A 57671-nucleotide genomic window follows, 5' to 3' on the forward strand; every position below is an offset into this window, starting at 1 on the left:
TCTCATAATTAACGATCGCCTGATCAACGAATCACTAGTTGGAACATCATATCCTGACAAAACCTGCCATCGTCTTTCTGGAAAAATTAAGTAACATCACTAGTTTTATAGTTCTTTAAATATCTAAATAGTGAGCAACCATGACACTGCTTATAATGTTACATTTTTGTAATCTTTATCTGCTTTTTCCGAGTTTTTTCGGTAGGTGCAAGATATGAGTTACCAGAGTTTTTTATGACAACAGTTATTTCATCTAGAATGCTACCATTACCATAATTTTCTAGTACAGCCCAAGTCCGTTCAATTAACCATTTGCTTAAGCGTGTGAAAGTCGCTATGGTGCTGCGTAGCAATGCTGAAGACAATTTGTGTGCAAAATGAGTCCACCCACTAGGCATATACCTGGTGTACGATATGTCTATAATTAAACTTTCGTAAAGAAATTTTTAAGTGTCCAAGAGGAAGTTTATGTCTAAAAAATTCTCTGACTCTTTTTTGTTTCAATTCCTAATTATGCCAGTTGGAGGCATAATAGTTGCCGTAATTTTGGGACTTTTAATAGCCCCATTGGGCAGATGGTTTACCAAGACACCAATTATAGGAACTGCTTTTGAACAATTATGCCACGCTACAAATGCTAATTGTTCTGAACCTCCAGATTTAAATAATAACCCAAGTGCTGCTCAAACTGTTAATTTTTTATGTGCCAAAACTAAATTAGAGAATATACCAGCGACAATTGCTCGTACACCTACTAGAGGCAATGTTGAATTTATTCGTTGGGAATCTAAGCATTTTATTGCTTCAGGTTATGATCCTGTAACTCGTTGCTTACAAGTATCCGAAAGATTTCAAAAACTTTGGGATAAGAATCTCCTCAAATATATTACGTATGATCGCATAAATAATTATAACGTAATATGCGTTTCTTTAGAAGCAAATACCCCCTGTATACAAGATGGTTTGCTACTTACATTAAGACCCGAAGATAACCCAAAAGCTGCTCTTAAACAAATATTAAATATTCGTAACAATGAAAGCACAATTTCATTTCATAATTCTGATACAACAGAACAATCAGAAAACAAGCTCTATATCAATGTGAGTGAAATTCTAGATAAGAACCCAGTCGTATCGAATAATCCAATTAAACCTTTGTTCTGAATATTCCCAAACTAAAGTAGCTAGCTTGTTATTGGTTGCATTGGTAGAACCGCAAGCATAAACATGAGTACGGGTGTATTTCTTACCCGTCCGTACTCTACCAGTAATTCCCTATTGGGCATTACATAACCGCACCAATATTTGTTATTGTTTGTTCCAGGGCGGACACAAAACGGTATCACCAAGAGTTTACCTAATTCTTATCTTCTTTTATCCCGATTTATTAAGCCGTTACTGAATAAGTCTTTAAAGCTAAGTAGCTGAAGACATGAGCTATTAGTCAGTAGTAATTTGTGATTTTTACAAGCTACTGGCTAATTTTGAGTTGTCTTTAAAAACTCAATAATTGTTTCTTTCTCTACTCAGTCAATTGTCTTTATTTTTTATACATATCTCAAAGATGATGCGAATCATACATATTTTGAACCACGTTCAAGAAATAGGTAACGGGATTGTGAATGTGGCTGTTGATCTGGCTTGTTTACAGGCTAAATCTGGTTATGAGGTAGCGGTTATTTCTGCTGGTGGTGAATATGAGAAATTACTAAATATATGTGGTGTCAAACACTACCAACTAGACCAAACTAGGAAACCGATAAGTATTATTAAAGCAGCTGTGCGTTACCTGGCGATCGCAGCAGAATTTCAGCCGGATATTGTTCACGCGCACATGATGACAGGAGTTATCCTAGCCCGCATTTTTAAAGGGCATAAATATGCTTTAGTTTCCACAGTCCACAACGAATTTCAGCGTTCCAGTCTGCTGATGGGTTTAGCTGACAGGGTAATTGCTGTCAGTAAGGCGGTGCGAGATTCTATGGCACGACGCGGTATTTCCGAAAACAAGTTACGGGTAATATGTAACGGAACTTTGGGCAGCCCCCGCACGCGACAAATACAAGATTATCAACCTTTACCATTACAACGTCCAGCGATCGCAACTGTAGCCGGGATGTATCAACGCAAGGGAATTGCTGAGTTAATCGCTGCCTTTGAACAAATCGCCTCAGATTTTCCCCAAGCGCATCTTTATTTGGTAGGAAATGGCCCTGATAAACAGCTATTTGAAGCACAGGCACTAGCAACTTCTGTAAAAGAACGCATTCATTTTGAAGGCTTCCAGGCGGAACCTCAAGGTTATCTGATATCTTGTGACATATTTGTGTTAGCTTCCCACCGCGATCCTTGCCCCTTGGTACTTTCGGAAGCCAGGGAAGCTGGAATTGCGATCGTTGGCACTCAGGTAGACGGGATTCCTGAAGCTTTGGACAATGGACAAGCAGGACTTTTAGTGCCAGCAAAAGATAGTAATGCTTTGGCTGGAGTTTTAGTGCAATTACTGAGTAATGCCGATATGCTGCACGAATGGAAACAGCGGGCAAATCAAAACCTACAATGGCTGAGTGTTGCCCGCGTTCATCAGGAAACACTAGCAGTGTATCGTGAATTAATTACAGAGTCAGAACGTTAACAATGTAGCGATCGCTTTACTTTTAAAGCTACACCTAAAGCGCCAAGGACTAGTACACCCAAAACATTAGTTGATTCAGGAACAGCAGTGTAATAACTACCCACTCTGATTGGCCCATCTTTATCCACTTGCTCTGCTGGCACTGGTGGAATGATTCCAGCACCTGGCGATAGATTGGGGTTGGTAGCGAATGGATTGTAAAACAGGGTTCCGTTTGGGATAACACCATCACTAAAAGTGATGATGTTATCTTTTATGGTAACGTCTCTAAAAATATTCTTTAAATCAGGGTTATTAGAGTAACCAATCTTGCCATCTCCATTAACATCTCCCCACTGCACAAGCTCATTATTAAATACAGGAGTAGAATCTGGATTACTATAGGAAAGCGTTTTTAAATCAAAGACCAAGCTTTCTATATCGTACCCAGTGTCATTTAGAAAGTTATTAGCTACATCTGAGACACCAAATTCTATTACTTGCCCTGGTTGATACTCTGGCCCAAGACTTCTTGGCTTTTTCGTTTCCAGTACTTCTTCATTTTGAGTTGTCACGCTGGTTTCTACCAAAATGAAGGCTCTCGCTGGTGTCAAAGACAAAAAACTAATTCCTGCTGCTCCTAGAACAGATAAGGCTATTTTGGTTGCTATTGTAGTCATATTTCTGTCCTCTTTATATTGATTGAGAGAATACTATACCGCGTGGGTTAAATCAAACAGCAAAACTCGCTTTTCAACTGCTATCTACCTGCTAGATAAATAGCGGTTAATGTGTGCCTGCTCAGTGATTTTATATCTACTCATAGGTTGATTTATAAAACAATTCTTGTAATGCTTTATCAAAATAACTAATAATTTTACCCAATCTTTATAAAAAATCTAAATTAGAACTTATGCGTTGACAGATTAGAGAATATGTGTGTTGAAAAAAGCTGAGTTAACGCGATCTACCAACAAGTTTTTTCGTTGGCAAATCACGTTAATTTAAATTCCAGCGTAGAACGTGTTGAAAAATTTAATCCCTATGTAGGGATTCAAATCAATTTTTTCGTAAATCCACGCAACCAAATTAATACTGGCTTCGCCCAATTCCCACCTAGTAAATCGTGCAGCAGAATATAAAAACAGGGGATGATAAACAATGTCAGCATTGTAGCGATCGCCATCCCAAAGAAAACTACAATCCCTAAAGGCTGCAAAAACTCAGAACCTTCGCCAATGCCCAATGCCAAAGGAAACAGTCCCAATATAGTGGTGACTGTGGTCATGATAATTGGGCGCAAGCGTTGAGGAGCAGCTTTCATGATCGCAATTTGGCGAGTACAACCAACTTCTTCCCGAATTTGGTTTGCCAGTTCTACCATTAAAATCCCTGCGTTCACCACAATTCCTACCAGCAAGACGACGCCAACAATTACAGTTGCGCCAATTGCAGTTTGGGTAATGTAAAGTCCAAAAATTCCTCCAGCTAACGCTAGTGGTACGGTGAAGATAATTACCAACGGGTCAATGAGCGAATTGTATTGCACCGCCATGACTACAAATATTAGGAACACTGCCAACGCCCCCAAAGTTTTTAAAGCATCCTGAAGTTGCTGATTAGTTTCTTGGGCAGAACTAGGCACAATTGAAACGCCATCAGGTAAGTCTACATCTTGGAGTACCTCATTGACTTCTGCGATCGCTTCACCAAGACTAGCTCCCTCGGTGAGATTACCTGCCACAATAAAAGCTTGGCGCTGATTAATCCGTTGCACTTCACCAGGCGCTTGACCTTCTTGAATGTTTGCAACATCTGAAAGACGGATTAGTTGATTGTTTTCTGTAAATAGCGGTAATTGCTCTAGCTGGGAAGGACGCGCAATTGCTTCCTTATTTAGCTGCACCCGCACATCAACTAAACGATTACCGCGTTGAATTTGGGTAGGAACTGAACCTTCAATTGCTGTCTGAACTGTGGCACCAATTTGCCCGGCGCTCAACCCTAAAGCCGAAACCCTTTCCCAGTCTGGGCGAATTTGGATTTCTGGTTGCCGGGGGTCGGCATCTGGTCGGAATGTCGCTAATTTTGCCCTTTCTTGCAATGCTTGCAGCACTTGTGCGCCTGCTTGCGTTAAGTTTTCTTCATTCTCACCTTGCAGAATCACGTCAACGTCTGACCCTTGTACTGGAGAATTACTCAAGATTAAACCCCGCACCTGACCAGGATTAAGGCGCAGCAGAATTCCTGCTAAGTTGAGTTTGTTAAATTCCTGAGTTACTTTTTTGACGAAAGCTTCTACATCTGTGCCTGGTTTTAGATTGATAGTGCTGCTAGCACGTAAAGGATTTTCTGTAGTACTGCTGCCAAATAAATTACCACCCACAGTTGTGAAAGCAGACTTTGTTTCTGGTTGTTTGAGCAAAATGTCATCAACAATTTGCATAACTTTTTCAGAAGTTGCTAAAGGTGTACCGGGAGGAAACTGCGCTCTCAAGTTAGCTTGACCAGTACTGATGCGGGGTAAAATTTCTTGGGGAATTTGACCAAACATAAAGAAGCTACTGCCGCCTAAAATTACCAAAGCAGCGATAACGACGAGGAGCCGATAGCGTAAAACCTTGGTTAAGAAGTTACTGTATCCCCGCGTAGCATCTTCAAATCGGTGATTAAACTGTCTAAGCAGCCAAAATTCACTGATCCGACTAGACCAGCGAATTCCCAAGAGTCGAGAAGACAGCATCGGTACTACTGTGATTGCGACTACAAGGGATGCTGCTACTGCGAAGCTAATTGTCAGAATCAGTTCATTAAATAGCAGTGCAATAAAGCCGCCAATTAAGAGGAATGGCACTACAGAAACTAAGTTGGCACCTGTAGCAGCAACTAAAGCAGATTCTACTTCTTGGGAAGCTGCGATCGCACTGTCAATAAAAAATTTTGAATTTCTCCTCTGCCCCTCTGCCTCCACCTCTTTTTGATTGGGAGTCATCCCTGTTTTTTCAGAAATGTTCTCCAAAATCACAACCGATGTATCAATTGCTTGACCGACTCCTAATGTCAGACCTGCCAAACTAAATACATTCAAAGTCAAGCCAAAGATTTTCATCAGAGCGATCGCTGCTAGAGTACACAGGGGAATCGTCAAACTGATAATCAATGTTTGCCTAAATGATCCCAAGAATAACAACACTGCTGCTGCTGCTAACAATGCCCCAGAAATCCCCGAAAAGATGACATCATTTAAGGAATTGCGGATGAAGACAGATTCATCTGTGGTGGGACTCAAAGTCATATCTGCTGGAATTAAACCCGATTGTCGTAATTGTTCAATTCGCCGCTTAACAGCATCTACAACTGTGATTGTATTGGCCTCAGGCTGCTTTTGGATTGAAAATTTCACCGCAGGCTGACGATTCAGGTAAACAAATACTCGCTGGTCTTCTGTATCGTCAATTACCTCCGCAAAGTCTCGCAAGTAGACGCGGCGGGAAGGTGCAGGGGAGGTAGAAGAGGCAGGGGAGGCTGGCGTTGCAGGGGAGGCAGGGGAGGAAACTTCTACAGAGAGGTTTTCAATTTCCCTGGCATTTTGGAAGCGTCCTACAGTCCGAGTCAATGGCTCAGAATTTTGCCCTAGAATCCGACCACCAGAAGTATCTTGGTTACGGGCTGTTAATTCATCTAAGACATCATTTAACCCCACGCCTAAAGCTTGCAATCGGTTTAAGTCAACAAGCACCCGTACTTCTTCCTCAGCACCACCAGATACATCGACTGAAGCGACTCCCGGCACGACACTGAGTTCACGCGTTAACTCTTCATCAGCAAATACGCGTAAATCTTTACCTGGCAACGAAGCAGATGTCAGGGCCAATTCATAAACCGGCAATTGGGAAGGATCGACTTTAAATAAGCGCGGCTCCTCTATCGTATCTGGCAGTTGTCCTCGGCCTCGGTTAAAAGCAGCAGTAGCATCGTTTAGGGCTTGATCAATATCACCCCCTGGTTGGAAGTATAAATCCAGGTTCACCTGTCCCTCACGGGTGCGGGAAAAAATTTGGACTACATTCTCTGTTGCAGCTAAAGTTTCTTCTAAGGGTCTGGTGATTTCATCTACTGCTACTTCCGGTGAAATACCAGGGGCTTCTAGCCGGACACTAACTCGTGGATAGGTAATTGAGGGTAGAAGATCGACTTGGATCGTTGTGAGAAAAAATACCCCAATGACAATTACTGCCACGGTGAGCATGAGTGTGCCAATGTGTTGGCGGATAGCGATCGCACTAAGACTAAATCCGCCATTGCCATTATTATTGTTCGCCTGTTGCATGATACTAAGTGATAAGTGCTAAGTGCTGACTACTAAGTACTTTTTCATGGGAGCATCCCAAATGTGTAAAAACATATTTTGTCATTGCGAGCGTAATGAAATGAAGCTATGCCGAAGGCTTTACGCTTCATTCGCAATGACAATCTATCATCTTGGTAAATTTGCTTGCATTGGGATGCTCCCTTTTTCCTTGGTATGGTGGTTATTACTCACCCTACTATTGCTTTTCTGAAAGAATTGAAAGACTTACAGTGTCACCTTCTTTTAACGGCTTACCACTACGAACAACATAGCGCTCTCCCGTTTGCAAACCGGATAAAATTTCCACTCTCCCATCAGCCCTTTTTCCCAACATTACGGCTCGTGCTGTTACCTTGGTTTTGTCTTCTGTGTCTTTGACGACAAATACTTCCCCACTTTGGTCTTGTGACTTTGCCTTTGCTATACCAGATGTGTTAGCTGGGGAAGAGTCCTGCGGTACATTTGTTTGCGTCTCCCCTGTACCCTTGGAGTTCTTACTGCCTGCTTGTTTCTGAATAGCTGTTTGCGGCACTACAACCCGTTGTTGTGTCTGGTTTTCAAAATTGACTCGCGCCAGCAGTCCACTACCAATTTTCCCTTGATTGTTAGGAATCACTACTTCTACAGGTATCAAGCGAGCTGTGGCATCGGCAGCTGGGGAAATGCGCGTAACTCTGCCAATTAATGCTTGATCCGGGAAGGCATCTAAGCGGACTTGTACAGACTGCCCAACCTGAATTTGTGCCAGTTCTAATTCGGAAACTTGCACTACGACTTTGACACGGTTAAAATCGCCAATTTTTAAGACTTCGCTACCTGCTTGCAGAAGGTTGCCAGGTTCTGTCACCTTTTCTGTGACTATACCAGTGATGGGGGATGTCAGCCGAGCGTAAGAACTTCGCTCTTTGGTTTGGGCAACTAATGCCTGTTGGGCCAATACTCTACCTTGAGCAGCAGCGACGGCTTGCTGTTCTGTACGAACTTGTTCTTGGGCTGCCCGTAGTGCCTGGGCTGCTGTTTTTGCCTGGGTACGTGCTTGCTGGGCAGTTTGTTCAGCGATCGCTCCAGCTTTGAATAACCTCTGCTGCCGTTCTGAGTCTGCCTGAGCTTGTACCACTTCTAGCCGCGCTCGTTCAACGTCTGCACGGGCATTGCTTACCTGATTGGTTGCCCTAGCGACTTCTGATTTGAGGGCTGCTAGTTCTGCTTCTGCTTGCTTTAATTCAGTCGAAAGTATGGCATCATCTAACTGCCCGACGTTCTGCCCTTGTTTAACTGTATCGCCCACATCCAGGTTCAAAGCCAACAACCGGGCTTCTACCTGCGATCGCACTGATACAATCCGAAAGGGTGTTGTATTACCTGTATATTCTGGTTGTTTTTCGAGCAAGTCAGTTCGAGCGATCGCCACATCTACAGGTGTTGCACCACCCCCTTCCCTACTACCAGGACTCTGAGATTGTGCATCTGCTGATTCTTTGGGCGATGAGCCGCAACTTGCCGTCAGCAGTGCTATACCTACCAAGCAAGAAATGAATAAACTTCTTACAGAGGTAGAGGAAAGTAAGTAATTTTCTTTTTTACCTTTTTCACCTGTTGCACTAGTGCTGTTTGCAAGAAGTCTACTCTTTAAATCTGCGTAGGCCCAGCCCGCACTTCGGCTGCGCTCAGTGACTACCCCAGGCATTGCTACCTCAGTCTTCACAACTGAATTTAACTGGATATTAATGAGCTGGTTGGCGGCTACCGGATCTGTTATTTTCACCTGCTTGTGCGGCTTATTCATATCCAAAATCATTTATTTTTCTCTGATTGGGGAGCTTTTGGGGTTAAACAGCCGTGTTTTACCAAGTAATTTTGAGAGATATCATTAACAAAAAACGGCGAGAATTCGTAAGCTGTCTTACAGCAACTTTCTGTATCAGAAATTACTGTTTTCCCATAAAAATCCAAAACTTCTCACCGCTCTACTTCTTACGCAGAGGTAGAAAATCTTCTTGCAGATCATAAATTATAAACTTAGTATAAATATTTGTCAGTTTTCTGAAATCTACCCATAGGAGAAACCTGGGTTTTTCTAAAGATATGAAACTTTTTGCCCAATATCCTAAAATGGGCGGTATTACAAGAATTACCCTTGTTTTTACATATTACTTTTTATTCTCGCATAAATACTTGTACTTATAGTAATTTGTTTTTTGTTAAGAATATTAAAGATTTATTGCTTTTTTAGGTCTATAATGTAGTGGAGAACACTATTTTTTCTTACCCCCCTTGCGTAATATGGCAAGAACAGGGCGATAAGTACCATAACAACAGCAAGAATGAAGTTTTTTGCCAGAAATATATTTGCATTAGGTGAGGAAGGTAAGGCGTGACATCATTGCTCAGAATCGTACAAACCACTGATGAATCCCAGATTTCCGAATTTTTCCAGGAATCAGGGGGTAAGTGGCGATCGCAACGACGCTACTACACCCTACCGAAGGGAGAAACTAAGGAGATAGAAAGTATAGTTACGATCAATTTTTTAGAGCAGGGCTGTGATGAATTGCAAAAGCTAGCTCAGATGCACGAGTTGCCTGATGCAGGTAGTTTAATCTGTGGTGCAGCAGTTGTATGGGAAAGTACAGATGTGCTAAAGACAAAGAAAGAATCGCAAGGTTCAACAATATTTGGGGTTATGGGAAACATTTTGTACCGCGATCGCGGTTTTGCCATATCCAAACCAGTCACCGCCCAGTATTATTTCTCCAACCCAAAAACACTGTGTTTGCGAACTGAATACAACGGTTCAGTGTTTGAAGAAGAGTTAAAGCTAATTGGCAGCAAATACCGCACCAGACAGACGATCATCTCTCGTGCTGGTGAGCAGTTGATGATTGGGCAATATTTAGAAAAGAGAATAGATTAGCTTCTTCCCTACTCCCTACTTCCTGTCTACGCAAATAATTTCAAAAATCAAAGCGGACTGCCATATAACTTTTTATAACAGTTTTGAAAATTTCCCCCAGAAAGTTAGTCGCTATGTAATCATGGGAAGTGAAATGAGAATTAATTCGGCGACAGTGTTTGTTTTTAGTATTGACAGGCTTTTCCCTTTTGGTATTACAGACTTCTCTCCGAAATCTAAATCTCTACAAACTTATGATTTTGGAGACATTTAATGTCAATTTACGTTGGTAACCTCTCCTATGAAGTTACACAAGATGCGCTGAGTGCTGTATTTGCAGAATATGGTTCTGTAAAACGTGTTCAGCTACCTACTGACCGTGAAACAGGTCGTTTACGCGGCTTTGCTTTTGTGGAAATGAGTTCAGAAGATGAAGAAACAAAAGCCATTGAAGCTCTTGACGGTGCTGAATGGCTGGGTCGTGACCTTAAAGTGAATAAGGCCAAGCCTAAAGAAGACCGAGGTGGTTCCTTCGGTGGTAACCGTGGTGGCGGCGGCGGCTACAACCGTGGTAGTCGCTACTAAGCTAAATAGGCGAAAGTCATTTAGTTGAATCTAAAAAAGGCTCAGGCAGCAATGCTTGGGCCTTTTTTATGCAAAACTTGAACTATAATTTCGGACAGTTGCTGGTTATACCGCGTCTATGATTCTCTAACCAAAGTGCCCTGATGAAAGATCATTTTCCATTGATCATTGTTCAATTTCCAGATGGAACTTCGCAGCGAATTAACAGGCTGTTCGCCAGATATATGTTTGACTATACGATAGGTTACTAAAACAACCCCTGCTGCCAAAACTAAGGTTTTAAATTCTGTTATCGATCTTTGAGTCAGGGATTCGATGGGTTCATTCTGTAAGCTGTTGATAATTTGCTGTTTATCGAAAACACGCCCTGAGCTTCCGAACTCAATAAACTCGTCATTCTGCTACGTCAACCGATTTCTCATATCTTTAGGTGAGAGTACTAGAATCGGCGAACCTGTGAATCCATCTACATCACGAGTAACGATCGCCTCCAGCCCCAACTTCATCGCAGATGCTACCTGCACCGCATCTTCCTTCATCAGTCAACCCCAATGCGATCGCCTGTTCCAGCATCCCGCGATCCACCGCACAAATTTCCATCAGTGCCAACAATTGAGTCACTGCGGTAATGGCAACTTCAGCACTCTTGGTCTGGCGTCCAACCAAATAATGCACATCCGTAACCGTTGTTGCCGACATAAATCCTTCAACTTGACCCGATTCAACCGTCTCCAGCAAAAAAGCAGCATCCGCCACAAAAGGTTCACGCGCTAGCAAAGCATCCAGCAGAACGTTCGTATCAAATAAAACTCGCATTACAGATACTTTTGCACCAACCGGTCATCTAGCATAGCTTTCACTTCTTCATCTGTAGGTGGCAGGGTGTCAGTCTTTGCAATGCCGATCAAACTTGCAGCTAAACCCTTCGGCTTTGACGTTGGCTGAAGTTTTGGTTGGAGCGATCGCATCAATGTATTAATTAACTGCCAACGATCTTCAGCAGATAATCTCAGTGCTTGATCTTCAAGTTCACGTAACGTCATGGCAATAATTTCTAACAGAGAGCATTAAATTATTCAGAATAAGTAGAAAATACCTCTATCTCAAATTTTAGCCGTTTGTGCTTCCTAATATCGTGACAATTTTACCCAAGCAGCATCATGCGATCGCCTCATAGAAGACCGCCGCTTGCTTATGCCCTATTCGCAATTAATAATGAGTTGCCGACTTGCGATGATGCACGGCTGTCACGCCATCAGTATCTAACAATTTGCCATTCTCGACAGTGGCATAAACTAGCCAGTGGTCGCCAGATTCCATCCGGTTTTGTACGGAACATTCAAGATATGCTAGGGCATTTGTAAGTATAGGAGAACCATTTTCAGCTTCTTGGGCGGCGACATCAGCAAATCGGTCTTGTCCTGGGCCGAATGGTTTGAGGAAGTGCTTCATCAATCCCAAGTGATTACCTTCTTTAAGAATATTAAGGACAAATTTGTTTTCTGTATGTGTCAGTGTTTCTACTGCGCGGTCTTTAGCTACAGCTATGGTTAAACCAGGGGGACTAAAGCTAGCTTGAGATACCCAAGAAGCTAACATGGCACTGGAGCGATCGCCTTCTTTGGCTGTGAGAACACAAAGAGAACCGACAATCCGACCAACTGCTTGTTCTACATTAGTAGCAGGAAGACTTTGCGATCGCACTTTTCTAGCTTTCTTCAGGGCTTGGGCAAAGTCGGTTCCAGCTTCTTCACACAATTGTAAGGTGGCATCGTCGGGTTTGAATTTTACGCGGATGGTGTCAAAACCAAACCGATAGCCAGCATCTTTCAATTTACCTTCGATTAAATCAACCGCTTCTCCACTCCAGCCAAAGGAACCAAATACACCAGCGAGTTTATTGTTAGTAGCGGTGGATAGCACAATTCCTAAAGCTGTTTGCACGGGTGTAGGTGCATGACCGCCAAGAGTAGGAGAACCGATGACGAAACCACCGGCTTTTTCCACAGCCGCCCGGATTTCTTCTGGTTCAGTAAATTCGCAGTTAATCGATTCTACAGCAACGCCAGCTTTTGTAATGCCACGAGCGATCGCTTGGGCTAATGTTGCCGTATTTCCATAAGCTGATGCATAAATCAACGCCACTGTCAAGTCGGCGGATGTTTGCTGTTGACTCCATTCTCGATAAGCTTTGGTCAGGTCGATTAAGCCATAGCGTACCAAAGGCCCGTGTCCAGTGGCATACATTCTCACGGGGAAATCAGCTAGTTTATCCAGCGCTGTTTCAACTTGACGGGCGTGGGGAGCCATGAGGCAATCAAAATAATAGCGCCGATCTTCGTTATATACTTCCCAGCCTTCATCAAATACCTGATCTCCACAAACATGCGCCCCAAATAACTTATCTGAGTACAGAATTTCTGTTTGCGGATCGTAGGTGCAAAGTTGATCTGCATAGCGGGGATTGGGGGTGGGAATAAATTGTAAATTATGCCCGTTGCCTAAATCTAGGGTTTCTTCGCCCCGCATCACAAGAATTTGCAAATCTGGATTTTCCAGCGCCCCACGTAAATTTATCGCCCCGGGATTAGAACAAACAAAAGTGATTTGCGGGGCAATTTTCAACAAAGCTTTTAAAGTTGCAGCGCGGTTGGGATTGACGTGTCCCAAAATTACATAATCTAACTCTTCGAGATGGAAACGCTGCTGCAACGCTTTTAAATAAATTTCTGTAAACGTTTCCCCTGGAGGGTCAATGATGGCAGTTTTTTCGCTTTCGATTAAATAAGAATTAGCAGTTGTACCCTTGGCAAGAGCGTATTCAATTTCAAACCTGAGCCTTGACCAACTGCGCGATCGCAGTATTCTTGTATCTGTAGCTATTGGATAAACTTGAACATCACGGGGTTTATTTTTTGACATGGCTAAAACAAGAGTTAGGAGTTAGGAGTTAGGAGTTAGGAGTTAGGAGTTAGGAGTTAGGAGTTAGGAGTTAGGAGTTATAAGTTATAAGTTCTGAGTTCTGAGTTCTGAATTCTGAGTTGAAGAAAGTCGTTAATCTAAATCTTTTAACTTCCGTTGTGCAGACGATATTTTTTGTTAAACTCGTCTCTACAACTCCTAATTTTTAACTTTTAACTCCTAACTTTTAACTCCTAACTTTTAACTCCTAACTCCTAACTCCTAACTTTTTAGTAGTGATTACCAACTTTGCGGTGATGCACAGCAGTTAAAGCATCTGGCTTAGAAACTCGTCCGGCGTAGACGGTGCTGTATACTGCCCAATGGTCACCGCAGTCCATTCTACTGACGACTTCGCACTCCATGTAGGCGAGGGCGTCGTTGAGGATAGGCGCACCATTTTCGGCTGGCTGGGTTCTCACTCCTTCAAAGCGATCGGCACCAGGGGCGAACCGTTTCAAAAAGTGCTTCATTAGTGGTTGGAAATTGCCTTCTTCTAATATGTTGAGAACAAAGCGATCGCCTACTTGCATGAGTGATTCAATTGCCCGATCTTTGGCTACTGCAATGGAGAATCCCAAGGGTTTAAAGCTGGCTTGAGCAACCCAGGAGGCTAACATGGCACTGGATACATCGCCTTTTTTGGCAGTAATAATATATAATCCGCCGCTAAGTCTACCTAATGCTTTATCTAAGTCAGCACCAAGAGATTTCATGGCTTTGATGCTGCGATCGCGTGTTACCCATTGCCCTAAGTCTGTTCCCGCTTCTTCACACAGCTTGTAGGTATTTTCTGTGGGTGTTTCTTTAATCCGAATCGCTGGAAAAACTGTTGTCAAACCCAAATTGCGGAATTTACTTACCAAAGGATCTATCGGCTCATCATCGCCACCGCCGGTTTCAAATACGCCAATAGCTTGCTTTTCTTTGGCAGATCCTAAAACTGTGCTGAGTGCAGATTGGATGCTAGCAGCGCCAGAAGCAGGAGGTAGTCCAACGACTAGCCCAGCACAACGGCTAACTAATTCCCGCAGTTCTTGTAAATCGACTTCCGATCCCAAATCGACAATTTCCACGGCGACACCAGTTTTACCGATACCATTGGCAATTGCTTGCACGAGGCGATCGCTATATCCGTATTCGGAAACGTAAAATATCCCAACTGCCGTTTCTGGCTTGGCTTGCGTTTGGCTCCAAGTGCGGTAACGTCCAACTAGTTCCTCAACGTTGTGGGATAATAATGGCCCGTGTCCTGTGGCAATCATGTCGATGGTTTTCAGTTCCCCCATTCGTTTCAGGGCAGATAAAACTGACCGGGCATTCGGCCCCATCAAGCAATCGTAGTAGTAATGAAAGTCTTCTTCGATAGCCGCCAAGTCTTCATCAAAGGTGCTATCTGAGCAATAGTGCAACCCAAAGGCATCGCAGGTATAGAGAATTTTTGTTTTGTGGTCGAAGCTGAAAATGGTATCCGGCCAGTGTAAATTTGGGGCAATCACGAATTCAAATTCATGACCATTGCCCAAATCTAAGCGATCGCCATTTTTCACAATCCGCCGTTTAAATGGCTGATGTACGAAATCTTCAAGAAACTGAATCGCCACTTTAGAACCGACAACGGTAATTTCTGGAGCCATTTGCAGCAAATCTTTAACTAAACCGCTGTGGTCTGGCTCGGTGTGGCTGATAATCAAATAATCAATATCTATTGGTTTGATTAGTCCGGTGAGCGTATTGAAGTATAGTTGACGAAACTTTTCGTGGGAGGTATCAACTAAGGCTGTCTGCTCCCCACGGATGAGAAACGAATTATAGGTGGTGCCGTTTTGCAGACCAAACTCAATATCGAAGCGATCGCGATCCCAATCCAGAGAGCGAATAGCCGTCGTCTCTTGAGCGATTTCCACCTGCTGTATGGTGAGCCGTTTTTCAGTTTTTTCGGTGAGCGCTACCATAACTCCCCTCCTTGACACAATGAGTATTTGTTCCTCTAGGTTTATTGTTACACGGCTTGAATGTTAATTTTTATTAAAAAATTTATGGTTGACTTAAAAAAGTTAAAAGTGTGAAACCGCAGAGGGATTGGGGGGATGAGGGAGATGAGGGGGATGAGGGAGATGAGGGAGATGGGGGAAATTTGGCTAGCTTTGGAAATTGGGAACTCTCGGCTGCATTGGGCGTTGTTTATTGGCGAGACGCTTTACTCAGCTTGGGATACCGACCATATAGCTGAGTCTGTCATACAACAGTTAGCTAAATGTCAAACCCTGGATCATTTACTACTGGCAATTTCTCCACCCCATCAGAAAATTAGGGAAGAAAATACTTCCTCATCCCCCTCATCCTCCTCATCTCCCTCATCCCCCTCATCCCCCTCATCCCCCTCATCTCCCCCTCCCCTCCTCGTCGCCTCTGTAGTTCCCAGCCAAACTGCTATTTGGCAAACTTACCCCAACATTCGGGTTATTACCTTAGACCAAGTATCCCTCAAAGGTGTTTATCCCACACTAGGAATTGATCGCGCTTTAGCCTTGTGGGGGGCGGGAAAAATGTGGGGTTTTCCAATGTTGGTGATTGATGCTGGGACAGCGCTAACTTTTACGGCTGCGGATGCTAATCAGTGTCTAGTTGGAGGTGCAATTTTGCCGGGATTAGGTTTGCAATTTGCAACTCTCGGTCAACAGACAGAACAATTACCATTAGTAGAAATGCAAAACTTTCCGTCTCTACCACCACGTTTTGCTCTGAATACTACAGGAGCTATTCAAAGTGGGGTGATTTATACAATCTTAGCTGGAATTAAAGATTTTATTGAGGCGTGGTTGCAATTATTTCCTAATAGGAAGATTGCGATTAAAGGGGGCGATCGCACTTTATTACTAAACTATCTGCAAGCCTTATATCCTGAAATTACAGTACGTTTGATTGTAGAACCCAATTTAATTTTTTGGGGAATGCGAGAAATAGTAATGGGTGATGAGTAAGGCAAATGGCCAAATTAAGTATTTTGCAGCATCAAAAAATAAAAACTAGGTTTTGTTAAACAACACTGAAAATCGGATGTTAAGTTGATTGTTGCATCTTGTGTGTAATGGTTTTTTTGCTCCAAGAGTTATATAAACAACATTTATAAGTTTTTTCTTTATATTAGCTTCATAAAATTTCGTTAGCTAATTCAGTAAACACTGATTTTTATCATCAAGTAAATATATGCTTATCAGCATACTTACAAAGAGTATAAATTTAGTTTGATATTAGGACTTACAAGCCGTCACACTGAAATAAAAGTAAATATTGCGACATATTCACATACTATGAACAAAAAATTGATAGCAGCTTTCGTACTGACAGCCTCCATACTTGGTGTGACGAAAGTTAATGCTACACAAACATCTTCACAGTACACACAGCGATACATCATACAAGATATGTATGGTGCTGCATTTACCGCGAATGGACAGACTGAAGATTTAATTTCTTCACCAGCCACGCCATACCCGCTAAACAAAACAATGTGGATATTTTTTCCGCAACAAACTAATAGACCGGGAGAATGGGTAGAATTGGGCGGAGGCAAAGGAGTTACTGCTACGTCAATTACAATTCCTAACCCACAACCACAGGAACAAACTTATTGGGATGGGCACTACTTTACTTATCAACGTGTTACTGCGGATGGCAGCAGATGGTACTACGAAGGCAGGATTGGCAGTGCAAATCCTACAGGATCTCATCGATATAAACTAGAGCGGGATTTAACCCAACCTAATCGATGGAAATCATCTGTTGACAACGTTGCAGCTTACTTCATTACGATTGCAGGGGCGAGTAATTACAATGTTGGGAAACAGTTAAATATTGGTATTGAGTCACAAGATAACCAACATTCATTTACAAACGGAACTTCTGTCGAAAATATCTGGTCTTATCCTGTAGGTGCATCAGGATTTCAGAATTACACTGGAACAGAGCCTATCGCTAGGGAAACTAATAGCTATGGGTGGTATTCGGGTTGGTTTTATTCACAAAATGGAAGCCCGAATATTATCCAATTCTTACGTCCTTAATAGATTGTAATCAATAGAGTAAAAAAATGAAAAAGCTTTTGTTTTTAGGTGTTTTGGCGATTGGGATCACAATTCCAACGACATCATTATTAGCGCAAAATTCAGTAGATAATCCAGATAACAGTAGTCCTCCTGGGTTGAGAAGGCCACCAGAGGCTAGCAAAACTATTATTCCTGAGCCACCGTCACCAACAACGCCGACAGAATATCTTTACCCAGATAACAGCGCAAAACCAGTTTTGCAGATGATTAAAAAAGAACGTGCAATTGGACAATTAAGACAAGGCTTGAATCTCAAAAATGCACGGCTTGTAACTTATGCCGATTACATCAAATTTAAAAGTAAACTTGGCGGCGATAGCATCGAAAACGCTCAAGTACATCCTAACCGTCGTGTCTGGTTAATTGAAATTGACGCACCAAACGGGATTGATGTACCACAACGAGTCCGTGATGAAAAAACACCACGTCCAGAAAAATTTAAAAAATCGAAAATTTTAATGGTAGTGGATGCAGAAACTGGAGATAGACTAAGCATGGATATCGCAGAAAATCAATAACTTAATTAAGACCTCGCTCTTATTATATTGACCCTTACGTTTATTTAATTAATATAAATAAACGTTTTTTTATGGATATAAGTTTTCTGAACCCGCTTTCCTCTAATTACTAATTTACTTTAATAAACTCCCCAATCTCGATCGCCACAACCCCAGCACAAGATTCTGTTAAGGGTAAACGAGGAGTTTGAGAGCGATCAGAAGGTCAGCAAACAAAGAAAGCTTGAATGGCATAAAATTGAGAGAGAGGTTTACCCAGCGTCAGGTTATGTCCGAGACATCACAGCTAGATGTGATTATGCGTCAATTAGATACCCTATCTTTAGTCGAACTGCTAAAAATTAAGACACAAATCGATGCGTTGATTGAAGAAAAATCTTCACTGTTGTCCAATATTCTGATTTCTGAAAACTATCGTATAGCAACATCTGTTTCTAGTGAAACGAGAGACATTAATGAAGTGGCTATGACTAACCGATTCCCTCCCCTAGCGTCGAGTGTAACCAAGCTAGATAAATATCAAGTTGCTCTACAATTTTTTGAATCGGAAACAAAAGGGGATGATACCTTAGAACAGGTAATAGAACTGGTTGAGGAATGGATGGTTGATGAATCGGGATATGATGAACAAACGCACCCACAGATTGAGACAGGCTTGAATCAGAATCGGATGTCAATGTAAAAACACAGATGAGTAGAGCCATATTGCTAGACACTCATCCTTTGAGTCAAGTAACGCATCCAAAAGTAAACCCAAAAGTCCAACAGTGGTTGCGATCGTTAGGGAAAACCGAAACTGTTATACGTGTGCCAGAAATAGCCGATTATGAACTTCGGCGTGAACTATTGAGACAAGGAAAACAAAAGAGTATAGATCGCCTCAACAAACTTAGCCAAATTTGTCTCATACCACTGACTCCCGAAACGATGCGAAAAGCAGCCGAACTATGGGCATCGGTGAGAAACCAGGGAAAGCCTACAGCAAGCAATGAAAGTTTGGATAGTGATATAATTCTTGCTGCTCAAGCAATTCTCCAATTGAAAAGTTTTGATCAAGTCATAGTTGTGACAACAAACTTGAAACACATATCACGGTTTGAGAGCGAAGGAATATGTGTAGTGGATTGGCAATAAACCCTGAATGAGCTAGTTTAATTCGTTGAAATTATGGCTTTTTAAAATACCTTGAATAAACTCCCCAATCTCGATCGCTACAGCCCCAGCACAAGATTCTGGTAAGTCATTTCCGGCATGGGCAATCATTTTCAACTCGAGTTTGGGCATCAGTTGAGCATAAATCCGACTTTTAGCTAAAGCATCTGGTGTATCTTGGCCACCTTGTAAAATAAAAACCGGCACATCTATCATGTAAAGCCGCTTTTGCACTAATTCCGCCTCAATTTCTGCTTGTCGCCTTTTGAAGAGTAACTGGCAAGCTATGGGGTAACGCAACAATTCCTGACGTAATTGCAAATCCTGGGCAATTTTTTCATGCCAACCTAAGATTTTAGTGAAGGGAGTTAGCGATCGCAGCAACTTAACTATAATTGGTGGATAATTCAATAATCGCCGCATCTTTCGACAATACTCTTCTTGTCCTGCTATCTCTACGCCCTCTGGTGCAAGTAGTACCAAACCATCAACTTTCTCTGGATACTTTAAAGCATAGCTAGCAGCAATCCAACCCCCAAGAGAATGCCCTACTAAATAGACTTTTTCTAGCTTGACAGCTTGCAAAAACTCAGCCAAACACTCTACTTGCAAATCTATCGAATGGTGAATATTCGGATTTTCTGATTCACCAAACCCTAACAAATCAAGTGCAAAGCAATGGAAATCTTGTGAAAGAGACTCCATCACAGATAACCATTGACTGCTCTCATTCCAAGCACCATGTAAAAAAATTATAGGAGTTTTTTCACCGACTTCACGCCAGAATATCAGCCCTTGAGAGAGCTTTATCCGCGAGTTACGGAATAGTATATTCATTTTAATTTAGTAGTTAACTTTTAGCACCATAATAAATAGTCATTAGTTATTAGTCATTAGTCATTAGTCATTGGTCATTAGTAATTAGTTTTAGACAAATTACAAACAGAGAAGTGTGAGCCGAACGCGAATTTATGTTGAGCGGAGTCGAAACACAGCGTCTCCTAGAGAAGCTTCCTTAGATCATATACTTTGGCGGCAAATGACAAATGACTAATGACTAATGACTAATGACTAATGACTAATGACTAAATATTGTTATGCCAATGTTGTCAAGCCATTTAAGTAGTCTTGCAACTGCCTAGTATGGTCGTGAGACATCTGTCCTGAAGGTAGCAAATTGGGAGAGAAAGCTTGAATTTCCATGACTTCCAAAGTATCTTGAATCTCCATTGTCCCATGCACCTCGGCTTCAACCACAACACAAATTGAATGGATTCTGGGATCGCGGTCTGGTGCGGAGTAAACTCCTACCAAACGATTAATTTTCACCAATTCTAGCCCGGTTTCCTCGATCAATTCCCGGCGGACTGTGTTGGGAATATCTTCTCCCCAATCCACCATGCCTCCAGGCAATGCCCAAAGACCATTATCACGCCGTCGGATCAGTACAATTCGACCATCGGGTAAAATTGGGATGATACTAGTGCCAGTAATGGGATGACGAAATATAATACCCAATACTGTTTGTCCAATACGCCATAAGCTACGTGTGGACTGGACAGCTGCCGGAAAAAAAGCAATAACGTTCAATCTTCAAAATTTTTGTATTGTATTCTATAGCTCTCTACCACTTACATAAACTCAACTAATTCAATTTTTATTGAGTTTTGTTTTATACACAAATGTTTGCGGTTTGAGATTTTATTCTCACGATTTTACGTAGAATATTATTGATTCTAACATCAAGTTTCTAAAGAAGCACTGTATTCATATATACATAAACTTTGTTAAATCAGAAAGTTTTTCAGTTTAAAACTAACATTAGCCTTGTCCAAACTAGCGATCACTAATATTTTTCAGCACACATTAAAAAAAATAATCTGAATGATAAGTTTTAACCCAAAATTTAGAAGAGACAATTAAGCGGGGTTTGAGACCGTCACCTAATTCTTGATAATATTGATTGGTTTGTTCCAAGAACAACAACTTGTTAGCTAATTTACATCTATTTGACGAATTTGAATCAAATAAAAAGTATTTTTCGTCTAGGTGGTGGGGATAGTTCTAAATTATTATTGACAGAACAAGGTTGAATGCGATATACTAGTACACTGTTTAAAGCGTATTTATTGCTGCACTAGGCTACAAGTATATCAATAACATTGGTAACTGATATTGCCTACGTGATGCCTAGTTGCTACTTTTTTGTTGTTTATTAATGAGGTGAACATGGCCAAGCGCCGTAACCCAAAAAAAGAAAAGGCGCTACGTAACCAGGCGTATGCCAGAAAGTTTCGTAAACGGACTACGACAGGAAGAATGCAGAGAAGGTTCCAACAAAGACCACCCAAGAGTGAAGAAGAAGAAGGCGCAGCAGCAGCTGACACTGAATAAGCTGTCTGCTTAAATCCTTTTTATTTAGATTATTTATTTTTTAGGGCGTACAAATGTACGCCCTTATTTATTAATCGACAGCAATTTGAGCGCGGGCAGCTATAAGTGCTTTCCTTACCTGTGCAAAGCCAGTACCACCGTAACTGTTACGGGCTGCAACAACTTGACGGGGGGATATCGCCTCATAAATATCTGCTGCAAATGCCGGATGTAGTTCTTGCCACTCTTCCAAGCTCAAATCTTTCAGAAGTTTACCTGCGGCATCACAGGTTTTTACTATCTTACCCACGAGGTTGTATGCTTCTCGGAAAGGAACGCCCCGTGCTGCCAGATAATCTGCTACATCGGTAGCGTTGGAAAAATCTTCTGTCACTGCTTTTTCTAAGCGTTGAGTGCGAAATTCTAAACCTTCTCTCAGCAAAATCGTCATTGCCTCCAGAGAGGCTTTGACTGTCTTAACGCTGTCAAACAAACCTTCTTTATCTTCTTGCAGGTCTTTGTTATATGCCAAGGGTAGCCCCTTCATAATCACCAATAACGCCTGGAGATGACCGAATACACGTCCCGTCTTCCCTCGCACCAATTCTGGCACATCGGGGTTTTTCTTTTGGGGCATGATACTGGAACCTGTGGCACAGCTATCTTTAAGGGTGACAAAGCCAAATTCTTGAGATGACCAAAGAATGACTTCTTCTGCAAGGCGACTGAGGTGAACCATAATCAAGCTAGCAGCACACAAGAATTCGATCGCAAAATCGCGATCGCTCACTCCATCGAGGCTATTAGCATAAATATCGTCAAAATTCAATAGTTTAGCTGTGTAGTGGCGGTCAATGGGGAAAGTAGTTCCCGCTAAAGCACCGCACCCCAAAGGTGAGATATTCACGCGGCGAGAAACATCTCCTAAGCGTTCCCAGTCGCGTTGCGCCATTTGAAAGTATGCCAAGAGGTGGTGAGCTAAACTCAGGGGTTGGGCGCGTTGTAGGTGAGTATAGCCAGGAATCAGAGTTTCAACGTGCTTTTCGGCTATATCCAGTAAGACACCTTGAAATTCTCGCAATTCGCTTTTGATTTGTTGGATTTGGTCGCGGAGGTAGAGTCTGGTGTCAGTACCAACTTGATCATTACGCGATCGCGCCGTATGCACCTTTTTACCCACATCGCCGACAATTTCTGTCAATCGTCGTTCAACTGCAAAATGTACATCTTCAGCATCAACACCAGGCTGAAATTTACCCTCGCGGTACTCTTGGCGAATTTTTTCTAAACCTGCAACCAGTTTCTCTCCTTCTTCTGAGGAGATAATGCCCGTGTGAGCGAGCATTTTGACATGGGCTTGAGAACCAGTGAGGTCATATTCGATTAATTCAATATCAAAATTTATACTGGCATTAAAACGAGCGATCGCTGGATGCAACGCTGATTCAAATCGCTGGCTCCAAGTTTCTTCGTGGGTCATAAATATTATGAGGGGAGTGGGGGAGAGTTAAGAGTTAAGAGTGAGGAGTGAGGAGTTAAAAACTCATAACTCCTCACTCCTCACTTTCAACTCCTAACTTTTAAATTCAACCGTAGCTAGTTAGATTCCGAATCATATAACCAATGACTAAACCAATCAACAAGGCCCACACTTGACCTGTTTGTATAAAGTGACGCCAAGATTTTTCAACCTGACCCATCAAGTCTGGATCGGTAATTGTTTGTGCTAGTAGTGCTGTCAAATTTACAGGCAAATGCCAATATAACTGAGATATAAAATCGCTGGAATGGCTCATATTTGGTGGTTATAAGTTAAGGGTGGCAAAATTCAGCATCAGTTTATTTTTTAGAAAAATTCCTGATATTTACTGAAATCTTGGGTGTAACTTTAATGTCTTAACTCAAGATGTAGCAGATGCCAACCGCAATTTCTCGGCAGTCCGCAAAATTTGCCCCGCCAAAACTGCTGCACCAAAACCATTATCGATATTTACTACGCCTACTCCCGCAGCACAAGAGTTAAGCATTGTCAATAAAGGTGCTAATCCGCCAAAACTTGCACCATAACCGATGCTGGTGGGTACGGCAATCACAGGACAACTCGCTAAACCCGCAACAACGCTGGGTAAAGCGCCTTCCATTCCCGCTACGACAATCAACACCGATGCGGACTCAATCAGGTGGCGGTTACTTAATAAGCGGTGAATCCCAGCAACGCCAACATCCCAGAGGCGCTGGACTTGGAAACCAGAAAGTTCAGCAGTGACAGCAGCTTCTTCAGCAACGGCTAAATCGGCAGTACCAGCAGAAAGAATGCCAATTTCACCCGCAAATTGTGGTTCGATGGTAGGAGGAGCGATCGCACAAATTCGCGCCGATTCGTAATATCGCAAACCGCTAACTTTTGATTCCAGTGCGGCATAAACTGCTGGTTCAATGCGAGTTGCCATCACCACCGGATTACGGAGGCGCATCACCTCCATAATTTGAGCAATTTGGTCGGGAGTTTTACCAGGGCCCCAAATCACCTCTGGGAAACCAGTTCTTAGCTGGCGATGATGGTCGATTTTGGCAAACTCACCTACAGATTCATAAGTTAAGTCTTTGAGTGAGTCGAATGCCGTATCTGGCGTAACTTTACCATTGGCAACGGCTTCGAGGAGCGATCGCAAAGCTTTTTCATCGGTCATGATAAGGGAGATGAGGAGGATGAGGGAGATGAGGGAGATGAGGGAGATGAGGGAGATGAGGTGTAACCTATGCCCAATGACTAATCGGTTACTTTTAGTTCGTAGAGATTCCAAAATGGGCCACCAAGAGCAGTATATTGAATTCCTTGGAAGCGATCGCGCACTGCTTGCAGATTCAACCTCTCCACTAAATGAATAAACGGCAACTGTTCTGAGGCGATGCGCTGATATTCGTAATAAATTTCCTTGCGCTTGTTTTCATCCAATACCTGTGCGCCTTTAATGTAAAGGCTGTCAATTTGCTTTTCCCAGTCGGAAACTTCCCAGCCAGTCATCGGTGGATCTCCCGGTTGTGGCCCCAAATTAAATGCGTGGGATGCACCCGCAATCCGCCAGATATTGCTAGCGCCGTGGGGTTCAATACCGCCTCCAAGAAATCCTCCTAGGTAACAATCCCAATTCTGCGTAACTTTGAGTTTTTCTAGATAAGAATTGAAGCTGAGAATTTGCAAATCCACTTGAATCCCAATTTTAGCGAGATCCCGTCTAATTTGAGATGCCATATCTCCTCTAACTTTTCTTTCCGAATTCGTTAAGAGTGTAAATCTTACTCGGTTGCCATCAGCATCTAAAAGCTGATTTTGGTCATTATATTTGAAACCAGCTTGTAACAATAATTTTTTCGCTTTTTCTGGTTCGTAATTATATACCTTTAACCCTTTTTCTGGAGGAAGGAAGTAGGGACTTTTGACATAAACAAATGAGTTTTGCAGTTCACCCAGTCCCCGAAAAGCATTTGTTTTCATGGTTTCGCGGTCGAGTGCATAGGCTATAGCCTGTCTGAATTCCTTTTTATTAAACCACCTAGATTTAATTGGGTCTACAAAAGGTTTACCCTGAGAATTCTTAGCTTTACTAAGATTGAAAGCAATAAAAGTCGTACTTGTATCTGGGCCACCGTTATAAATTTCAAACTTCGCCCGTTTTTCTTCTCGCTTCAGCAAACTAAAACCTTCAGGAGCGACTTCTAAATCATCTAACTGCCCAGAGCGAAAACTAATCAACTGGTTTTCAGTAGATTCAATAATTTGCAAAACAATACGCTCAATGTAAGGCTGAGGATTACCCTGAGCATCTTTGCGCCAGTAGTATGGATTACGCCGAAATATAACTCGCTGACTGGAAACGTAACTTTCCATTACATAGGGGCCGTTGCCAACAATTTGTTTCGGATCGGTGCCTGTTCCCCACATAGAAATAAATTTAGGATTCCCATCAGATCCAGTTGTACGAACCGCTTCTTGTAGAGCGTGGGCTGGCATAATTGGGATACCGCCTACATATCTTAAAAAAGGAGCAAACGGTTCCTGTATGCTGAATTCAACCCGACGCGCATCGATTTTTTTCACCTTTGGTAAGGTGCCTTTATCGCCAACTTTTAAGGCGTCTTTAAGAGAAGTCGGGATTTTAGGATTGAGGTAGATTTCGTTATAAGTAAAGACAATATCATCAGCAGTCATTGGCTGACCATCTGACCACTTAATTCTTTCTCGCAGAGTGATCACAATCCGTTGACCATCTTCTGAAACTTCCCATGCTTCTGCTAAAGCCGGCTCTAGTTTTGTGGTTATAGGATTCTCATTAATCAATGAGTCATAGAGGAAGCCAAAAACGCTATATGCTGACTCATTTAGAGCATAGTTAAAAGTTGAAGGCTCACTTAAAACTGCTGTGACGACTTGCGGCACTTGAGCCGCCGCAGTTTTAAAGTTAGCTGGGTTGCAGGCCGTAACTGTAAATGCTATTCCTGAAGTCAGAATTATTGCCAACCAAAAACGTTTAATTGTAAAAAAGATGGATGCTGATTTCATAGAATTAAATCTACTGGAATTCTGTCTAATTAGGGTCAATGCTATAAGCGATAGGCGGAACGTGAGTTATTGCTATAGCAATCCTATTTGATTTTTTAGAATTGCAATCCGCAGATCCCCGACTTCTTACATAAGTTGGGGATCTTGTTTCTCACCAATAATTCAGGATTGCTATATTTGAAACGTTAAGAAATGTCTGAGTCATGGATAGCTCAAGTTTGGCAGTAGGGATTTAGGGTAAGCGCAAATATTTATGCAATAATTCTAAATAATATATGTAAAATTTTATATCAAAATTCTACATTAATGCATAATTTTGATATTAGTAATGACATAAAAACTCTTCGAGGCTAATTTTTTATGAAAAACCACCTTTTAGCGATTGGTGTCACCGCCGCATTGTCTACTATAGCTTTTTGTGGATTAGCTAATGCTAAAATTGTTCTGAACGGTGTGAGCATGAACGGCATCAGTGTAAACGGTACTAATCTAAACGGTTTTACCTTGCAAGGAACCCAACTGCAAAGCCTCCAAGTTGAAGGTGGACAGTTGGTTGGTGTACAAAGGGTTGGCGTGAAATAGCTGTTCTTATAGGGTTTAAACCCCATACTAATAGTCTTTTACCTGCAAGGGAAAGATTTTATACCAGTCTCATATAATTCGTGGTACACCCTTTTATCCTCTCTGAAACTGAAGGTTAAAAGGGTTTACGTGTAATTTTAATAGATTTTTATTTTTAAGATTAAGTAGTCGGACAAAAATATTTACAGTCATTGAGTACTCCTTTGGAGAACCTGTAGGGTACGAAGTGAAGCAATCCCAACCCTTGCGATTGCTTCATTACGCTTCTCTACGAGACGCTAATGCATAGCTTGATTCTCCGAAGGAGAGTACGCTCCATTCCCAATGACATTGTGTAATTAATTCTATCCGACTACTTATCAACAATATATGTAAATTCTTATATCAAAATTATATATTGCTTAATAATTTTGATATTAATAATGATATAAAAACTCTTCGAGGCTAATTTTTTATGAAAAACCACCTTTTAGCGATCGCCGTCACCACTGCATTGTCTACTATAGCTTTTTGTGGATTAGCTAATGCTAAAATTGCTTTTAACGGCACCAGTCTTAACGGTATCAGTATGAACGGCACCAGTCTTAACGGTTTGACCTTGCAAGGAACCCAACTGCAAAGCTTCAAAGTTGAAGGTGGACAGTTGGTAGCAGTACAAAGGGTTGGCGTGAAATAGCTGTTATTGTAGGGTGTAAACCCCATATTAGTAGTCTTTTCCCTGCAAGGAAAATATTTTATACCAGTCTCATATAATTCGCGGTACACCCTTTTATACCCTCTGAAACTGAAGGTTAAAAGGGTTTATGTCTAATTTTTAATCTATTTTTTATTTGTAAGATAACTGTCTAAAGGGCAAAAGTTTATTTATTTGGTATAAATCAGAATGTTCTTTATTGGAGCATTCAAGCTATGAAAAAACTACTTATAGCTAGTCTAATTATCATCTTATTAATATCGCTTTTAAGCTGTAGTAAAAATGTTCAACCACAGGCGAAACCATCAATTGCTAGTGAAAAAACTGTAATTATCAAAGGTAAAGATTTAAAAGGAACAGAATTAACAGCATTTGATGAACAGGGAAGAAAACAGAAATTTAAAATTAAAGATGTAGAACTAGATCCAAAAGATCCAGAAAAAGAGACATATCTTTACACAGTTTTTTATCAAGATCAAACTGATTCTCAATGGAAAAATTTATGTCAGCCCGATGTCAACAAGGTTGCTAAGGCGATTTCACTTTCCGGTTCGTGGGATGAAACCGGAAAACATATAGAATCAAACGATATTTTCACATTTGGTTGTACAAATGGGGCGCTGGCTAAGTGCGTTCGCTTCGGCTATAAGCCTTGGAAGAGTTTCCAAGGAAAACCACTCCGAGACTATCACCAAGCTTGTACTCGCATGGTACGTGCTGATTACTGCGGTAACGGTAAAGCTCACACTCGAGATGAGACTTTAATTGATGTACATGATCTGATAAATATTCAAAAACCAACTCCTAACAACAAGATGGTTTTTGAGGCAGCTTGGCAACCAGACGGAGCAACTTGTATTAATCATCCGAGATGGTTTGATAAACTATCTGAAATTCGCCAAGAATGCCCCAATAAGCTAACTGGTCGAATTAATGAAAATGGTAGTTGCAACACAGCAAAAAAAGCGCAGCAGAATTGGTCAAGCGCTTTGCTTTTCAATGATTCATTTCTCCGAAAACCCTAGAAAAAATTCTGATTTTTTTCATAATTTCAATCCGCGAATCGTGTAATCAATTTGATTGAGATTGTAGCCAACCAAGGAAGTTTTGGGTTTTATTGAAATACTGAATGCCACTATCTCGTAAAAGCTCTATAACTTCACGTCTGCCAAATTCTTTAGAATTGCTACTTAAAAATAATTTATTTTCATTAGGATGTAAGCCAGCATGAAAAATTATACACTCCAAGATCACTCTATCTATAATGTGCTTCTCAAAAATTTCTCTATTTAACGTTCCTTGAAAAATACTCGTACTTAATGTAATCATTTCTGATTTGCTAATAAGCTGATTAAAAGCTACATCAAAACGTTCTTTAACTTCGTTATTTCGTTCAAGAAAGCTAGTTTTTGATTGCTCTAGGCGAAAAAGCAGTAATCGTGCATTATCTGAATTATCTCGCTCTGCTTGATTAATTTGTATATCTAACTTGCCGAGGAAATCTAGATTATATTTTTCTTCTTGTTCCAATGTTGTTAATGATTCTATAAAACAAATACTTGGCACTACGATACGTAAAGAAGAGGGTGTATTTTGCAGTAATTCTTGTGCTTGTGAATCTTGCCCTTTAGCAATACTCATCAAGAAATTAGTTTCAACGTAAATTATCACTGCTAATCATTAATAAAGTTGAGTTGTTCCGTCTTCTAGTAGTTGCAATAAACCAATTTCTGTCATTTCCTTTGTGAAAGGTGGTATTGCAGATTTCCAATGATAGGCCAAGTCACGTAGCCAAGCTTCTGTAAGACCTTTAAGGTAAAGACTAAATATTCTTTTGTCGCGGAATTTTGGCTCATAATAACTCAGCACATCAGCAGTATTAAGACTGATAATTGCCTCTGATAAATTATTGCCATCCCATTTAAAAATCAGAATGTTATTTACATCAACAAGCATGGCAAAGGGAATCGCTATCTTTGCAGCTTGTAAGTAATCAATCAGCCGCAAAATAGCATATTTTTTGGCTTTTGTTTCTTGAAAATTGAATGGTAAACCTTTGACTTCAGCTATGAGAACAATTTGTTCCTCTTTGTCTAAAGCAACAATATCAGGAAAGTCTATATCTTCTAAGTTTGTAGCTTGTATGGCTCTAATTTCCCACCAGGTTAAGGTTTGTTTGTCCCTATAAATCATTGATTTCTATCCTCGTGAGCCTTCAATATCTTTACCGATGGTTTCAAAGAAAAGTTACTCTGAAGCCACTAGCAAAACGACAGCATAAGCACATATACCTTCTTCGCGTCCAACGGGGCCTAATTTTTCGTTGGTGGTAGCTTTGATGCCAATTTGATTTGGTTGTAATTCTAAAACAGCCGCTAGTTTGTCGCGCATGTTGTGAATATGCGGTTTTAATTTTGGACGTTCTGCTACTACCACCGAGTCAATATTTCCCACCTGCCAACCTTGATCCCGAATCAGTTGATGAACTTGAGTTAATAGTACTAAACTATCTGCTCCCGCCCATTTGCGATCGCTAGGTGGAAAATAATGACCAATATCTCCCAAAGATAATGCCCCAAGCATGGCATCCATAATCGCGTGTGTTAACACATCAGCGTCACTGTGCCCCAACAAACCCAGTTCATGAGGAATTTGAATTCCACCTAAAATCAAAGCGCGATCGCTCACCAGTTGATGAATATCGTAACCGTTACCAATACGAATTTTAGTCATTAGTCATTAGTTATTAGTCATTAGTCATTAGTCATTAGTCATTAGTCAGGAGTTAGAAATTATTATTCTTCCCCTGCTCCCCCTGCTTCCCCTGCTCCCCCTACTCCCCCTGCTTCCATCTTTCCAGGAGATCAGGGCGGCGATCGCGGGTTCTTTCAATTTGTTGTTCGTAACGCCACCGGGCGATCGCGGCGTGATTCCCACTGAGCAAGACATCAGGTACTTTGAAGCCGCGAAAATTGGCAGGACGAGTATATTGGGGATAGTCCAATAACCCTTCCTCAAAACTTTCTGCGGTGAGGGACTCGGTTTTGGCTACGGTTCCTGGGATAAGCCGCACTACGCCATTAATCAAAGCCATTGCTGGAATTTCTCCGCCAGTCAGAATAAAATCCCCTAAAGATACTTCACGAGTTACCAAATGTAGCACCCTCTCATCCACTCCTTCGTAATGCCCGCAAATAACTACTAACTGGTCATAATTTGTCACCAATTCTTTCAAAAGAGGTTGATTAATTGTTTGACCCTGTGGACTCATCAAGATGATTTCTCTTCGCGGTAGAGTTGGCAGCGACTCCACAGCGTTAAAAATAGGTTCTGGCTTCATTAGCATCCCAACGCCGCCGCCGTAGGGTTCATCATCCACCTTTCGATGCTTGTCAGTGGTAAAGTCCCGTGGATTAACCAGATGCACTTCGGCAATCTGTTTGGCTAAGGCTTTACCTAGCAGACCAGAATTGAGAACAGAGTTAAAACAGTCAGGAAAAAGCGTAACTATATCAAAGCGCACAGTTATTCGTATTCAAGGACACTAATCTTAAATTTGAATGTCTAGCAAACATCAACAAGCCAAAGTCGGCTTAAACTCCAGTTAAACTTTATCAATAGTATCTAAAACTACCAGACCTCTTGGATTTTAGATGGGATTAAAAGTTTTTCTAATTACTTAATTTATGTTTAAATGTTGTCACAACTACATTTAAATTAATAATCTTATCAAGTTAACAACTTCCAGGATGCATCGAGCCAGCCTCAGAAAAAAGCGTAGTCTTAACTGCTCGTCCTCAACCCCAAAGCGGGAATTTAGCCCCATAAAGACTATTTTGCCCTGCTGCGAGTGGACAGGTGAAAAACAAGGCGCTGGCTTTGAGGAATGGGAACGAACACGTTTAGACTGAGGTTTCGTGTGCGTTAAGCGAAAATTTGGAGAGTGGCTGATCCAGTTCCAAACTTCCAAAAAGTGTCCTCTCAAAGAAGCAAAGCGCAAAAATCATGACTGCAACTGAACCTTGTTAAATTCACCTGAAGTTGTTGACAGGAGAAACACAATGCCGCAATTACAAGCTAAATCGCTAGAAATGAGGACACCCCAAGCAACTAAAACCGCCGTTCTGGTTATCGGAGGTGCAGAAGATAAAGTTCATGGGCGCGAAATCCTACGAACTTTTTTTGGACGCGCTGGTGCTAGTAAGGCTTATATTACAATTATTCCATCTGCCTCCCGCGAACCCGCCATCATCGGTGGTAGGTATATTCGCATTTTTGAAGAAATGGGTGCTCAGAAGGTAGAAATTTTAGACATCCGCGAACGGGAACAGTGTGAATCCTCCCAGATCAAAGCATCCTTAGAAGCCTGTAGTGGGGTATTTTTGACAGGAGGCGACCAGCTGCGTCTCTGTGGTGTATTGGCAGATACGCCAGCAATGGAAATTATTCGGCAACGGGTAAGGGCGGGGCAACTTACCTTAGCAGGCACGAGTGCAGGAGCGGCAGTGATGGGGCATCACATGATTGCTGGCGGCGGTAGTGGAGAGTCGCCAAATCGTTCCCTAGTTGATATGGCAACGGGTTTAGGGTTTATTCCTGAAGTAATCGTTGACCAACACTTTCACAACCGTAATCGCATGGGACGGCTGATTAGTGCGATCGCAGCTCACCCCGATCGCTTAGGTATTGGCATTGACGAAGATACTTGTGCTGTGTTTGAACGTGATGGTTGGTTACAAGTTATGGGTAAAGGCAGTGTCACTATTGTTGATCCCACTGAAGCCACCCACACCAACGAACCCCATGTCGGTGCTAATGAACCATTAACTGTGCATAATTTACGTCTCCATATCCTCAGCTACGGCGATCGCTTCCACTTATACCAGCGTACTGTATTGCCTGCTGTACACCGGATCTCCAGCTGACGGGATAAAGTATCTGAGGTTACACTGAGTTGACCACAAATTTTAGATTTTGGATTTTGCGTTCGCGTAGCGTGTCAAAGACAAAAGTTGTAAGGAAGGTTTACCGACCTAGCAAACTTTTCAAGACGGATTTTAGATTAAAAGAGCTTTTGGCAGATGCCGCCAGAAAGTGGGCGAAACAAATCTAAAAAACCCTCAAGGACTCGTTAACCCTTTGCGATCGGAAATCTCAAATTAAGAGAGCTAAGTACCCTAATTGTCTCTTTTAATCCAAAATCAGAAATCTAAAATCCAAAATCGGTTGACCGCACATTTATTTCTTGTTGTAGAAAAATGATGAGAATAGTATGTAAAAAGAAAAAACTGTTCGTTGCAAACAGTTTAGCGGTCAATTCCAGTAAGAAACTAGAATTTTGGTTCCGAATCTCCATCTACCTATTCCCATGAGAATCCTCAAGATCCAGACCTTACGCGGCCCAAACTATTGGAGCATTCGACGCCACAAGCTGATCGTCATGCGCCTCGATTTAGAAAACCTTGCCGAGACGCCCTCGAATCAAATCCCTGGCTTTTACGAAGGACTAGTTGAGGCGCTGCCGAGTCTGGAGGGTCATTATTGTTCTCCTGGCTGTCGTGGTGGTTTTCTGATGCGAGTCAAAGAAGGCACTATGATTGGCCATATCGTAGAACACGTAGCCCTAGAACTCCAGGAATTAGCTGGTATGCATGTCGGCTTTGGTCGCACCCGCGAAACTGCCACACCCGGAATTTACCAAGTAGTGATCGAGTATCAGAATGAGGAAGCGGGACGCTACGCTGGACGAGCAGCAGTGCGGCTGTGCCAGAGTATCGTTGATCGAGGCCGTTATCCCAAGGCAGAACTAGAGCAAGATATCCAAGACCTGAAAGACTTCACCCGTGATGCTTCATTAGGCCCCTCCACCGAAGCGCTGATCAAAGAAGCAGAAAAAAGAGGTATTCCCTGGATGTCTCTGGAAGCACGCTTTTTGATTCAGCTAGGCTACGGCGTGAATCAGAAGCGGATGCAGGCCACAATGACGGACAACACCAGCATTCTAGGCGTAGAACTAGCTTGCGATAAAGAAGCCACTAAACGCATCCTCGCTGCTGCTGGTGCGCCAGTACCCAGAGGTACAGTGATCAACTTCTTAGACGATTTGGAACAAGCCATTGAATTGGTTGGCGGCTATCCCATCGTCATTAAGCCCCTGGATGGCAATCATGGACGGGGGATCACCATTGATATCAGAACTTGGGAAGAAGCTGAAGCAGGATACGAAGCTGCTAGACAGGTTTCCCGATCAATTATTGTCGAAAGATATTACGTTGGACGCGACCACAGGGTACTAGTGGTAAATGGCAAAGTAGTAGCAGTAGCCGAACGCGTCCCGGCTCATGTCATTGGCAATGGCAGATCCACCATCGCCGAACTGATTGAGGAAACAAACCTTGACCCAAATCGCGGTGAAGGACATGATAACGTCCTAACCAAGATTGAACTAGACCGCACCAGCTACCAACTCTTAGAAAGGCAAGGCTACACGCTCAACAGTGTGCCACCCAAGGGCACTATTTGTTATCTCAGGGCAACGGCAAACTTAAGTACAGGTGGTAGCGCCGTAGACCGTACCGATGAAATTCACCCAGAAAATCTTTGGTTGGCACAACGGGTAGTCAAGATTATCGGTTTGGATATCGCCGGACTCGATATCGTCACCACGGATATTAGCCGTCCCCTGCGTGAAGTTGATGGCGTGATTGTCGAAGTTAACGCCGCTCCTGGCTTTCGGATGCACGTTGCCCCAAGTGTAGGTATCCCCCGCAACGTCGCTGGCGCAGTGATGGATATGCTGTTTCCTAACGAGCAATCTAGCCAAATTCCAATCCTTAGCATTACTGGTACTAACGGCAAAACCACTACGACCCGACTACTAGCACATATTTATAAACAGACTGGTAAGGTAGTTGGTTATACTACTACTGATGGAACATATATCGGTGATTACTTAGTAGAGGCTGGCGATAACACAGGCCCCCAAAGTGCCCACGTCATCCTCCAAGATCCCACAGTAGAAGTAGCGGTACTGGAAACGGCTCGCGGTGGCATTCTCCGCTCTGGATTGGGCTTTGAAGCAGCAAATGTGGGAGTAGTATTAAATGTAGCCGCCGACCACTTAGGAATTGGCGATATAGATACTATTGAGCAGTTAGCTAACCTCAAGAGTGTAGTAGCGGAAGCCGTATTCCCTGATGGCTACGCGGTACTTAACGCCGACGATCGCCGCGTCGCCGCCATGTCAGAAAAAACTAAGGCTAATATTGCTTACTTCACAATGAACCCCGACTCGGAATTGGTGCGAAAGCACATCCAAAAGGGCGGAGTAGCAGCAGTATATGAAAATGGCTATTTGTCAATTGTTAAAGGAGATTGGACACACCGCATAGAAAGAGCAGAAAATATACCTTTAACAATGGGCGGACGTGCGCCGTTTATGATTGCCAACGCTTTAGCAGCAACTTTGGCAGCGTTCGTGCAAAACGTCACAATTGAGCAGATTCGTGCTGGTTTGAAGACCTTCCGGGCTTCAGTTAGTCAAACGCCAGGACGGATGAATTTATTTAATTTAGGCAACTACCACGCTTTAGTAGATTATGCCCACAACGCAGCCAGTTACGAAGCTGTAGGTTCCTTTGTTCGGAATTGGACTACAGGGCAACGGATTGGCGTAATTGGTGGGCCAGGCGATCGCCGCGACGAAGACTTTGTTACTTTGGGCAAATTAGCAGCACAAATTTTTGACTACATCATCGTTAAAGAAGACGATGACACACGGGGACGCCTACGGGGTTCAGCCGCCCAGTTGATTATTCAAGGCATCACCGAAGTTAAACCTGATAGCCGCTATGAATCAATTCTGGATGAAACCCAAGCGATCAATAAAGGCTTAGACATGGCTCCTGATAACAGTCTGGTGGTAATTTTACCAGAAAGCGTGACTCGGGCTATTAAGTTAATTAAGCTGCGTGGTTTAGCCAAAGAAGAGACACACCAACAAAATACTGGCACAACTGTCATCGATTCCCAAAATGGAATAGCACCTTCTTCTGTTGTTAATACCCTGCTGTAGTCAGGAGGAGTCAAGAGGAGTCAGTGCGCTGACTCCTGTATTCTGATTACTTTTATTATTGTTTTTCTTCTTCCTGATTGGTTTCGTCACTGGGAGTTTTCATCTCCTCCTTAAACCCTCGTAGGGTTTTGCCCAGTGCGGTTCCCAGTTCGGGAATTTTTTTTGGCCCAAAAATTAGAATAGCGACTATGGTAATTACAGCTATTTCTGGCCATCCCAGTCCAAACATATAAATTTCCTCTAAGGCTCCTGTAATTAAATATAAACATTGATGGCTCAAATCTGATGAGTTCGCCATTGATAAGCGCTCGACCCTGTTGCATAAGCAGGGTATAAATAATAGGCTCTGAGTGATAAGAAACAATTCATTGCCAATTTGCTGATATTTTATGAAGCCAGCCTAGATGATGCCCGTTTAGAATGTTGGGAAAAATAACGTTGGGCAATATTGGCTTCCAGTGTGTCTCGACTTGGTTGACACTCTTTACATCAGGACTTACGCAAAATAATGGAAAAACGAACCGCAAAGGCGCAAAGGACACAAAGGAATGAGAGTTTTAGAGAGCTATTGCGTAAGTCCTATACATAATTCCAGAATTTCAACTAAAGAGAATTTTGCTGGCTCAAACTGATGTCCATAAGTAAACCTTTTTAATTTATGAGACTCCATTCTTCAATTTCCTTAAAACATCTGATTAGTTGGAGCGCCTTCTTTAAAACAGTCCTAACTGTACTGACTGGTTATTATCAGCATTTTCTATTGCTATTGGTGGTAAATCTGCTGGAGGTTCAACAACCAAAGGAGCATTTTCTTCAAATCTCAGTTTTGAGCTTTTGATGTAGTTTTCATCAATCTCAAAAGCTAACCAGCGTCTTTGTAAAGTTTCTGCAACTCGACCTGTCATATTAGAACCAGCAAAAGGTTCTAAAACAATATCGCCTGGTTCTGTACAAAGATTGATGACAAACTCTGGTAAAGCTTGAGGAAATCTTGCTGGGTGTGGCTTAAAACCTTCTTGTTTGCAACGCCTTTGGTAATAATCGTTGGAAGCGGTATTCGAGGCAGAAATCACATTTACGGGCTGGACTAAATCTTCAAATAAAGTTTCTTGTATAAGAGTCTGTTGCCCTATTTCTTCTTTGTCTGTACTACAACGTCCATCAATAATATTCGGAGGAATAGCTCCTCCCCTGTCCTTCCCAAATTTATCGGAAATATCATGGCCTGATGGTCTAACTTTGGGTTTATACCCATTCTTTATAAGGTTTTTCATCGCATCACTATAAGGCTTTAAAACCCTTCTATTATTAGCTTTAGGATGCGGTTCTTTTGACAGCCACCAAATTGTATTTACCGAATCTTTAACTCTTTCCCTGCGAACTGTTACCCATTCAGCAGGGGTGGGTAGTTTTGCTGGATTATACCAATACAATTCTTGTGCCAGATAAAATCCAAGTCCGCCTTTTTCTTTTGCTTTGCATAAAGCAACTACTAGTTCAAAATGATAAAGAGAACGAACTGGCATCCCCTTAATCCAACTGCCACCAATATCAATAACCAGTGAGCCTGTTGGTTTAAGAATACGGTAAAAATGTGCCACATAATCTTTAAACCATTCAACATATTCATCGGCATCAACATTTCCGTATTCTTTTTTACGAACCAATGCAAATGGTGGAGAGGTACAAATTAAATCGATACTTTCGTCGAGAATACCTGCCATTAATTCTAGGCTGTTTCCTAAATAAGCAGCACCAAATTTTGTTTCGTAGTAAGGGTTACAATTAAGTCTCATCTAAACTTTGTTAGTACAGTTGTACGTATGAAGACAGTATCATCCATAAAAGCATAAGTTTTCCAACTGTGAGCTATTTTTTTTGATCAATTTGCTGGATGAATAGGGCAATGTGCCAAGTAAGCTGTTACGCATAAAACTAGTACATTTACCTGATGACTGTTGACCGTTGACTGATGACCGATAACCGTCAACCGTCAACCGTCAACCGTCAACGATTATAAAGAATGTTTATATAATTTAGACGCATATCAGCTTATCTGCAATCATAATAGTACATAAGTTCTATATCGAGTATGGTCGAGACTGAACTAGACACCTTGAACAAAGCGATCGCTAGCTCAACTCACTTCCCATTGGATTGGTAATTGGCAAACCTAACCACTCACTTAATTCATGAGCTAACCATTCAAGTTCTACTTCGGATTTAATACCGCCATCGTTTCCACCAATCTGATATTTTTGTAATCCTGAGCAAATATATAATTGTGCTGGAACGGCAACTCTAGTGTCTTTAGAGCCTTTAGTAAAGTGTTTTGGAATGTAAACCAACTTATTAACACTTTGCCTTGGGGATGGACGGGGACGCTCAAACTTCCAACTAAACAACTCCCAGGTTAGGGTAATTTGTTCTGGATTCAGGCGTAAGTAGATGCTTCCAAACAAATTAAAGATAAATTTATACATCATCATAAAGCCAGCACCCCAAAAAGGAAGTGAGAACAAGGCAAAGGGGATGTTGCCAGGAAAAGTGATTATTGAGAGAGCGTTAATTGTCCACAACAGGACAAATGAATTCCAGGCGATCGCAAAGAAACCCGTGAATACTATTGATTCATGGAAACCAGATGGTGGAATGATAATTTCTAGAGAATCCCAATTTTTGGTTAGTTGAATCTTACTCCCGTCTGGTTTGCTAATAACTAAAGCAGGTAAGTTTGTCGCTTGTGGTTTCTCTAAAGCTGCGTAGGCGGAACCCGTCGTAGACATCGCTTGGGTCGCAGAACTAAAACGCCCTTCTAAACTGGGTTCAATCATCCACTTCAGCCAATTGCTAAAGCTGGGACTCACATTAGCCGCTTGTTCAAACTGAATGCGAAAATCCTTTTGCGGTAAATCGGCTGGGTGATTACCCGTCATTAAATAAATTAAGGTTGCGCCTAAACTATAAAGGTCAGAGGCTGCAACAGTGCGTCCGCCAAATTGCTCTGGTGGCATATAGCCGTATGTTCCTACCACAGTTCTTGTCCCAGTTTCTGTGGCGAGGACAGTCTGAACTGAGCCAAAATCTACCAAATAAACTTGACCAACACTATTACCAGAACGCTCCCCTAATAAAATATTGCTAGGCTTAATATCACGGTGAATTACAGGCGGATACAGCCCATGTAGGTAAATAAGAATCTCTAAAAGCGCTTTGGCTATCTGTTTGACTTCAGCTTCTGTAAAAGTCCGCCCAGTTTGTAAATATTGCTCTAAAGTTTGTGCGGGAATATAAGTTTGTACGAGAGCAAATCCTTTGATGGTTGGTAAATTTACCTCAAAATAGTTTAAATACTGAGGAATTAAGGGATGTGACAAAGATTTTAAAGTTTCAGCTTCCCGCTCAAACAGCTTTAAATCATCCCATTCAAAGTCACCACCAAAAGAGAGTAACTTGATGACAACTAATTCCTGAGTTTGCAAATCACGAGCTAACAAAGTCCGCCGCCCTGCTTTTTTTCCTAATAGCTGCTGAACTTCGTAGCGTTCACCTAATATTTCGCCAATCATTATGGTTTCTTCTAATGCTACGGTTGAAAAGTTTTTAGAGCTTATAGCTTTTCAATTTGGCAAATCCAATCCATATATTTAGTATAATTGCGTAATTCTATGCCCTCCCAACTTTGGCCTTATATTACCCCTGGTATTCCCGATGAATTGTTTGAAAATTTGCCAGGAATTCCCTTGAGTCAGCGAGAAGTCCGACTGCTGTTAATTGCCCAACTGCGACTAAAATCAGATTCTGTGTTGTGGGATATTGGCGCAGGGACGGGTACAATTCCGGTAGAGGTGGGGCTATTGTGTCCAAGCGGAAAGATTATCGCTATAGAAAGGGATGAAGAAGTAGCTAATCTGATCAAGCGTAACTGCGATCGCTTTGAGGTGAAAAATGTCGAAGTAATTGAAGGTAGCGCCCCAGAGTGTTTACACGATCTTAAAGTTACTCCTCACCGCGTTTGTATCGAGGGAGGACGCCCCATTCAGGAAATTCTGCAAGCAGCTTGGCATTATTTGCCACCATCCGGTCGGGTTGTAGCCACAGCTGCTAATCTAGAAAGTCTGTATGCTATTTCCCAGAGCTTTTCTCTGTTAAGGGCTAGAAATATCGAAGTCGTCCAGTCTGCGGTTAACCGCTTAGAGACGCGTGGCTTTTCTCAAACCTTTACCGCCGTTGATCCCATTTTTATCCTCAGTGGTGAGAAACTGGATTAGGGAATGGGGCATGGGGCATGGGGCATGGGGCATTGAAAGAAGCGGTAAAGGAAGGGAGAAAACAGCGATGAGGAAGTAGGGGGAGCTGGCGTTGCAGGGGAAGAAAGAATAACTAATTAATTAATGCCCAATGCCCAATGCCCAATGCCCAATGCCCAATGCCCAACCCCCAATGCCCAATGACGGCAGTTGCTCCACTTGGGGAGACCCCAAGACCACACTGCCTCCCCAATGCCCAATGCCCCATGCCCAATATTTAATACTTCTATGCCTTGGTCTCGGATTATTAGTGGAATTGTTGCGATCGCTCTTGCTCTTTCTGCAACCCTTTTGGGGGGTTGGTACTTTACCATCATCTTTGCGGTTATCATCTTTTTGGGTCAACAGGAATATTTTAATTTAGTACGAGCCAGAGGCATCGCTCCCGCCGCTAAAACCACTATGGGTGTCAGCCAAGTTTTGCTGGTAATTTGTACCCTTGATGGCAGTTTAGCTGAGGCTGTGATGCCAATTGCTGGCACACTTATTTGTTTTTACCTGCTGTTTCAGCCCAAATTTGCCACGATCGCTGATGTTTCCGCTTCTATTATGGGGCTATTTTACGTAGGTTATTTGCCGAGTTACTGGGTGCGATTACGAGCAATTGATAGTGCTGCTTTTAGCAATCTTCCTTTCGGAGGTTATTGGCCCACAACCTGGACAGATTTCTGGGAAAAGGCAAATTCCGCTTCTTTACCACAAGGTTTTACAGCAACACTGCTGACTTTTTTGTGTATTTGGGCAGCCGATATCGGCGCTTACACTATTGGCAAATTCTTTGGGAAAACCCGTCTGTCTGATATTAGCCCGAAAAAAACTGTAGAAGGTGCTGTCTTTGGCATTACTTCAAGTGTTGCTGTAGCCATAGCAGGAGCCTATTATCTGCATTTGCCAAGATCCCCCTTCACTGGTTTAGCATTGGGTTTACTGATTGGCATTGCTAGCCTTTTGGGGGATCTTACCGAGTCTATGCTCAAGCGAGATGCTGGAGTCAAAGATTCTGGGCAGTTAATCCCCGGTCACGGTGGTATTTTAGACCGTACTGATAGTTATATTTTCACTGCTCCTTTGGTATATTACTTTGTGACACTACTGTTGCCGCTACTGTAAGGGTTTTTAGTAACAGTTAAAGTATTGCACTGGGCCACATCCCGCCCGGAACTTAAGTTCCGGGCTAATAGCTTAAGTCCACTCAAGTGGACTAAAATTCTTGTTTAGTCCTCTTGAGAGGACTTAAGCTATTAGCCTTGGAATTCTATTCCCAGGCGAGATCGCAACGAAGCGCAGGATTGTGTTTATCCTCCCTTCAATGCAATAACTTGGAATTCTATTCCCAGGCGAGATCGCAACGAAGCGCAGGATTGTGTTTATCCTTCCTTCAATTCCAAAGCGCGATCGCAACGAAGCGCAGGATTGTGTTTATCCTCCCTTCAATGCAATAACTTGGAATTCTATTCCAAGGCGAGATCGCAACGAAGCGCAGGATTGTGTTTATCCTCCCTTCAATGCAATAACTTGAAATTCTATTCCAAAGCGCGATCGCAACGAAGCGCAGGATTGTGTTTATCCTCCCTTCAATGCAATAACTTGAAATTCTATTCCAAGGCGAGATCGCAACTAAGCGCAGGATTGTGTTTATCCTCCCTTCAATGCAAATTCCAAGGCGCGATCGCAACTAAGCGGGGGATTGTCCGCCTGCTCTCTCATCCCCTGAGAGCCGCTATATCATTTAAAATAATGTATTAGCATTTTTTAATTTCTAATCATCAAGGGTTAACGTTAATCCGCCCACGACACACTAGCTTGCCTGGGATCAGCGTTAGTTCTTGGATATCGACATCTGAGCCAAGATCCAGATTGGACTGATGATTGTCCTGTAATATATCCCCCTGGTCGGGCAAGATTTTTATATGTGCTAGTTGCAACTCATGCCCACTGAGTAACTGTAAGCCCAGACAAATCTCTAGAGGAGTTGTTTCACTATTGGTTACTCTCATACCTCGCAGTATAATTTGGTTGTTTTCAAGGATAATTTCTTGCCAATTAATTGGTTGTGATTTTGGGCAATGTGTTGGTAAAACTTTAACCAACAAATCACTCAAAGCAGTCGATAATAAGTCAGATGAGAGAGAAGCATTGAGATCCTTCTCATCTACGATCAAATCGCCAACTACTGGTACTGTTTCTAACAGTCGAAGAGGTTTTCCCTTGAGTACCGAGCCGATATTTATCCGAATATTTTCTGCGATTAATTGAATTTGTGTAATTAGGAGACCTTGATAAATTGCATCAGTAGCAAAAATAGATACCGACGGGATACGCCCAGAGAGAATTTGGCGATCGCTCGCTTTAATCTCCACTTCTAATTCCGATATTTGGCTCACTTGCGCTCTCAACCAGAGCTTTAGGGCTGTTGTGAGTACTTGCGTAATTATGCGGGTTTTATTTGTATTTGTTGTTTGAAAATTTTGCTCTGGCATCTAACCAATCTGTTTATGAGTATTTGTTTAACAACTGAACAGAAATTAAATAAGTCTTAAATGTAACATTTATGCTTACTCACTACAAAATACAAATATCATTTAATTGTTAACAGTAAATAAGCAATTCCACATGGAGGAACGGTTACAAAAAATTCTCGCTCAATGGGGTATCGCCTCACGTCGTGAAGCCGAAGAAATGATTAGGCACTCACGGGTGCGGATAAATGGGGTATTGGCACATTTAGGTCAAAAAGTTGATCCCGAAAAAGATGCGATCGCAATTGATGATAAGCCTGTATCTAAAAAGCAGCGTCCGGCTTTAATATATTTATTGCTGCACAAACCAAGGGGTGTGGTTTCGACTTGCTACGACCCTCACCGCAGACCAACAGTCCTGGATCTACTACCGAAAGAATTACGGGAGGGTACAGGTATTCACCCAGTTGGGCGTTTAGATGCAGATTCTACAGGAGCATTAATCCTGACCAATGACGGAAATCTGACATTTGGACTAACCCATCCCCGCCACAGTATTTCCAAGACATATCGTGTTTTGGTAGAAGGACACCCTCCAGAAACAGTACTGAAAATGTGGCGTCAAGGTGTGATATTGGAGGGTAGAAAAACCAGGGCTGCTAAGGTACAGCTAATAGAACGTCGTGCCGAGCAAAGCTTTTTAGAAATAGTGTTGCAGGAGGGAAGAAATCGCCAAATTCGCCGGATAGCCCAACAGTTAGGATACCCAGTAATCAAACTGCATCGGACTGCTATCGGCCCAATTCAATTACAAACTCCAAAAGAACCTTTTTTGTCAGAGGGTAAATATCGTTCCCTCAAAGATCATGAGATTCACTTTTTGCAAGATCAGATAACGCAACCTAATTATTGATTCTGTGGAGTTAAGGAGTGTCAGTAGGCATGAAATGGCTAAGAAAGAAGAATAATCACCAGCCATCAATTTCATTAGAGCAACAACGAGCCGAAAAGTTGGCAGAAATGGGCGCTCAACTTTGGGCATTGCGTCAAGAACAGGGATTATCTCTAGAGCAAATGGTTGCATTAACTAGGATTCCTCGGCGATTATTGCAGGCGATCGAAGAAGGTAATTTAAACGATCTGCCAGAACCAGTCTATATACAGGGTTTAATCAGGCAATTTGCCGATGCACTAGGCTTGAATGGAGTAGAATTTTCTGGCGCTTTTCCGATTAGTTCTGCACAAGTGAACCCTCAAGGTATGGGGAATAATTCACCCCTTAATCAACTACGTCCGATTCATCTTTACTTTCTTTACATATTGCTAATTGTATGCTCTGTAAATGGCTTATCTCAGTTATTAAATAACGCGGTATTACAAGCAAGTAATAGCCAAAATCAGCCATACCCAAAACAAAAGTCCATTGTTAAACCAGAAATAGCCCAAATAAAAGAGTCAGTGGAGGTTCAATCGGTTAACGATACCCTTAGCGCCGTCCAACAGGGAAAAGCTGTACAGATTGGTGTCACTTTGAAAGCGTCATCTTGGATTCGCGTAGTAGCCGATGGCAAAACCGAGTTTGAGGGTACTCTCCCAGAGGGAACTCACCGGATTTGGAAAGCCCAAGAGCAACTCACAGTGAAAACTGATAATGCTGGTGGCGTGTTAATGAGCATCAATCAAGAGAAAGCCAAGGAAATGGGAGAACCGGGGAAAGAGGAAGAGGTTAGAATTGCTGCAAAACCTAAGTTTTGAGATGAGGGAGATGAAGGGGATGAGGAGGATGAGGGAGATGAGGGAGATGAGGGAGATGAGGAGGATGAGGGAGATGAGGGGGACAAGGAGACAAGGAGGCATTTACTCCCCCATCTCCCCTTACTCCCTCATCTCCCCCTGCTCCCCCATCTCCCCCTGCCTCCCCTGCTCCCCCTGCCTTATTGTGCTTCCGGGGCGCGTCCATTGAGTCTAGTAAGAACTTTCAAGCGATCGCCTAATTCCTCTCTCAGCGCTCCTGCTTGATAGCGCCACTCCCAGTTACCCTCAGCAACACTGGGAAAATTCATCCGCGCTTCGTTTCCTAATCCCAAAACATCTTGCAAGGGAATAATCGCTTGGTTAGCTATGGAACTCAAAGCTAGGCGAATTAAATCCCAGTGGATGCCTTCAGGACTGATAGAACCTAAATAAAGCAACAGGTTTTGTTTTTCGTTGTCGTTAGCTGAATTAAACCAGCCTACAGTTGTGTCATTATCGTGAGTTCCGGTATAAACTACAGCATTTCGTGGGTAATTGAATGGTAAAAATGGATTACCGGGATCAGAACCAAAGGCAAACTGCAAAACCTTCATCCCAGGAAATTCATACTTGTCTCGCAGTGCTTCTACCTCTGGTGTAATTACTCCCAAATCTTCTGCTAAGACGGGTAGCTTGCCCAACTTCTGCCTAATCACTTCAAAAAAAGCATCACCAGGTGCTTCCACCCATTTACCATTCATAGCAGTTTCTTCACCTTGAGGCACAGACCAATAAGCCTCGAAGCCCCGGAAGTGGTCAATGCGAATTATATCTACATAATCCAGCATTGCCTCAAAGCGCTGTACCCACCATTTAAAGTCTTGTTTTTGCAATTCCTCCCAGTTATAAACCGGGTTGCCCCACAATTGACCGGTGGCGCTAAAGTAATCTGGTGGGACTCCTGCCATTTGGGCAGCAACTCCTGTCTCTTCGTCTAAGCAAAAGATGTCGGGATGCGCCCACACGTCAGCACTATCATGAGCTACGTAGATGGGGATATCGCCGATAATGTCAATACCGCGCATGTTGGCGTAGTTTTTCAGGTCTGACCACTGCCGGAAAAACTCAAATTGGACGAACTTGTAATAAAAAATCTCTCCATTAAGCCGATCCTCTACCTGAGCTAATGCTTCGGGTTGGCGCTTGACAAATTCTGGCTCCCATGTATGCCAGCTTGCATTTTCGTGGGCATCTTTCAGCGCCATAAATAAGGCGTAATTATCTAGCCAATAGGCTTTACTGTCGCAAAAACCTGCAAACTCGTTTTTTTGGATGTCCGTAGCATTCACTTTAAAGTTTTCACAGGCTTTTTTGAGTAGCCCAATCTTAATCGGCACAACCTGGTCGAAGTCTACCTTTTCTACCGGAAATCCTGGTAAATTAGCAAAGTCTTCTTCAGTGAGCAAACCCTCATCTCGGAGTTTTTCTGGGCTAACCAGCAAGGGATTTCCTGCCATTGCTGAGTAGCACATATAGGGGGAATTACCGTATCCAGTGGGGCCCAAGGGTAAAACTTGCCAATATTGTTGATGGGTCTCTTTAAGAAAATCGATGAAGCGATAGGCTTCTAAGCCTAAATCTCCAACGCCAAATCGGCTGGGAAAGGAGGTAGGATGCAGCAAAATGCCACTGGATCTAGGAAAAGGCATATTTAACCTGAATTATGAGAGAGAGCAATTATCTGATGGACACGCTACGCGATCGCATCGAATTTATCACGGAACAGTATTTGCAAGGTAAATCAAGTAAATTCATCTTGCTTGTCCTTTGTCATTTGTCCTTTGTGAATAACCAATGACTAATGACTAATGACTAATGACCAATGACTAATGACTAATAACTATGACTTACCGAAATCCTGCACCGACAGTTGATATCATCATTGAACTAGTAGATCGACCTCATCGGCCAATAGTGTTAATTGAAAGACATAATCTACCCTTAGGTTGGGCTATTCCTGGTGGTTTTGTGGATTATGGCGAAGCGGTGGAAGTGGCGGCGCGACGAGAAGCCCAGGAGGAGACGGGTTTGCAGGTGGAGTTAGTTGAACAATTACTGGTGTATTCTGACCCCAATCGCGATCCGCGTCAGCATACCATTAGCATTGTGTTTTTGGCGACAGCGATGGGGGAACCAAAGGCTGGGGATGATGCTAAGGGTGTAGGAGTTTTTGAGTATTGGCGTGTGCCTGGTAATTTATGTTTTGACCACGATCACATTTTGCGGGATTATTGGCAATATCGGCATTATGGGATACGTCCGAGGTTGGGGTAGGAGGGACGTAGACGCTGCATCGGCTTGCCGCAGGCTACCGCAGAGGCAAAGAGGGCGCAGAGAGAAGAGGAAAGAGGTACATCACTAAAATTCAGCCGGGGAACGGGTTTCGTAAACAAGCTGCAAGCACTCCTCAAAATCATCCCCTTGCCAGGTTTCGGCAATTTTTAGCAAGTCTTCTGCTTTAGAGCCTCTAATAATTGGTGTTGCTTCCTGTATTTCCGGTTTCGTTTGATGACTGGAAGTATCATCATTTTTTTCCGTTGACAGGTCAAGAGAGATTTCCTCGGTTACTGGTTTTGTTTTGAGAAAACGCAAAAAATCTAGGGTTTGGGCTAGTAGAACATCTGAGGATGATTCAATTTCTTGGAGCAGTAGTTCTTTAATATTCATAAATGATATTTTGCAGTCTGTCGTAATATTATACGAGTGCGATCGAGATGCTGACCTGACGGCATTATGGGATATGTCTGAGGTTGGGGTAAGAGAAACGAACCGCAAAGGACGCAAAGGGCGCAAAGGAAGAAAACAGAGAAATATCTATGGGGCAACTTTTCAAGATGCTGACCTGACTGGTGCGATAATGCCAGATGGAGAAGTTTACAAGCCGATCGCTTCTCAGGTGGAAATCGGTAAACAAGAAACATCGTTAGAGAAAGTAATATCTATGACTCGTAAAGTAATTCATACTGACAACGCACCCGCACCAGTGGGGCCTTATAATCAAGCGATCGCAGCTTCTGGTCAATTTGTATTCGTAGCTGGACAAATTGCCATCGATCCCCGCCTTGGTGATGTCGTCTACACTGATGATGTCAAAAAGCAAACTGAGCAGGTATTAGCTAACCTTGAAGCCATCCTCACAGCAGCTGGTGCGACTTTCCAAGATGTGGTGAAAACCACTGTATTTTTAGCTGATATGAATGATTTCGCGGCGGTGAATGCCGTTTATGCTAAATATTTCCCGGAAGATACAGCCCCAGCACGGGCTTGTGTTCAGGTATCGCGCTTACCTAAAGATGTGTTGGTAGAAATTGATGCGATCGCTGTAATTAGCGGTTAGTGCCAATACACTCACAAAAGAAGCCTACAATACAAACAAACTAGGCTTTATTATTGACTTTTGTTCTTAAAAGCTATAAATCTTTTTTAGGGGTTAATTAAAATTAATTAGCAAAAAAACTGAGAAAACTTCCTAATGGAGAGTTGCAAATGAGTGTGATGAAAAAGAGCTTATTGGGTGCTGGCGCGGCATTTGCAGTGCTTACAGGTTTAGTAGTCACCACAGTAGGGGCTATGCAGGCAACGATCGCCAACCCCACCACTAATCAACAGACACCACGCTTACTTGCCCAAGGGCTGAAGACTTTAACAATAGTTTTTCCCAGTCGTGCTGATTCTACAGACTTGCAAAATAAGGCAAATGCAGTAGGAGCTTTTTTATCGAAAGAGTTAGGAATTCCAGTCGTCGCACAAGTTGGTGATGATACAGCTGCTGTGGAAGCTTTGAGAGCAAATCGGGCTGATGTAGCTTTTTTAAGTAGCCGTCCGGCTTTGAAAGCGAAACAATTAGCAAACGCCAGCTTGTATCTAGCCGAAGTTCGTTCCACTTATTCTGGAAGATACACCTATAGCTCAACATTTGTTGTCCCCAAAAATAGTCCCCTAAAAACTCAAAATTCAGCTAAAGCCACTTTAGAACAACTGCGGGGCAAGAAAATTGCTTTTACTTCCCCTACTTCTGGCTCTGGGTTTATTATCCCTGTGGCTGAGTTGGTCAAACAAAAATTTGTACCCAACCGCGATCGCTTAGATGGTTTCTTTGGTCAAATTTCTTACGGCGGCAATTACAGCAAAGCCTTGCAAGCAGTTGTGCGCGGTCAAGCTGATGTGGCTGTTGTGTCAGAATATGCTCTCAATCCACCTTATATCACCGCCCAAGAGAAGAGTCAATTACGAGTTTTGCACAAAATTAATGGTGTACCTGCCCACGGTATTGCCATTGATGATGATATTCCAGCCCCAACACGGGAAAAAATCATCAACGCCTTACTGAAATTAAATCAGTCGCAAAATAATAAATTGCTAACCGACTTGTATAATTCCACAGAATTAGTGCGAATTAACCACGATCGTCACCTAGCAACTATCCGTGACGCTCTGAAAATTGCTGGGATTGAACCATAATTCAGAATTCAGAATTCAGAACTCACCAATCTTGACGCTCTCTACGAAATGCTGCGCGTAGCGTGTCATAGACAAGCCTCTCGTTCGCGTTAGCGTCTCCCCTTCGTACACACAAGTACTTTCGTTCAGAATACAAGTACTTTCGTTCAGAATACAAGTACTTTCGTTCAGAACACAAGTCTTTTCGTTCAGAACACAAGTACTTTCGTTCAGAACACAAGTCTTTTCGTTCAGAACACAAGTACTTTCGTTCAGAACACAAGTACTTTCGTTCAGAACACAAGTCTTTTCGTTCAGAACACAAGTACTTTCGTTCAGAACACAAGTCTTTTCGTTCAGAACACAAGTACTTTCGTTCAGAACACAAGTCTTTTCGTTCAGAACACAAGTACTTTCGTTCAGAACACAAGTCTTTTTTGAGCTTTTGAGGGAATGAAACAGCTTTTCCTTTTCAAGAGGGGTTGGGGGGATTAAATAATTCGTAATTCGTAATACTTCGGCTACGCCCTTCGGCTACGCTCAGGACAGGCTCAGTACAAGTTCGTAATTCGTAATTAAAGAGGGTACAGAGCAAGCACTAAATCTTTGATTTAGTGGTCTACAATCAGTGGCGGGTACAGAGCAAGCACTGATTGCAATTACGAATTACGTAAGCGTTGCGTTAGCGACGAAGGAGCGTCATTATCAATTACGAATTATTTTGACGCATGTATTCTGTTCAATAAATAAATTTCTATGAATGATTATGTTATTGAGTGTCATAACCTAGAGACAGCTTATGCTGCATCTCTCAATCGTCCTATTCTCAACGGGATTAATTGCCAGATTAAACGGGGTGAATTTGTCGTTTTGCTGGGGCTAAACGGTGCTGGTAAGTCTACATTACTACGATCGCTAGTTGGACTAGTCCCATCAGTGAGAGGAGAATTGCTCGTCAATAATGTTGAGATGAATCCCCGAACACTGCCAAAAATTCGACGCGATGTTGGTATGTTATTTCAAGGTGGCGGATTGATTCGGCAGTTATCAGCACTGGAAAATGTCTTGTGCGGATGCCTTGGTAAAAGAACAACTTGGCAAACACTGTTTGGATTTTCCAAACGCGATCGCATGTTGGCACTAAATTTATTAGAACAGTTAGGACTTGGAGAGTTAGCTTTTCAAAAAACCAGTCAATTAAGTGGTGGACAGCAACAACGAGTAGCGATCGCCCGGACTTTAATTCAATCACCGCAAATTCTCTTAGTCGATGAACCCATCACTGGATTAGATGTTATGGCATCTCAACAAGTCATGGAAACTCTATCCCAATTGCACACTCAGCAAGGCATGACTATTGTCGCAGTTTTGCACGATTTGGGAATCGCAGAAAAATACGCCCAACAAGCGATCGTCTTAGATGCTGGACGCGTCGTTTACCAAGGACTTTGTGACAACTTACAAGCTCAATTTGCGAAAGTTTCCGCTTGAGTGGGATTTGATTTAACAAGTTCCGTGGGTTTAAGTCCCCCGCTTCTGAAAGCGGCAAGTATGTTAGGCGGGGTCTCTCTTACAAAGTTCAGATCGGAGGAAACCTCCACTCTGACTTTGCGCTAAATCCCCGTTACAAAACTTAATTACGAATTACGAACTTGTACTGAGCGTAGCCGAAGTATTACGAATTACGAATTATTTTAATACAGTATGAGTTCCTTTTTTAAGTTAAAACGCTTACGATTCTACCCTTGGCTGAGTTCTCTACTCATCTTATTAATTGTCGTAGTAGTTTATGGTTGGGCTTTGCGAGGACTCAAACTCGATTTTGAACTGCTACGTTCTAGCTGGCCATACATCACCGATTTTATTACTCGGTTATTTCCTCCCGATTGGAAAGTTTTAGATATTGCAGTTAAGGCACTAATTGAAACCGTACAGATGTCTTTATGGGGAACTACCATTGGAGCAATTCTTTCTGTACCGATTGCTATAGCTAGCGCCAGCAACATTGCGCCTGGGTGGTTGCGATCGCTAGCTAATTTACTGCAAAATACTGTGCGTTCTGTCCCCTCAATTATTCTGGGGCTAATTTTTGTTGCCGCCACTGGCTTAGGCGCACCAGCAGGAACTTTAGCTTTGGGAATCTACACCATCGGCTACCTTGCCAAATTTTATCAACAGGCAATTGAAGCGGTTGATCCGCGTTCTCTTGAATCCTTGCAAGTTATCGGAGCCTCCAAGCTACAGATTGCTCAATACGGCATTCTCCCGCAAGTGCTACCTCTGGGATTGGGTTACACCTTTTGGATGTTTGAGTACAACATCCGTGCTGCTTCTGTCTTGGGTGTAGTTGGTGCAGGTGGTATTGGCTTTCAGTTGAAAAGTTACATCGACGGGTTCGAGTACACCAAAGCAACAACCATGATGTTAGTGCTTTTGCTAGTCGTCACAGTAATTGATGCTTTTAGTAGCCAATTACGTCATCGACTCGATTCTATGTAACAAAACTAACAGTGCAAGTTAATACACATCAACCATTCTCATGTGAATACACAAACATGTAATTAAAAACTACTGTGGAATGGAAGAACATCCCGTGGCGTGACATCGAACGGGTTGTCTTTAAGTTGCAAAAGCCACTACTGTTCATTTTATCGGCACGCTAGGAACAAAATAACCAATTTTTAATTGCTAGAACCCTTGATTTTTAAAGCTCTTTCGGGAATGAAACAGCCCTGCTTTTTAAGGGGGGTTGGGGGGATCGGGGTCATCGTAACAATGACTGATTCGGCGTTAACTCGCTCTCAAAACGGCTGTAAACAACTTGGGTTGGATACCAAGAAGAAAACCAGTACAAATCTTGAATAACTTTGCCAGAACTACTCCCATCTGCCGCCTCAAAGTGAACCAGACCTAAATTATTAAATCCAACTACTTCTCGCCCCTCCTGAATCCAACGAAATTTCCAAAACATTAGGGGTTGTAACCATTTCCATTTGGCATTTTCGGCTCGTTTCCAGGGAGCTATCAACGATAATATATCTGCTCCGAAGCGAGAAGTCTGAACGCTGTTTCGAGGTATCCACTCCAGCACACAATGCCACTCAGAGTTAGTCAACATCTGGCGATTATGGTGTAATTGTTTCTCTGAAACTTCCACCATATTGGGTGGATTAATCCAACCTATCCAATGTCGCACCTTTTCTGGTAGCAGCAAATGTTTCAATCGTGTATGAATCAGCCGCGTTAAAATCTCTTCATTCTTCAAGGCACTAGCGGTTAACTGCACTAAGACAGACTGTAATTTGGAATGAGTGCGTGCATAAGACAAGTGAGCAACAGAACTGTAGTGGATATCCCCAGAGAGAATAACGACTTGTTGACGTTCCTCAAACAAAGTAGTTAGGAATTTCGCCAGTGCTTCAACATTAATGTTCCAGGCATCTCCAACATCGGTTGAAAAAACTTTCTCTTGTTGTAAGTGCCAATGGTGAATCCAATCAATCACTTGTAGTCCAAATACATTCGTGGGCGCAATCACAAATGTAGTTTGAATCTGAGTTTGTTCAGCTATTTCTTGTAAAGGTAAAACTAGTTGTTGCTCAAAGGCTTTTGGACACAGCAGCATCGACGGCGCGATTGGTTTTTGATCGGCTGGATAACCCCGCCAAGTGCGCGTATCCAGCACAATTATTTCATGGCAATCACTCCTGACTATGTAATTCCAAGTCAGTGCTTCAGGATGTCGATCCAGAATGAACACTGCACCATCTCGGACTAAAATAGGTAAGTCTGTGTGGGGATCGTTGGCTGGCATACCTACATAGCGAGCGATCGCCTCATCAGCCTTTACATCTCTCCCTTGGGAAGCTGACCAAGCTTGTGCAGCCGCCAACAGCTTTTCACCGGATTTACCTTCTGCAAATTGCTCAGGCGTATTGCCCCAACCTTGAAATACCGTGTAAGCTAACAATGCATTTTGGACTATTCTTCGCCCCAAGGGACGCCCCAGCACTCGCAAACACCAAGCTTGGTTCAAATTCCAGTCATCAGTAACATCATGGTCATCAAAGATGGTGTACATGGGAATATTGGCAAGGGCGCGGCGCACTTTCCCAAGGGTATAAATAAATTGTCGCAAATGCTGGACTTCTCGGTTCCACTTCTTGATAGCTTTGCTCTTGCGCGTTACTTGGTGTCCTTTGGGAAATGCGATCGGCCAGCACACTGGCGACCAAGCTAGTAAATAAGTAGCGTAATATTCACCGAGACTGAAAAGATGACTGTTAACTTTCTCAGCTTTATTATGTAGTCCTGCGGTCAATCCAGCTTGATTTGTCGCAACTTCAGCCCTCTGTCCAGGGGGCAGTTGCTGGGGAGTGCAGTACATTCCATTCACAGGAAGTTGTTCTTCCCAACCCAAGAGGGCATCACCAAGAGTACTGGCAACCCACAGGGATGGTTCTGCTACATCATCGCCGTAAATTTGATCTCCGGTGAGGAATAGCTGGTGCGGACGGTGTTGAGGTTGATTTGCTTTTGACTCAATCAAAGCGTCGAGAATCGGCAGTGCGTCAAATCCATGACCATGAGGTTTACGGCAGGAAGCATGGATAATTTGCAAATCTTGCAGACGGTTTGGCGGCAGAACAAAGGTTGGTTTTTGATGCTCAAAGTAGCTGATGCTGACTGTAGGAGAGGAGTTTGAGCATAATGCTTGTTGCAGAGTTTGCTGCGTTTGGTCAGCGAGAGTAAATTGAAGGTCGTATGCATAGATGCGGCTATTAGTTAAACGATACCCCTCCATAGACCGAGCCGTTATAGCAACAATGTGAAGATACTTGCCCAAAGCAACGGTGGAGTGTTCCCCCTCCAACAAGCAACTTCCCAGTGCTTCACCATCATTTATTGTGTCATAAACCTTGAGTTCTATATGACAAGACTGTTTCAGTGCCAGCCATACCGTCACTGACTCCGGTTCAGTATGTTTTAGAATTGGCCCCGCCAAAATGAGTGGCAGTTCTTGTAAAAACTCGTCGCCAGCTTGATACTTCATTGCAAACGGTTGACAAAGTGGTGGTGTTTTGGATCATGTTGCCTTAGTTATAATCCAAGCACCAAATGGGGACGAGTGTTTCGCCAGTCCTCAATCATAATGAGCAATGGGAAAAATGTTCGGATTAAGTGAGTTAAAGCAAACAAGATTCTACCAAGAAGTTTTTGCAGAGGGTAAAGAAGAAGGCAAGCTAGAAACAATACCTCAGCTATGGGCGTTAGGATTGAGTATTGAACAGATAGCTCAAGCGTTAGGTTTGGACGAACAAGTTGTTAGGCAAGCTGTACAACCGAAATCATAAAATGATTGGGACTAACCAAAATGGTTTGCTGGTTTTGGCAATTTCACTATAAGAGATTGCATATAATGACTCTTGTGGGATAAACGTCTCGCCCGTCCCATAAGAGTCATTATTTTAATTAATTCCGAGCGATACCTTCTTGACGCGCTGCTTGTTGCACAGCAGCAGCAACAGCAGTAACAACGCGCTCATCAAAGACGGAAGGAATAATATGTTCCCGATCCAAGTCTGAAGGCTTAACTAAAGAAGCGATCGCACTTGCAGCTTCTAGGTACATTGTGGTGGTAATGGTATGGGCCCGACAATCTAAAGCACCACGGAATACCCCAGGAAAAGCTAAAACGTTATTGATTTGATTCGGGTAATCACTGCGACCGGTAGCGATCACAGCTACATCTTTACTGATTAATTCTGGCTGAATCTCTGGAATGGGATTTGCCATTGCAAACACAATTGCGTCTTTCGCCATTGAATGCACCATTTCTGGTGTCAAAACTCCCGGTGCGCTGACTCCAATAAATACATCTGCCCCTTGCATTGCACCCGCTAATGTACCCTGCGCTTTCACGGCAAATTCGAGTTTTTCTTCTGTCAAATCGGTACGACTGGTAGAGATAATCCCTTTAGAGTCGCACATCCAGATTTTTTCTGCCCCAGCTTTACGCAGTAAGCGGGCGATCGCCACTCCAGCCGCCCCAGCACCATTAATCACGATGCGGATTTCCGCCATTGACTTATGTACCAGTTTTAGAGAATTAAACAACGCTGCCAAGGTAACAATTGCTGTACCATGCTGGTCATCGTGAAAAACGGGGATATCTAACTCTTCGCGCAATCTTCTTTCAATTTCAAAGCAGCGAGGTGCAGCGATATCCTCTAAATTCACACCTCCAAAAACTGGCGCGATATTCTTGACTGTCTGGATGATTTCTTCTGTATCTTGGGTAGCCAGACAAATGGGAAAAGCATCTAGCCCCGCAAATTCCTTGAATAGCATTGCTTTGCCTTCCATGACTGGGAGAGCAGCAGCTGGGCCGAGATTTCCCAATCCCAAAACGGCACTACCATCGGTAACAATGGCGACAGTGTTTTGTTTGATGGTTAACTTATAAACTTCCTCTGGATCTTGAGCGATCGCTGTACAAATTCGACCAACTCCGGGTGTGTAAGCCATTGCTAAATCAGACACACTTCTTAAGGGAATTCTGCTAGTAATGCTGATTTTGCCACCGCGATGCAAATTAAAGGTGCGATCGTAGACGCTGAGTAACTTGATGTCTGGCAATGCTTTTACTGCTTGCACAATGGTTTCAGCATGTTCAGTACTAGCAGCATCAACGGTAATATCGCGGGTGGATTCTTTGCGGGTTTGCTCAATTAAATCAATTTGACCGAGATTACCGCCAGTAGTTGCGATCGCCTGGGTTATCGATGCCAACATCCCTACACGATTAGGAATCTGCAAGCGCAGTGTCAAACTAAAACTAGAATTTGGAGTTAGGTCTGCCATGTTGATTTTGGATTTTAAGTTTTAGATTTTATATTGAATTGAGACAAAAACTAAAATTTGAGACTTGTAGTCAGTGGAAATACAATGAATGTTAACTTTGGAGATAACCGTTAGTAGTTAGTTTACTCACTGCTCACAGTTTTGATAATTATTTTTATTTATACCAATGCATTTACTAATATAGATGAGTAACAATTTAGTAATTGTACCCAAATACACCAGATATTTTTTAAAATTTTATCTGTGTAAACCTGAGTTCGACGTAAGAAAAAGTCTGAAAACTAAACACAGTGGAAGCTCAAAGTGTCCACCCTCTTGCGCTAAAGTTGCATAAGAACGTGCATCTAAAGCCAGGAGGAAATAGTTGTGAAAGCAGTCTTGATGACAGCAGCTGGGAGTCCCGAAGTTCTGCAAGTACAGGAAGTGCCAAACCTTACTGTTCCTGTAGGGAATACTGAACTTTTAGTGCGTTTGGTAGCTGCTGGCATTAACCCCATTGACACTAAACTTCGTAGCCGAGGCACTTTCTACCGCGATCGCACTCCAACAATTTTAGGATGTGATGGTGCTGGTATAGTCGAAGCGGTGGGTGCTAGTGTTCAGCGTTTTCGCCCAGGCGATGAGGTATATTTTTGCTATGGGGGATTGGGCGCACACCAAGGTAATTATGCTGAATATACCGTTGTGGATGAGCGCTTTGTGGCACGTAAACCCGCGTCTATCTCCTTTGCCGAAGCAGCAGCAGCGCCTTTGGTGTTAATCACCGCCTGGGAAGCTTTATACGAACGGGGACGATTGGAACCTGGGGAAAGAGTTTTGATTCATGCGGGTGCTGGTGGTGTCGGGCATGTAGCAATTCAATTGGCGAAACTCAAAGGTGCTACTGTTTCCACCACAGTGGGTTCTGAAGAAAAAGCTGATTTTGTCAAACAACTAAGTGCCGATCATGTAATTCTTTACAAACAAACAGACTTTGTACAAGCAGCATTAGATTGGACTAACGGCGAAGGCGTAGACTTGGCTTTTGATACCGTAGGCGGTGAAACCTTTCACAAAACCTTCCCCGCAGTGCGAGTCTATGGTGATATTGTGACGATTCTGGAACCAGATGCCAATACTGTTTGGAAAACTGCTAGACAACGCAATCTCCGCATTGGTTTAGAATTAATGCTCACACCAGCGTTGCTAGGATTAGAAGAAAGCCTCCAGCACCATACAGAAATTCTCGAACAATGTGCCACCTGGATCGATGAAAGCAAATTAAAAATCCATGTTAGCCACAAATTCCCTTTAAAAGAAGCGGCTAAGGCGCACCAACTAATTGAAAGCGGTTCTGTGACAGGTAAAATTGTTCTACTGATTAGCGACGATTGATCGAACAATTTGCATAATTTATTTTTTAAACATAGATGCACCCAGAGGTTAAACGCAAAGATACCCAGAAAGCTTTCTCTGCGTACCTCTGCGCTTCCCTTCTCTGCGAGACGCTTTGCGAATGCGTTCCTTTGCGTTTTACTTCTCCTCTTCCTCCCCCTACCTAGTTCAGCAGCACAGACGCAACCAGAACGCACACCTTTGGCTATGGTACGAATTTTTGGTTAGTCTTTGGCGTGGGAGGAGTTGCGATCGCTTATTTCGGCTTACTATTTTGGCTAGTGGATCGCTATCGTCGGCTGCATCCTGTACCAATTATTCCCACATCCTACGAAACCATTTCGATATTCGTGAGTTTTAGCGTTTTAGAATTCTTCAGCTTACTAGCTATTTTTCGCAATGCTCAACAACCTTGGCTGACATTGGGGTGTCTTTTAATAATTATCGTCCCCGTCCCGGTGGCTTTATTGATCCGACTTTATCAACAAGGTCGTTATCACGATTTAATGGATGTTTCTTACTTCACAGAAGACGGCACATTTCGCCAGTTACGATTATTGATTGGACGTTTGCCAGTGATACCAAGAAATCAGACATTTCGTGAACGATATATGCCTCTGTTGTGCGATCGCCGTTGGAACTGGCTCAACTACTATGATTTTAGTCTCAACAACCTAGTTAAATTAGGGTTTAACGACATCCGCCTGCGAGACGAACATCTACCTGGCATCATCTCTGCACTTGCTTGGTATCAATGGAGTTTGGGTTTAATTTACATCACTCTCGTTTTGTGGACACTTTCTCGCACAATTCCGGGATTGAATTTGCTGATTTATCTGAAGTAATATCATGTCCGCCAAATTACCCATACCACTCCCAACCCCTCCCCGCAAGCAGGAGGGCAGACAAAGCATAGCTTTGGCTCTTTGGGGTTCTTCGGGTTTAATAAGCAATCAAGCGAAC

54 protein-coding genes and 2 pseudogenes are annotated in these 57671 nt (G+C 42.6%); 28 read left to right on the top strand and 28 right to left on the bottom strand.

Features of this window, described 5'->3' with window-relative positions; translation table 11 throughout:
- Nucleotides 1-158: 158 nt before the first annotated feature.
- Entirely contained in the window at nucleotides 159-398 is a 240-nt protein-coding gene (locus LC586_RS19535; protein WP_229486381.1) for a hypothetical protein, read from the bottom strand.
- Nucleotides 399-468: 70 nt separating this feature from the next.
- Between LC586_RS19535 and LC586_RS19540 the strand changes: the two genes are divergently transcribed.
- Nucleotides 469-1164 carry a COP23 domain-containing protein gene (locus LC586_RS19540; RefSeq protein WP_229486382.1) on the top strand — a complete coding sequence of 232 codons (696 nt, stop codon included), beginning with the start codon at nucleotides 469-471 and terminating at the stop codon, nucleotides 1162-1164.
- Between the two features lie 403 nt (nucleotides 1165-1567).
- Entirely contained in the window at nucleotides 1568-2635 is a 1068-nt protein-coding gene (locus LC586_RS19545; RefSeq protein WP_229486441.1) for a glycosyltransferase family 4 protein, read from the top strand.
- Here LC586_RS19545 and LC586_RS19550 read toward each other — a convergent pair.
- The 3 genes from LC586_RS19550 to LC586_RS19560 form a co-directional block, all read right to left on the bottom strand.
- A complete protein-coding gene (locus LC586_RS19550) occupies nucleotides 2632-3294 on the bottom strand; it encodes a hypothetical protein (RefSeq protein ID WP_229486383.1) in 663 nt (220 codons plus the stop codon). The genes LC586_RS19545 and LC586_RS19550 overlap by 4 nt on opposite strands.
- A gap of 374 nt (nucleotides 3295-3668) precedes the next feature.
- Nucleotides 3669-6944 (bottom strand): efflux RND transporter permease subunit, encoded by a 3276-nt coding sequence (locus LC586_RS19555; protein ID WP_229486384.1) that lies wholly within the window; start codon nucleotides 6942-6944, stop codon nucleotides 3669-3671.
- A gap of 217 nt (nucleotides 6945-7161) precedes the next feature.
- A complete protein-coding gene (locus tag LC586_RS19560) occupies nucleotides 7162-8751 on the bottom strand; it encodes an efflux RND transporter periplasmic adaptor subunit (protein WP_229486385.1) in 1590 nt (529 codons plus the stop codon).
- 588 nt (nucleotides 8752-9339) lie between these two features.
- Between LC586_RS19560 and LC586_RS19565 the strand changes: the two genes are divergently transcribed.
- Together LC586_RS19565 and rbp are read left to right on the top strand one after the other, a co-directional pair.
- Nucleotides 9340-9879 carry a phycobiliprotein lyase gene (locus LC586_RS19565; protein ID WP_229486386.1) on the top strand — a complete coding sequence of 180 codons (540 nt, stop codon included), beginning with the start codon at nucleotides 9340-9342 and terminating at the stop codon, nucleotides 9877-9879.
- A gap of 252 nt (nucleotides 9880-10131) precedes the next feature.
- Nucleotides 10132-10443, top strand: a complete 312-nt coding sequence (rbp, locus tag LC586_RS19570) for an RNA-binding regulator (RefSeq protein ID WP_229486387.1) — start codon at nucleotides 10132-10134, stop codon at nucleotides 10441-10443.
- Between the two features lie 116 nt (nucleotides 10444-10559).
- Here rbp and LC586_RS41940 read toward each other — a convergent pair whose 3' ends face one another.
- The 5 genes from LC586_RS41940 to LC586_RS19590 all read right to left on the bottom strand — a co-directional run bounded on the left by LC586_RS41940 (nucleotide 10560) and on the right by LC586_RS19590 (nucleotide 15359).
- Nucleotides 10560-10829 carry a nuclear transport factor 2 family protein gene (locus LC586_RS41940; RefSeq protein WP_369010534.1) on the bottom strand — a complete coding sequence of 90 codons (270 nt, stop codon included), beginning with the start codon at nucleotides 10827-10829 and terminating at the stop codon, nucleotides 10560-10562.
- An 85-nt stretch (nucleotides 10830-10914) separates the two neighbouring features.
- Nucleotides 10915-11259 (bottom strand): PIN domain-containing protein, encoded by a 345-nt coding sequence (locus tag LC586_RS19575; protein ID WP_229486388.1) that lies wholly within the window; start codon nucleotides 11257-11259, stop codon nucleotides 10915-10917.
- Complete coding sequence (locus tag LC586_RS19580) at nucleotides 11259-11486, bottom strand: hypothetical protein (protein WP_229486389.1); 228 nt, start codon at nucleotides 11484-11486, stop codon at nucleotides 11259-11261. The genes LC586_RS19575 and LC586_RS19580 overlap by 1 nt, the downstream gene beginning before the upstream one ends.
- A gap of 166 nt (nucleotides 11487-11652) precedes the next feature.
- Nucleotides 11653-13365: a diflavin flavoprotein gene (locus tag LC586_RS19585; RefSeq protein WP_229486390.1), complete on the bottom strand. Its 1713-nt coding sequence runs from the start codon at nucleotides 13363-13365 to the stop codon at nucleotides 11653-11655.
- Between the two features lie 269 nt (nucleotides 13366-13634).
- Entirely contained in the window at nucleotides 13635-15359 is a 1725-nt protein-coding gene (locus LC586_RS19590; protein WP_229486391.1) for a diflavin flavoprotein, read from the bottom strand.
- 171 nt (nucleotides 15360-15530) lie between these two features.
- Here LC586_RS19590 and LC586_RS19595 point away from each other — a divergent pair, with 171 nt between their 5' ends.
- The 5 genes from LC586_RS19595 (at nucleotide 15531) to LC586_RS19615 (ending at nucleotide 19165) form a co-directional block, all read left to right on the top strand.
- Nucleotides 15531-16388 (top strand): pantothenate kinase, encoded by an 858-nt coding sequence (locus LC586_RS19595; protein ID WP_438822915.1) that lies wholly within the window; start codon nucleotides 15531-15533, stop codon nucleotides 16386-16388.
- A 330-nt stretch (nucleotides 16389-16718) separates the two neighbouring features.
- Nucleotides 16719-17471: a hypothetical protein gene (locus LC586_RS19600; protein ID WP_229486393.1), complete on the top strand. Its 753-nt coding sequence runs from the start codon at nucleotides 16719-16721 to the stop codon at nucleotides 17469-17471.
- Nucleotides 17472-17497: 26 nt separating this feature from the next.
- Nucleotides 17498-18031 (top strand): hypothetical protein, encoded by a 534-nt coding sequence (locus LC586_RS19605; RefSeq protein ID WP_229486394.1) that lies wholly within the window; start codon nucleotides 17498-17500, stop codon nucleotides 18029-18031.
- 268 nt (nucleotides 18032-18299) lie between these two features.
- Complete coding sequence (locus LC586_RS19610) at nucleotides 18300-18713, top strand: hypothetical protein (protein WP_229486395.1); 414 nt, start codon at nucleotides 18300-18302, stop codon at nucleotides 18711-18713.
- Nucleotides 18714-18721: 8 nt separating this feature from the next.
- Nucleotides 18722-19165, top strand: a complete 444-nt coding sequence (locus tag LC586_RS19615) for a type II toxin-antitoxin system VapC family toxin (protein ID WP_229486396.1) — start codon at nucleotides 18722-18724, stop codon at nucleotides 19163-19165.
- Nucleotides 19166-19177: 12 nt separating this feature from the next.
- Here the strand turns inward: LC586_RS19615 and LC586_RS19620 are convergent, their stop codons facing one another.
- Complete coding sequence (locus tag LC586_RS19620; RefSeq protein ID WP_229486397.1) at nucleotides 19178-20020, bottom strand: alpha/beta fold hydrolase; 843 nt, start codon at nucleotides 20018-20020, stop codon at nucleotides 19178-19180.
- 258 nt (nucleotides 20021-20278) lie between these two features.
- The gene (locus tag LC586_RS19625) at nucleotides 20279-20773 is read right to left on the bottom strand and encodes an NUDIX hydrolase (protein WP_229486398.1); all 495 of its coding nucleotides are present in this window, start codon (nucleotides 20771-20773) and stop codon (nucleotides 20279-20281) included.
- A 639-nt stretch (nucleotides 20774-21412) separates the two neighbouring features.
- On the opposite strand from LC586_RS19625, the gene LC586_RS19630 reads away from it, so the two are divergent.
- Nucleotides 21413-21577, top strand: a complete 165-nt coding sequence (locus LC586_RS19630; RefSeq protein ID WP_167407613.1) for an Asl3888 family RNA-binding protein — start codon at nucleotides 21413-21415, stop codon at nucleotides 21575-21577.
- A gap of 70 nt (nucleotides 21578-21647) precedes the next feature.
- On the opposite strand, the gene argH is transcribed toward LC586_RS19630, so the two are convergent.
- The 4 genes from argH to LC586_RS19650 all read right to left on the bottom strand — a co-directional run bounded on the left by argH (nucleotide 21648) and on the right by LC586_RS19650 (nucleotide 26117).
- The gene (gene argH, locus LC586_RS19635; protein ID WP_229486399.1) at nucleotides 21648-23036 is read right to left on the bottom strand and encodes an argininosuccinate lyase; all 1389 of its coding nucleotides are present in this window, start codon (nucleotides 23034-23036) and stop codon (nucleotides 21648-21650) included.
- Nucleotides 23037-23142: 106 nt separating this feature from the next.
- A complete protein-coding gene (locus LC586_RS19640) occupies nucleotides 23143-23352 on the bottom strand; it encodes a hypothetical protein (RefSeq protein WP_229486400.1) in 210 nt (69 codons plus the stop codon).
- 105 nt (nucleotides 23353-23457) lie between these two features.
- The gene (gene larB / locus LC586_RS19645) at nucleotides 23458-24246 is read right to left on the bottom strand and encodes a nickel pincer cofactor biosynthesis protein LarB (protein ID WP_229486401.1); all 789 of its coding nucleotides are present in this window, start codon (nucleotides 24244-24246) and stop codon (nucleotides 23458-23460) included.
- Between the two features lie 80 nt (nucleotides 24247-24326).
- The gene (locus LC586_RS19650) at nucleotides 24327-26117 is read right to left on the bottom strand and encodes an ABC transporter substrate-binding protein (RefSeq protein ID WP_229486402.1); all 1791 of its coding nucleotides are present in this window, start codon (nucleotides 26115-26117) and stop codon (nucleotides 24327-24329) included.
- 360 nt (nucleotides 26118-26477) lie between these two features.
- Here LC586_RS19650 and LC586_RS19655 point away from each other — a divergent pair, with 360 nt between their 5' ends.
- From LC586_RS19655 to LC586_RS19665, 3 genes are all read left to right on the top strand, one after another.
- A complete protein-coding gene (locus LC586_RS19655; protein ID WP_229486403.1) occupies nucleotides 26478-26699 on the top strand; it encodes a hypothetical protein in 222 nt (73 codons plus the stop codon).
- Between the two features lie 454 nt (nucleotides 26700-27153).
- Complete coding sequence (locus LC586_RS19660) at nucleotides 27154-27375, top strand: hypothetical protein (RefSeq protein WP_229486404.1); 222 nt, start codon at nucleotides 27154-27156, stop codon at nucleotides 27373-27375.
- A 233-nt stretch (nucleotides 27376-27608) separates the two neighbouring features.
- Nucleotides 27609-28418 (top strand): ADYC domain-containing protein, encoded by an 810-nt coding sequence (locus tag LC586_RS19665; protein WP_229486405.1) that lies wholly within the window; start codon nucleotides 27609-27611, stop codon nucleotides 28416-28418.
- A 46-nt stretch (nucleotides 28419-28464) separates the two neighbouring features.
- On the opposite strand, the gene LC586_RS19670 is transcribed toward LC586_RS19665, so the two are convergent.
- From LC586_RS19670 to trmD, 4 genes are all read right to left on the bottom strand, one after another.
- Nucleotides 28465-29064, bottom strand: a complete 600-nt coding sequence (locus tag LC586_RS19670) for a PIN domain-containing protein (RefSeq protein ID WP_309143389.1) — start codon at nucleotides 29062-29064, stop codon at nucleotides 28465-28467.
- A 9-nt stretch (nucleotides 29065-29073) separates the two neighbouring features.
- Nucleotides 29074-29586 carry a hypothetical protein gene (locus LC586_RS19675; RefSeq protein WP_229486407.1) on the bottom strand — a complete coding sequence of 171 codons (513 nt, stop codon included), beginning with the start codon at nucleotides 29584-29586 and terminating at the stop codon, nucleotides 29074-29076.
- Between the two features lie 54 nt (nucleotides 29587-29640).
- Nucleotides 29641-30126: a 2-C-methyl-D-erythritol 2,4-cyclodiphosphate synthase gene (gene ispF, locus LC586_RS19680; RefSeq protein ID WP_229486408.1), complete on the bottom strand. Its 486-nt coding sequence runs from the start codon at nucleotides 30124-30126 to the stop codon at nucleotides 29641-29643.
- Between the two features lie 100 nt (nucleotides 30127-30226).
- Nucleotides 30227-30916: a tRNA (guanosine(37)-N1)-methyltransferase TrmD gene (gene trmD, locus LC586_RS19685; protein ID WP_229486409.1), complete on the bottom strand. Its 690-nt coding sequence runs from the start codon at nucleotides 30914-30916 to the stop codon at nucleotides 30227-30229.
- A gap of 538 nt (nucleotides 30917-31454) precedes the next feature.
- On the opposite strand from trmD, the gene LC586_RS19690 reads away from it, so the two are divergent.
- Complete coding sequence (locus tag LC586_RS19690; RefSeq protein WP_100898664.1) at nucleotides 31455-32318, top strand: cyanophycinase; 864 nt, start codon at nucleotides 31455-31457, stop codon at nucleotides 32316-32318.
- Nucleotides 32319-32761: 443 nt separating this feature from the next.
- Nucleotides 32762-35467, top strand: coding sequence for a cyanophycin synthetase (gene cphA / locus LC586_RS19695; RefSeq protein WP_229486442.1), 2706 nt, complete (start codon nucleotides 32762-32764; stop codon nucleotides 35465-35467).
- 55 nt (nucleotides 35468-35522) lie between these two features.
- Here the strand turns inward: cphA and tatA are convergent, their stop codons facing one another.
- The 3 genes from tatA to LC586_RS19710 form a co-directional block, all read right to left on the bottom strand.
- Nucleotides 35523-35696, bottom strand: a complete 174-nt coding sequence (gene tatA, locus LC586_RS19700) for a twin-arginine translocase TatA/TatE family subunit (RefSeq protein WP_229486443.1) — start codon at nucleotides 35694-35696, stop codon at nucleotides 35523-35525.
- A 484-nt stretch (nucleotides 35697-36180) separates the two neighbouring features.
- Nucleotides 36181-37263 (bottom strand): DNA-methyltransferase, encoded by a 1083-nt coding sequence (locus tag LC586_RS19705; protein ID WP_229486410.1) that lies wholly within the window; start codon nucleotides 37261-37263, stop codon nucleotides 36181-36183.
- A gap of 336 nt (nucleotides 37264-37599) precedes the next feature.
- Complete coding sequence (locus LC586_RS19710; RefSeq protein WP_229486411.1) at nucleotides 37600-39036, bottom strand: serine/threonine protein kinase; 1437 nt, start codon at nucleotides 39034-39036, stop codon at nucleotides 37600-37602.
- A gap of 99 nt (nucleotides 39037-39135) precedes the next feature.
- On the opposite strand from LC586_RS19710, the gene cbiT reads away from it, so the two are divergent.
- The 3 genes from cbiT (at nucleotide 39136) to LC586_RS19720 (ending at nucleotide 40887) form a co-directional block, all read left to right on the top strand.
- The gene (cbiT, locus tag LC586_RS19715) at nucleotides 39136-39738 is read left to right on the top strand and encodes a precorrin-6Y C5,15-methyltransferase subunit CbiT (protein ID WP_229486412.1); all 603 of its coding nucleotides are present in this window, start codon (nucleotides 39136-39138) and stop codon (nucleotides 39736-39738) included.
- Nucleotides 39739-39875: 137 nt separating this feature from the next.
- On the top strand, nucleotides 39876-39998 hold the full coding sequence (locus LC586_RS40715; RefSeq protein ID WP_267921700.1) for a hypothetical protein: 123 nt from the start codon (nucleotides 39876-39878) through the stop codon (nucleotides 39996-39998).
- Nucleotides 39999-40005: 7 nt separating this feature from the next.
- Nucleotides 40006-40887, top strand: a complete 882-nt coding sequence (locus LC586_RS19720) for a phosphatidate cytidylyltransferase (RefSeq protein WP_229486444.1) — start codon at nucleotides 40006-40008, stop codon at nucleotides 40885-40887.
- A gap of 656 nt (nucleotides 40888-41543) precedes the next feature.
- Here LC586_RS19720 and LC586_RS19725 read toward each other — a convergent pair.
- The gene (locus LC586_RS19725; protein ID WP_229486413.1) at nucleotides 41544-42257 is read right to left on the bottom strand and encodes an LmeA family phospholipid-binding protein; all 714 of its coding nucleotides are present in this window, start codon (nucleotides 42255-42257) and stop codon (nucleotides 41544-41546) included.
- A gap of 133 nt (nucleotides 42258-42390) precedes the next feature.
- On the opposite strand from LC586_RS19725, the gene LC586_RS19730 reads away from it, so the two are divergent.
- The gene (locus LC586_RS19730) at nucleotides 42391-43149 is read left to right on the top strand and encodes a pseudouridine synthase (protein WP_229486445.1); all 759 of its coding nucleotides are present in this window, start codon (nucleotides 42391-42393) and stop codon (nucleotides 43147-43149) included.
- A gap of 29 nt (nucleotides 43150-43178) precedes the next feature.
- Nucleotides 43179-43991 (top strand): helix-turn-helix domain-containing protein, encoded by an 813-nt coding sequence (locus tag LC586_RS19735; protein WP_229486414.1) that lies wholly within the window; start codon nucleotides 43179-43181, stop codon nucleotides 43989-43991.
- Here LC586_RS19735 and LC586_RS19740 read toward each other — a convergent pair.
- Nucleotides 43981-44196, bottom strand: a complete 216-nt coding sequence (locus tag LC586_RS19740; protein WP_229486415.1) for a hypothetical protein — start codon at nucleotides 44194-44196, stop codon at nucleotides 43981-43983. The genes LC586_RS19735 and LC586_RS19740 overlap by 11 nt on opposite strands.
- Nucleotides 44171-45679 carry a 4-alpha-glucanotransferase gene (malQ, locus tag LC586_RS19745; RefSeq protein ID WP_229486416.1) on the bottom strand — a complete coding sequence of 503 codons (1509 nt, stop codon included), beginning with the start codon at nucleotides 45677-45679 and terminating at the stop codon, nucleotides 44171-44173. Before malQ ends, LC586_RS19740 begins: the two co-directional genes overlap by 26 nt.
- Nucleotides 45680-45872: 193 nt before the next feature.
- On the opposite strand from malQ, the gene LC586_RS19750 reads away from it, so the two are divergent.
- Nucleotides 45873-46304 carry an NUDIX domain-containing protein gene (locus tag LC586_RS19750; protein ID WP_229486417.1) on the top strand — a complete coding sequence of 144 codons (432 nt, stop codon included), beginning with the start codon at nucleotides 45873-45875 and terminating at the stop codon, nucleotides 46302-46304.
- Nucleotides 46305-46388: 84 nt separating this feature from the next.
- On the opposite strand, the gene LC586_RS19755 is transcribed toward LC586_RS19750, so the two are convergent.
- Entirely contained in the window at nucleotides 46389-46697 is a 309-nt protein-coding gene (locus tag LC586_RS19755; RefSeq protein ID WP_229486418.1) for a hypothetical protein, read from the bottom strand.
- A gap of 142 nt (nucleotides 46698-46839) precedes the next feature.
- On the opposite strand from LC586_RS19755, the pseudogene LC586_RS40720 reads away from it, so the two are divergent.
- From LC586_RS40720 to phnE, 4 genes and pseudogenes are all read left to right on the top strand, one after another.
- Nucleotides 46840-47367 (top strand): annotated as a pseudogene (locus LC586_RS40720) (RidA family protein); the annotation flags it as partial.
- Between the two features lie 149 nt (nucleotides 47368-47516).
- On the top strand, nucleotides 47517-48491 hold the full coding sequence (locus LC586_RS19765; protein WP_229486420.1) for a phosphate/phosphite/phosphonate ABC transporter substrate-binding protein: 975 nt from the start codon (nucleotides 47517-47519) through the stop codon (nucleotides 48489-48491).
- A 735-nt stretch (nucleotides 48492-49226) separates the two neighbouring features.
- Complete coding sequence (locus LC586_RS19770) at nucleotides 49227-49961, top strand: phosphonate ABC transporter ATP-binding protein (RefSeq protein WP_229486421.1); 735 nt, start codon at nucleotides 49227-49229, stop codon at nucleotides 49959-49961.
- A 213-nt stretch (nucleotides 49962-50174) separates the two neighbouring features.
- Nucleotides 50175-50969, top strand: a complete 795-nt coding sequence (phnE, locus tag LC586_RS19775; RefSeq protein ID WP_229486422.1) for a phosphonate ABC transporter, permease protein PhnE — start codon at nucleotides 50175-50177, stop codon at nucleotides 50967-50969.
- A 265-nt stretch (nucleotides 50970-51234) separates the two neighbouring features.
- Here phnE and LC586_RS19780 read toward each other — a convergent pair whose 3' ends face one another.
- The gene (locus tag LC586_RS19780) at nucleotides 51235-53523 is read right to left on the bottom strand and encodes an alkaline phosphatase D family protein (RefSeq protein ID WP_229486423.1); all 2289 of its coding nucleotides are present in this window, start codon (nucleotides 53521-53523) and stop codon (nucleotides 51235-51237) included.
- Nucleotides 53524-53629: 106 nt separating this feature from the next.
- Here LC586_RS19780 and LC586_RS19785 point away from each other — a divergent pair, with 106 nt between their 5' ends.
- Nucleotides 53630-53824, top strand: a complete 195-nt coding sequence (locus LC586_RS19785; RefSeq protein ID WP_229486424.1) for a hypothetical protein — start codon at nucleotides 53630-53632, stop codon at nucleotides 53822-53824.
- A gap of 118 nt (nucleotides 53825-53942) precedes the next feature.
- On the opposite strand, the gene LC586_RS19790 is transcribed toward LC586_RS19785, so the two are convergent.
- Complete coding sequence (locus LC586_RS19790; protein WP_229486425.1) at nucleotides 53943-55334, bottom strand: malic enzyme-like NAD(P)-binding protein; 1392 nt, start codon at nucleotides 55332-55334, stop codon at nucleotides 53943-53945.
- 366 nt (nucleotides 55335-55700) lie between these two features.
- Between LC586_RS19790 and LC586_RS19795 the strand changes: the two genes are divergently transcribed.
- Together LC586_RS19795 and LC586_RS19800 are read left to right on the top strand one after the other, a co-directional pair.
- Entirely contained in the window at nucleotides 55701-56708 is a 1008-nt protein-coding gene (locus tag LC586_RS19795) for a zinc-dependent alcohol dehydrogenase family protein (protein WP_229486426.1), read from the top strand.
- A 203-nt stretch (nucleotides 56709-56911) separates the two neighbouring features.
- Nucleotides 56912-57553, top strand: a pseudogene (locus LC586_RS19800) (pentapeptide repeat-containing protein); the annotation flags it as partial.
- Nucleotides 57554-57671 lie beyond the last annotated feature (118 nt).

The organism is Nostoc favosum CHAB5714, assembly GCF_020829495.1.
GTDB lineage: Bacteria > Cyanobacteriota > Cyanobacteriia > Cyanobacteriales > Nostocaceae > Nostoc > Nostoc favosum.

What these genes read in the sequence shown, in the direction of transcription:
- LC586_RS19535 (WP_229486381.1), bottom strand. Translation starts at nt 398, where the DNA reads ATGCCTAGTGGGTGGACTCATTTTGCACACAAATTGTCTTCAGCATTG.
- LC586_RS19540 (WP_229486382.1), top strand. Translation starts at nt 469, where the DNA reads ATGTCTAAAAAATTCTCTGACTCTTTTTTGTTTCAATTCCTAATTATG.
- LC586_RS19545 (WP_229486441.1), top strand. Translation starts at nt 1,568, where the DNA reads ATGCGAATCATACATATTTTGAACCACGTTCAAGAAATAGGTAACGGG.
- LC586_RS19550 (WP_229486383.1), bottom strand. Translation starts at nt 3,294, where the DNA reads ATGACTACAATAGCAACCAAAATAGCCTTATCTGTTCTAGGAGCAGCA.
- LC586_RS19555 (WP_229486384.1), bottom strand. Translation starts at nt 6,944, where the DNA reads ATGCAACAGGCGAACAATAATAATGGCAATGGCGGATTTAGTCTTAGT.
- LC586_RS19560 (WP_229486385.1), bottom strand. Translation starts at nt 8,751, where the DNA reads ATGAATAAGCCGCACAAGCAGGTGAAAATAACAGATCCGGTAGCCGCC.
- rbp (WP_229486387.1), top strand. Translation starts at nt 10,132, where the DNA reads ATGTCAATTTACGTTGGTAACCTCTCCTATGAAGTTACACAAGATGCG.
- LC586_RS19575 (WP_229486388.1), bottom strand. Translation starts at nt 11,259, where the DNA reads ATGCGAGTTTTATTTGATACGAACGTTCTGCTGGATGCTTTGCTAGCG.
- LC586_RS19580 (WP_229486389.1), bottom strand. Translation starts at nt 11,486, where the DNA reads ATGACGTTACGTGAACTTGAAGATCAAGCACTGAGATTATCTGCTGAA.
- LC586_RS19585 (WP_229486390.1), bottom strand. Translation starts at nt 13,365, where the DNA reads ATGTCAAAAAATAAACCCCGTGATGTTCAAGTTTATCCAATAGCTACA.
- LC586_RS19590 (WP_229486391.1), bottom strand. Translation starts at nt 15,359, where the DNA reads ATGGTAGCGCTCACCGAAAAAACTGAAAAACGGCTCACCATACAGCAG.
- LC586_RS19595 (WP_438822915.1), top strand. Translation starts at nt 15,531, where the DNA reads ATGGGGGAAATTTGGCTAGCTTTGGAAATTGGGAACTCTCGGCTGCAT.
- LC586_RS19600 (WP_229486393.1), top strand. Translation starts at nt 16,719, where the DNA reads ATGAACAAAAAATTGATAGCAGCTTTCGTACTGACAGCCTCCATACTT.
- LC586_RS19605 (WP_229486394.1), top strand. Translation starts at nt 17,498, where the DNA reads ATGAAAAAGCTTTTGTTTTTAGGTGTTTTGGCGATTGGGATCACAATT.
- LC586_RS19610 (WP_229486395.1), top strand. Translation starts at nt 18,300, where the DNA reads ATGTCCGAGACATCACAGCTAGATGTGATTATGCGTCAATTAGATACC.
- LC586_RS19615 (WP_229486396.1), top strand. Translation starts at nt 18,722, where the DNA reads ATGAGTAGAGCCATATTGCTAGACACTCATCCTTTGAGTCAAGTAACG.
- LC586_RS19620 (WP_229486397.1), bottom strand. Translation starts at nt 20,020, where the DNA reads ATGAATATACTATTCCGTAACTCGCGGATAAAGCTCTCTCAAGGGCTG.
- LC586_RS19630 (WP_167407613.1), top strand. Translation starts at nt 21,413, where the DNA reads ATGGCCAAGCGCCGTAACCCAAAAAAAGAAAAGGCGCTACGTAACCAG.
- argH (WP_229486399.1), bottom strand. Translation starts at nt 23,036, where the DNA reads ATGACCCACGAAGAAACTTGGAGCCAGCGATTTGAATCAGCGTTGCAT.
- LC586_RS19640 (WP_229486400.1), bottom strand. Translation starts at nt 23,352, where the DNA reads ATGAGCCATTCCAGCGATTTTATATCTCAGTTATATTGGCATTTGCCT.
- larB (WP_229486401.1), bottom strand. Translation starts at nt 24,246, where the DNA reads ATGACCGATGAAAAAGCTTTGCGATCGCTCCTCGAAGCCGTTGCCAAT.
- LC586_RS19650 (WP_229486402.1), bottom strand. Translation starts at nt 26,117, where the DNA reads ATGAAATCAGCATCCATCTTTTTTACAATTAAACGTTTTTGGTTGGCA.
- LC586_RS19655 (WP_229486403.1), top strand. Translation starts at nt 26,478, where the DNA reads ATGAAAAACCACCTTTTAGCGATTGGTGTCACCGCCGCATTGTCTACT.
- LC586_RS19660 (WP_229486404.1), top strand. Translation starts at nt 27,154, where the DNA reads ATGAAAAACCACCTTTTAGCGATCGCCGTCACCACTGCATTGTCTACT.
- LC586_RS19665 (WP_229486405.1), top strand. Translation starts at nt 27,609, where the DNA reads ATGAAAAAACTACTTATAGCTAGTCTAATTATCATCTTATTAATATCG.
- LC586_RS19675 (WP_229486407.1), bottom strand. Translation starts at nt 29,586, where the DNA reads ATGATTTATAGGGACAAACAAACCTTAACCTGGTGGGAAATTAGAGCC.
- ispF (WP_229486408.1), bottom strand. Translation starts at nt 30,126, where the DNA reads ATGACTAAAATTCGTATTGGTAACGGTTACGATATTCATCAACTGGTG.
- LC586_RS19690 (WP_100898664.1), top strand. Translation starts at nt 31,455, where the DNA reads ATGCCGCAATTACAAGCTAAATCGCTAGAAATGAGGACACCCCAAGCA.
- cphA (WP_229486442.1), top strand. Translation starts at nt 32,762, where the DNA reads ATGAGAATCCTCAAGATCCAGACCTTACGCGGCCCAAACTATTGGAGC.
- tatA (WP_229486443.1), bottom strand. Translation starts at nt 35,696, where the DNA reads ATGTTTGGACTGGGATGGCCAGAAATAGCTGTAATTACCATAGTCGCT.
- LC586_RS19705 (WP_229486410.1), bottom strand. Translation starts at nt 37,263, where the DNA reads ATGAGACTTAATTGTAACCCTTACTACGAAACAAAATTTGGTGCTGCT.
- LC586_RS19710 (WP_229486411.1), bottom strand. Translation starts at nt 39,036, where the DNA reads ATGATTGGCGAAATATTAGGTGAACGCTACGAAGTTCAGCAGCTATTA.
- cbiT (WP_229486412.1), top strand. Translation starts at nt 39,136, where the DNA reads ATGCCCTCCCAACTTTGGCCTTATATTACCCCTGGTATTCCCGATGAA.
- LC586_RS40715 (WP_267921700.1), top strand. Translation starts at nt 39,876, where the DNA reads ATGCCCAATGCCCAATGCCCAATGCCCAACCCCCAATGCCCAATGACG.
- LC586_RS19720 (WP_229486444.1), top strand. Translation starts at nt 40,006, where the DNA reads ATGCCTTGGTCTCGGATTATTAGTGGAATTGTTGCGATCGCTCTTGCT.
- LC586_RS19725 (WP_229486413.1), bottom strand. Translation starts at nt 42,257, where the DNA reads ATGCCAGAGCAAAATTTTCAAACAACAAATACAAATAAAACCCGCATA.
- LC586_RS19730 (WP_229486445.1), top strand. Translation starts at nt 42,391, where the DNA reads ATGGAGGAACGGTTACAAAAAATTCTCGCTCAATGGGGTATCGCCTCA.
- LC586_RS19735 (WP_229486414.1), top strand. Translation starts at nt 43,179, where the DNA reads ATGAAATGGCTAAGAAAGAAGAATAATCACCAGCCATCAATTTCATTA.
- LC586_RS19740 (WP_229486415.1), bottom strand. Translation starts at nt 44,196, where the DNA reads ATGGACGCGCCCCGGAAGCACAATAAGGCAGGGGGAGCAGGGGAGGCA.
- malQ (WP_229486416.1), bottom strand. Translation starts at nt 45,679, where the DNA reads ATGCCTTTTCCTAGATCCAGTGGCATTTTGCTGCATCCTACCTCCTTT.
- LC586_RS19750 (WP_229486417.1), top strand. Translation starts at nt 45,873, where the DNA reads ATGACTTACCGAAATCCTGCACCGACAGTTGATATCATCATTGAACTA.
- LC586_RS19755 (WP_229486418.1), bottom strand. Translation starts at nt 46,697, where the DNA reads ATGAATATTAAAGAACTACTGCTCCAAGAAATTGAATCATCCTCAGAT.
- LC586_RS19765 (WP_229486420.1), top strand. Translation starts at nt 47,517, where the DNA reads ATGAGTGTGATGAAAAAGAGCTTATTGGGTGCTGGCGCGGCATTTGCA.
- LC586_RS19770 (WP_229486421.1), top strand. Translation starts at nt 49,227, where the DNA reads ATGAATGATTATGTTATTGAGTGTCATAACCTAGAGACAGCTTATGCT.
- phnE (WP_229486422.1), top strand. Translation starts at nt 50,175, where the DNA reads ATGAGTTCCTTTTTTAAGTTAAAACGCTTACGATTCTACCCTTGGCTG.
- LC586_RS19780 (WP_229486423.1), bottom strand. Translation starts at nt 53,523, where the DNA reads ATGAAGTATCAAGCTGGCGACGAGTTTTTACAAGAACTGCCACTCATT.
- LC586_RS19785 (WP_229486424.1), top strand. Translation starts at nt 53,630, where the DNA reads ATGGGAAAAATGTTCGGATTAAGTGAGTTAAAGCAAACAAGATTCTAC.
- LC586_RS19790 (WP_229486425.1), bottom strand. Translation starts at nt 55,334, where the DNA reads ATGGCAGACCTAACTCCAAATTCTAGTTTTAGTTTGACACTGCGCTTG.